The sequence below is a fragment of the Alteromonas sp. G5_S2_22_S1 genome (genome assembly GCF_054968525.1).
On record NZ_JBQKUJ010000016.1, the window covers coordinates 57,672 to 102,214 of the forward strand.

The 44,543-nt window shown below is 44.1% G+C and carries 35 protein-coding genes and 5 tRNA genes (1 of these 40 only partly in view); 32 read left to right on the top strand and 8 right to left on the bottom strand.

What is annotated here, in order from left to right; all coding sequences use genetic code 11:
* The 4 genes from ACTRWF_RS15640 to pyrF form a co-directional block, all read left to right on the top strand.
* Window positions 1-1,895, top strand: partial view of a PilZ domain-containing protein gene (locus tag ACTRWF_RS15640; protein ID WP_024016376.1) — the 3' portion only. 448 nt of this gene lie to the left of the window's left edge; 1,895 of the gene's 2,343 nt are visible here — the last part of the coding sequence; the start codon falls outside the window, past its left edge; the stop codon is at window positions 1,893-1,895.
* A gap of 80 nt (window positions 1,896-1,975) precedes the next feature.
* The gene (locus ACTRWF_RS15645; RefSeq protein ID WP_020744765.1) at window positions 1,976-2,236 is read left to right on the top strand and encodes a LapA family protein; all 261 of its coding nucleotides are present in this window, start codon (window positions 1,976-1,978) and stop codon (window positions 2,234-2,236) included.
* On the top strand, window positions 2,236-3,405 hold the full coding sequence (lapB, locus tag ACTRWF_RS15650) for a lipopolysaccharide assembly protein LapB (protein WP_462835824.1): 1,170 nt from the start codon (window positions 2,236-2,238) through the stop codon (window positions 3,403-3,405). Before ACTRWF_RS15645 ends, lapB begins: the two co-directional genes overlap by 1 nt.
* Window positions 3,406-3,411: 6 nt before the next feature.
* On the top strand, window positions 3,412-4,110 hold the full coding sequence (gene pyrF, locus ACTRWF_RS15655) for an orotidine-5'-phosphate decarboxylase (protein WP_015067321.1): 699 nt from the start codon (window positions 3,412-3,414) through the stop codon (window positions 4,108-4,110).
* A gap of 174 nt (window positions 4,111-4,284) precedes the next feature.
* Here pyrF and ald read toward each other — a convergent pair whose 3' ends face one another.
* Window positions 4,285-5,418, bottom strand: coding sequence for an alanine dehydrogenase (gene ald, locus ACTRWF_RS15660; protein WP_015067320.1), 1,134 nt, complete (start codon window positions 5,416-5,418; stop codon window positions 4,285-4,287).
* Window positions 5,419-5,604: 186 nt separating this feature from the next.
* On the opposite strand from ald, the gene lrp reads away from it, so the two are divergent.
* From lrp to ACTRWF_RS15700, 8 genes are all read left to right on the top strand, one after another.
* Complete coding sequence (lrp, locus tag ACTRWF_RS15665) at window positions 5,605-6,090, top strand: leucine-responsive transcriptional regulator Lrp (protein ID WP_015067319.1); 486 nt, start codon at window positions 5,605-5,607, stop codon at window positions 6,088-6,090.
* A gap of 261 nt (window positions 6,091-6,351) precedes the next feature.
* On the top strand, window positions 6,352-9,114 hold the full coding sequence (locus ACTRWF_RS15670) for a DNA translocase FtsK (protein ID WP_015067318.1): 2,763 nt from the start codon (window positions 6,352-6,354) through the stop codon (window positions 9,112-9,114).
* Window positions 9,115-9,130: 16 nt separating this feature from the next.
* Entirely contained in the window at window positions 9,131-9,889 is a 759-nt protein-coding gene (lolA, locus tag ACTRWF_RS15675; RefSeq protein ID WP_015067317.1) for an outer membrane lipoprotein periplasmic chaperone LolA, read from the top strand.
* Window positions 9,876-11,183 (top strand): replication-associated recombination protein A, encoded by a 1,308-nt coding sequence (locus ACTRWF_RS15680; protein ID WP_015067316.1) that lies wholly within the window; start codon window positions 9,876-9,878, stop codon window positions 11,181-11,183. The genes lolA and ACTRWF_RS15680 overlap by 14 nt, the downstream gene beginning before the upstream one ends.
* 103 nt (window positions 11,184-11,286) lie before the next feature.
* The gene (gene crcB / locus ACTRWF_RS15685; RefSeq protein WP_012518601.1) at window positions 11,287-11,670 is read left to right on the top strand and encodes a fluoride efflux transporter CrcB; all 384 of its coding nucleotides are present in this window, start codon (window positions 11,287-11,289) and stop codon (window positions 11,668-11,670) included.
* Between the two features lie 10 nt (window positions 11,671-11,680).
* The gene (serS, locus tag ACTRWF_RS15690; protein ID WP_012518600.1) at window positions 11,681-12,973 is read left to right on the top strand and encodes a serine--tRNA ligase; all 1,293 of its coding nucleotides are present in this window, start codon (window positions 11,681-11,683) and stop codon (window positions 12,971-12,973) included.
* A 499-nt stretch (window positions 12,974-13,472) separates the two neighbouring features.
* On the top strand, window positions 13,473-16,379 hold the full coding sequence (locus ACTRWF_RS15695) for a TonB-dependent receptor plug domain-containing protein (RefSeq protein ID WP_015067315.1): 2,907 nt from the start codon (window positions 13,473-13,475) through the stop codon (window positions 16,377-16,379).
* Window positions 16,380-16,489: 110 nt separating this feature from the next.
* Window positions 16,490-17,203 carry an SOS response-associated peptidase family protein gene (locus ACTRWF_RS15700; RefSeq protein ID WP_020743690.1) on the top strand — a complete coding sequence of 238 codons (714 nt, stop codon included), beginning with the start codon at window positions 16,490-16,492 and terminating at the stop codon, window positions 17,201-17,203.
* Window positions 17,204-17,279: 76 nt separating this feature from the next.
* On the opposite strand, the gene ACTRWF_RS15705 is transcribed toward ACTRWF_RS15700, so the two are convergent.
* The 6 genes from ACTRWF_RS15705 to ACTRWF_RS15730 all read right to left on the bottom strand — a co-directional run bounded on the left by ACTRWF_RS15705 (window position 17,280) and on the right by ACTRWF_RS15730 (window position 20,248).
* Complete coding sequence (locus ACTRWF_RS15705; RefSeq protein ID WP_020743689.1) at window positions 17,280-17,717, bottom strand: host attachment protein; 438 nt, start codon at window positions 17,715-17,717, stop codon at window positions 17,280-17,282.
* Window positions 17,718-18,081: 364 nt separating this feature from the next.
* Window positions 18,082-18,429, bottom strand: coding sequence for a TusE/DsrC/DsvC family sulfur relay protein (locus tag ACTRWF_RS15710; protein ID WP_015067312.1), 348 nt, complete (start codon window positions 18,427-18,429; stop codon window positions 18,082-18,084).
* Window positions 18,426-18,770: a hypothetical protein gene (locus ACTRWF_RS15715; RefSeq protein ID WP_015067311.1), complete on the bottom strand. Its 345-nt coding sequence runs from the start codon at window positions 18,768-18,770 to the stop codon at window positions 18,426-18,428. Before ACTRWF_RS15715 ends, ACTRWF_RS15710 begins: the two co-directional genes overlap by 4 nt.
* Window positions 18,770-19,138 (bottom strand): DsrE family protein, encoded by a 369-nt coding sequence (locus ACTRWF_RS15720; protein ID WP_015067310.1) that lies wholly within the window; start codon window positions 19,136-19,138, stop codon window positions 18,770-18,772. The genes ACTRWF_RS15715 and ACTRWF_RS15720 overlap by 1 nt, the downstream gene beginning before the upstream one ends.
* Window positions 19,138-19,527: a sulfurtransferase complex subunit TusD gene (gene tusD / locus ACTRWF_RS15725; RefSeq protein WP_015067309.1), complete on the bottom strand. Its 390-nt coding sequence runs from the start codon at window positions 19,525-19,527 to the stop codon at window positions 19,138-19,140. Before tusD ends, ACTRWF_RS15720 begins: the two co-directional genes overlap by 1 nt.
* Window positions 19,528-19,582: 55 nt before the next feature.
* The gene (locus ACTRWF_RS15730; protein WP_015067308.1) at window positions 19,583-20,248 is read right to left on the bottom strand and encodes a Bax inhibitor-1/YccA family protein; all 666 of its coding nucleotides are present in this window, start codon (window positions 20,246-20,248) and stop codon (window positions 19,583-19,585) included.
* A gap of 239 nt (window positions 20,249-20,487) precedes the next feature.
* Here ACTRWF_RS15730 and ACTRWF_RS15735 point away from each other — a divergent pair.
* Window positions 20,488-20,579: transfer RNA gene (locus ACTRWF_RS15735), tRNA-Ser, on the top strand.
* Window positions 20,580-20,721: 142 nt separating this feature from the next.
* Window positions 20,722-22,188 carry a DUF3360 family protein gene (locus ACTRWF_RS15740; protein ID WP_015067307.1) on the top strand — a complete coding sequence of 489 codons (1,467 nt, stop codon included), beginning with the start codon at window positions 20,722-20,724 and terminating at the stop codon, window positions 22,186-22,188.
* Between the two features lie 48 nt (window positions 22,189-22,236).
* Here ACTRWF_RS15740 and ACTRWF_RS15745 read toward each other — a convergent pair whose 3' ends face one another.
* Complete coding sequence (locus ACTRWF_RS15745; protein ID WP_020743687.1) at window positions 22,237-23,142, bottom strand: LysR family transcriptional regulator; 906 nt, start codon at window positions 23,140-23,142, stop codon at window positions 22,237-22,239.
* A 192-nt stretch (window positions 23,143-23,334) separates the two neighbouring features.
* Here ACTRWF_RS15745 and ACTRWF_RS15750 point away from each other — a divergent pair, with 192 nt between their 5' ends.
* The 18 genes from ACTRWF_RS15750 to ACTRWF_RS15835 all read left to right on the top strand — a co-directional run bounded on the left by ACTRWF_RS15750 (window position 23,335) and on the right by ACTRWF_RS15835 (window position 44,418).
* A complete protein-coding gene (locus tag ACTRWF_RS15750) occupies window positions 23,335-23,790 on the top strand; it encodes a DoxX family membrane protein (protein ID WP_462835825.1) in 456 nt (151 codons plus the stop codon).
* Between the two features lie 11 nt (window positions 23,791-23,801).
* Window positions 23,802-24,662: a DODA-type extradiol aromatic ring-opening family dioxygenase gene (locus ACTRWF_RS15755; protein WP_462835826.1), complete on the top strand. Its 861-nt coding sequence runs from the start codon at window positions 23,802-23,804 to the stop codon at window positions 24,660-24,662.
* 143 nt (window positions 24,663-24,805) lie between these two features.
* Window positions 24,806-24,897, top strand: a tRNA-Ser gene (locus ACTRWF_RS15760).
* 541 nt (window positions 24,898-25,438) lie between these two features.
* Complete coding sequence (gene ovoA / locus ACTRWF_RS15765; protein ID WP_015067304.1) at window positions 25,439-27,550, top strand: 5-histidylcysteine sulfoxide synthase; 2,112 nt, start codon at window positions 25,439-25,441, stop codon at window positions 27,548-27,550.
* Between the two features lie 119 nt (window positions 27,551-27,669).
* Window positions 27,670-29,220, top strand: coding sequence for an aminotransferase class I/II-fold pyridoxal phosphate-dependent enzyme (locus tag ACTRWF_RS15770; RefSeq protein ID WP_462835827.1), 1,551 nt, complete (start codon window positions 27,670-27,672; stop codon window positions 29,218-29,220).
* 418 nt (window positions 29,221-29,638) lie between these two features.
* Window positions 29,639-30,283, top strand: coding sequence for a UvrY/SirA/GacA family response regulator transcription factor (gene uvrY, locus ACTRWF_RS15775; RefSeq protein ID WP_015067302.1), 645 nt, complete (start codon window positions 29,639-29,641; stop codon window positions 30,281-30,283).
* A gap of 31 nt (window positions 30,284-30,314) precedes the next feature.
* A complete protein-coding gene (gene uvrC / locus ACTRWF_RS15780; RefSeq protein ID WP_462835828.1) occupies window positions 30,315-32,132 on the top strand; it encodes an excinuclease ABC subunit UvrC in 1,818 nt (605 codons plus the stop codon).
* A 122-nt stretch (window positions 32,133-32,254) separates the two neighbouring features.
* A complete protein-coding gene (pgsA, locus tag ACTRWF_RS15785) occupies window positions 32,255-32,827 on the top strand; it encodes a CDP-diacylglycerol--glycerol-3-phosphate 3-phosphatidyltransferase (RefSeq protein ID WP_015067300.1) in 573 nt (190 codons plus the stop codon).
* 169 nt (window positions 32,828-32,996) lie between these two features.
* Window positions 32,997-33,072 (top strand) — tRNA-Gly (locus ACTRWF_RS15790).
* Between the two features lie 41 nt (window positions 33,073-33,113).
* Window positions 33,114-33,187 (top strand) — tRNA-Cys (locus ACTRWF_RS15795).
* 59 nt (window positions 33,188-33,246) lie between these two features.
* A tRNA-Leu gene (locus ACTRWF_RS15800) sits at window positions 33,247-33,333 on the top strand.
* A gap of 163 nt (window positions 33,334-33,496) precedes the next feature.
* Complete coding sequence (locus ACTRWF_RS15805; RefSeq protein WP_462835829.1) at window positions 33,497-34,699, top strand: phage integrase central domain-containing protein; 1,203 nt, start codon at window positions 33,497-33,499, stop codon at window positions 34,697-34,699.
* 104 nt (window positions 34,700-34,803) lie between these two features.
* Window positions 34,804-36,303 carry an N-6 DNA methylase gene (locus tag ACTRWF_RS15810; RefSeq protein WP_462835830.1) on the top strand — a complete coding sequence of 500 codons (1,500 nt, stop codon included), beginning with the start codon at window positions 34,804-34,806 and terminating at the stop codon, window positions 36,301-36,303.
* Window positions 36,304-36,308: 5 nt separating this feature from the next.
* Window positions 36,309-37,799, top strand: a complete 1,491-nt coding sequence (locus tag ACTRWF_RS15815; RefSeq protein ID WP_462835835.1) for an N-6 DNA methylase — start codon at window positions 36,309-36,311, stop codon at window positions 37,797-37,799.
* A complete protein-coding gene (locus ACTRWF_RS15820; protein ID WP_462835831.1) occupies window positions 37,799-38,941 on the top strand; it encodes a restriction endonuclease subunit S in 1,143 nt (380 codons plus the stop codon). Before ACTRWF_RS15815 ends, ACTRWF_RS15820 begins: the two co-directional genes overlap by 1 nt.
* A 7-nt stretch (window positions 38,942-38,948) precedes the next feature.
* Window positions 38,949-42,011, top strand: coding sequence for an HsdR family type I site-specific deoxyribonuclease (locus tag ACTRWF_RS15825; protein WP_462835832.1), 3,063 nt, complete (start codon window positions 38,949-38,951; stop codon window positions 42,009-42,011).
* Window positions 42,011-43,564, top strand: a complete 1,554-nt coding sequence (locus ACTRWF_RS15830) for an AAA family ATPase (protein WP_462835833.1) — start codon at window positions 42,011-42,013, stop codon at window positions 43,562-43,564. The genes ACTRWF_RS15825 and ACTRWF_RS15830 overlap by 1 nt, the downstream gene beginning before the upstream one ends.
* The gene (locus tag ACTRWF_RS15835) at window positions 43,561-44,418 is read left to right on the top strand and encodes an HNH endonuclease (RefSeq protein ID WP_462835834.1); all 858 of its coding nucleotides are present in this window, start codon (window positions 43,561-43,563) and stop codon (window positions 44,416-44,418) included. Before ACTRWF_RS15830 ends, ACTRWF_RS15835 begins: the two co-directional genes overlap by 4 nt.
* Window positions 44,419-44,543: the final 125 nt, after the last annotated feature.

A 44,543-nucleotide genomic window follows, 5' to 3' on the forward strand; every position in this document is an offset into this window, starting at 1 on the left:
TTGCCGTTCGACCTAACTTTACGATATCTTCACCTGACTTTGAGAAAGGCCGTCATTGCTCAATCAGTTCAATGTCACACAAAGGTATTTCTCTTGAAACGAAGAGGCCGCCGAATGCGTCGACTGGAGACATTCTAACGTTCACTGTTCCCGAAGTGAAAGGCTTAACAAAAGAGCCTACGGAAATAAAGCTAGAGTTGGAATCAGTAAAATACAACAAACATCTGGGAAAATATGAGTCATCATTCTCATTTCATGCTGATGTTGATGACACATTCATTGCTACGCTTAAACGCTATGTGGCAATAACCTCTTATAAACAGCCTTTGCAACGAGATTTAGAAATAGAGCGGGCTATGCAAGAGCTAGAGCGAGATCGCATTTTAGAAAATAGCCCATGGTTGCCCGTTTTTCTCGCGCCAGATAAGAAGTCGCTGAAACCGCTTATCGCGCTTTTTACTAAGGCCAATGTTGAACATAACAACGCAGAAAAGCTCCTGTCGAGTCTTCACGATAAACCCATTTTCGCAACGCTGGTTGAAGAGTTGCATAGGTATAACGAAGCCTATGTATTTCACGGTAACATTAAGACCAAAAGTGGAAACGTTCAAATTACCGCCACACACCGTCAGCTATTGGAAATTAAGCAGCTAAACGCACTGGTTTATTTACTGGTTAAGAGTGGTGATTTTATTTGTACCCACTGCCGTTTAGAAGGGGTCAATAGAGAAGATAAACAAAAAGCTTTCGCCATTCACGATATTGCCAGCAAGGAATTTGAGCAGCTTGCGCAAATCTCTCATGTCCTTTATTGCAAAGATGTTTCAGCTTACCTCACTAATCTAACGCTTTCGGCTAAGTGTGATTTTAAGCCCCTGTCGAAGACACTTAAGGCTAGTGGAAGTAACTGGCGTATTGACTATGTAATGGAAGAGGACTTGGACAGGCGAAGTGAAACCCGTTATGTCATTGATAAGCCCGCGTCGATAAAAGTAGGGTTACTTTCTTCTCTTGATGCCCGCGTGGCAGATTTAAGTGCCAGCGGTATGAAATTGATCGTATCGCCAAACAGCGAGTTACAAAAAGAAATACGGGTATCGGTACCGGAACTTAAAATAAAGGGCGAAAAATACAAAGTCGTTCATTACCAGGCTGACACCGGCACGGTAAGACTTTGCCTTATGGAAGACACCCGTAAAGCAAAGGTCGGTTCTAATGTCGATCACATGGTGGAAGAGAACACAGCGTATTTCAAAGTGCGAGATATAGCACGTATTCAGCGTGCTACTCATCGCTATATTTGGGAGCTTGCGGTAAGGCACATGCCTTCGCTGTCGGTACTGTGTGTTATGAACCGGTTTACATTGGACAGGTTGAAAACCGTATATCAAAGCGACACCTCAGACGACCTGTATCCGTTTTCTCGTACTCAAAATATTATCCCTCTGCACGGTTTCTTTGCCGACAAGGCACAGGCAAAGCCTAAGTCTCAAATTCTTGAAGGCATGTTTAAAGAGACGTCAAACCAGGCATTAGTGGTTCATTGCGTGCGAAAGAGTGATAACAGACTAGTTTACATTAAAGAGCGGGATTTTCTGTTTTCTCGCCTACGGACCCAAATAAAAACCCAGTTAGACGAAGGAAAAATACAACTTAGTGCAACCGATGTTACCGCTATTCGTTGTCACGGCGCCATTACCCCACTAACGAAGAAACGGCTTGCTCAGCTTTCTAAAATTGACAAAGCCATGTACGACAAGCTTGAAACCATGCAGGCAGGCTATACACACTGCATATTTATTACTAACATGTCTGCACTGCATCACGACTTAGTTGTTGATAATCTTATCGCAAAACCTCAGCGTCAAGAACTCGAAGGTGAGGGAGCGGCTTAAACGCAAATCCCTCACGCTTTTTGTGTTATCTCTTTTAGCATTTTGCTATTCTTATCAGCAAATCAATAAAAAAGGGTTTAGTGTTGAAAGGGATCCTAGCATTTCTCATTATTTTGGTATTGCTTGCCATAGCGTTTGTGGTTGGTTCTCAAAATGAAGCGCAAGTAACGGTAAATTACCTGATTGCACAAGCAAACTTACGTTTATCTACGGTTATCGCGATTACACTCTCCATTGGCGTGGGTATTGGCATTTTGATCATGCTGGTAAGTTGGCTGCGATTACGCGTACAACTTATGTCAGCTCAATCTAAAATACAGAGTTTGGAACAAGAACACTAATGCTCGAACTGCTGTTTCTTCTTTTGCCTGTTGCGGCAGGATATGGCTGGATAATGGGCCGAAATAGTGTCCGTCAAGCGCAGCGCAAACAGTCGAGCATTCTTTCTAAGCACTATTATAAAGGCTTGAATTTCCTGCTGTCAGATCAGCCGGATAAAGCGGTAGACACGTTAATCAAAATGATTAATGTGAATAGCGATACGGTAGAGACCCATATTGCGATGGGAAGCTTCTTTCGCCACCGTGGAGAGATTGACCGCGCGATAAAAGTTCATCAGAACTTAGTAAGCCGAGACGAGCTTCAACCAGCTCAGCGTGAAAACGCGCTAAGAGAGCTCGGTCACGATTACACCCAAGCCGGGTTTCTCGAAAGAGCAGAAAATGCCTTCCTTCAGCTATTAAACAGCGAAAAGCACTACCTCGTTGCCCAACAGCAATTATTCAGCATTTACCAAACCACCAAAGAGTGGGAACGAGCGATAGAGCTTGCCGAGCGTATGGTGCAATGTCATGGCGATAATGACGATGTATGTGAACGTTTAGCGCATTTTTATTGCGAACAGGCAGCGGTAGAGCTTAAAAACGAAAGCCAAGGGGCGGCATTAACCCTTTTGCAAAAAGCGGTAAACGCCGATGAGCATGCCGTTAGGCCGTGGTTAATGCTAGGCGATATAGCCCTTGAGCAAAAACGATTTACTGACGCGAATACCTATTTCACGCAAGTTGCAGAGCGCGATATTAATTGGTTCAGCGAAGCTGTGCCTAGCCTAGAAAAAATTGCCGAAGAAACCGACGACTGGGAAAGCTTTCAGAAAAACTTAGAAGCCCATTGGCAAGAGTGCGCCACCTCATACCTTGCTATGGTAGATGTGCTGATGAAGCGTGGTGAAACAGCGCAAGCTGCAGAGTATTTACTTGAACAGCTTCGCAAGAGGCCTACTATGCGAGGCTTTAAAACGCTAATGGGCCTTTACATCGACCAGTTAACAGATCAAACCACGGCAGACAGCCTGCGTTTGTTAAAAGAGTTAGTAGAAAAGCAAATGTTGCAGCGCCCTAAGTACCGCTGCGGAAGTTGTGGCTTTTCAGGCCGAAAATTATATTGGCTGTGCCCGAGCTGTAAAAAGTGGGGCGTAGTAAAACCTATCAAAGGGCTAGACGGAGAATAACAGAACATGTATGACCCACGCGTTATTGTTGCTTTAGACTATGACAATAAAGACACTGCATTAGCGTTTGTAGATAAATTAGACCCAAGCTTATGCAAGCTAAAAGTGGGCAAAGAAATGTTCACCTTATTCGGGCCAGAGTTTGTGAAGGCGCTTATCGCCAAAGGCTATGATGTTTTTCTCGATTTGAAATTTCATGATATCCCCAATACGGTAGCCAAAGCATGTAAAGCCGCTGCGGAACTTGGTGTGTGGATGGTAAACGTACATGCTTCTGGCGGTCTACCTATGATGCAAGCGGCGAAAGAAGCCATTGCAACAAGCAGTAATCCTCAAACTAAGCTTATTGCGGTTACCGTACTTACCAGCATGGATAATGCGCAATTGGCGGATGTGGTAAGCGGCGTAACACCAGAACAACAAGTACTGCGCTTGGCCGCGCTGACAGAAAAAGCAGGATTAGACGGCATTGTTTGTTCAGCGCAGGAAGCCGGCGCGTTACGCGAAAAGCATAACGACGACTTTCTATTAGTTACGCCAGGTATTCGCCCTGTAGGCGCTGACGCTGGCGACCAAAAACGTGTTATGACACCTCCTGATGCAATGAAAGCGGGCGTGAGCTATTTGGTAATGGGGCGGCCCATTACGAAAGCAGAAGACCCCATTGCGGTTTTAAAAGCGGTGAACGCCTCGCTTAATGGCTGATACCGTCAATGTATTGGTATGTTTAGTGCGCTAGAGCTAGATTAGCGGTACGTTTACAAGCAAGGCTTTGTTGATAACGTATCTAAATACAAAACTGTAGGCTAAAACAAAAAAGCTCGGACGAGTCTTCGCTGTCCGAGCTTTTTTATAAATTTAACGTGTTACTTTTTTGGCTTACTCGCCTTTAAGCGCAACGTCAGCAGGTGTGTAGGTTAGACCTAGCTCTTCACCAAGTGCATCAACAACGGCTTTATAGGTTACTTTACCTTCGTGAACATTTAGGCCGTTAAGCAGGTGTTTATCTTCTGCCATCGCTTTCGCTGGGCCTTTGTTAGCAAGGGCTAAGCCGAATGGCAGGGTCGCATTGTTAAGTGCCATTGTAGAAGTACGCGCTACGCCGCCTGGCATGTTCGCTACACAGTAGTGAACAACATCATCTACAATGTAAACTGGGTCTTGGTGCGTAGTGGCCTTAGACGTCTCAAAACAGCCGCCTTGGTCAATGGCAACATCTACAAGCACAGAGCCAGGCTTCATCGCTTTAATTTGCTCACGAGTAAGAAGCTTGGGTGCAGCTGCACCTGGAATAAGTACTGCGCCGACGACAAGATCAGCTTTTGAAGAGTAGTGCTCGATAGCATCAACCGTTGAGTAAACCGTTTTAACTTGGCCGTTAAAGATATCGTCGAGTTGACGTAGGCGAGGAAGTGAACGGTCCAAAATAGTGACGTCTGCACCAAGGCCTAGCGCCATCTTAGCCGCGTTTGTACCTACAACACCGCCACCAATTACCAATACTTTACCTGGTGCAACACCTGGTACGCCACCAAGTAGCGTACCGCTTCCGCCGTGCGCTTTTTCTAAGTAATGCGCGCCCGCTTGTACTGACATACGGCCAGCAACTTCACTCATAGGCGCAAGTAACGGCAGACCATTGCGATCGTCAGTCACAGTTTCATAAGCAATACAGGTCGCTCCTGATTCAACAAGAAGTTGGGTTTGCGTTGGGTCTGGCGCAAGGTGAAGGTACGTGTAAAGCGTTTGGCCTTTTCGAAGCATCTTACATTCATTAGGCTGTGGCTCTTTCACTTTTACAATCATTTCCGCTTCAGCAAACACTTGCTCAGCAGTAGGTGCAATCGCAGCGCCTGCTTCTACATACATTTCATCAGTGAAACCAATGGCATCACCGGCGTTGGTTTCTACCAAAACGCTATGACCGTGGCTAACGAACTCTTTTACAGCCGCTGGCGTTAGGCCAACACGATATTCGTGGTTTTTAATCTCTTTTGGTACACCAACTAACATGTATAGTCCTCAGTTATATAATGAGCTTCTAAGTGGCTCTGGTTGAACTTAGTTTTAGCGATTGAAGGTCGCCTAGACCTATAAATAATTACGCTGAGTATACGGCATAAAAAAACGAACTATCTGCTGAAAATTGAGCGCGCTTGAAATATAATTTGGTAAAATTGCAATATTAAGAAACATAATATGTTGGTAAAGACCCCTAAACACCTTGACCGAATAGACAGGAATATCTTAGTGCAGCTGCAAAAAAACGGTCGTATTTCTAACGTAGAACTGGCTAAAGAAGTAGGTTTGAGCCCAAGTCCTTGTCTTGAAAGAGTGAAGCGATTAGAGGCACAAGGCTACATTAAAGGCTATCACGCGGTGGTTAATCCTGAAATGCTAGGTGCTGCCATGCTGGTATTTGTAGAGATAACATTGACGAAAACCTCAGTCGATATCTTTGCAGAATTTTCTGCTGCGGTGAAACAACACGACGATATACAAGAGTGTCATTTGGTATCGGGTGACTTCGATTTTCTACTAAAAGCGCGCGTTGCTGATATGGGGAGCTATCGAAAATTGTTGGGCGATACGTTATTGCGCTTACCGGGGGTAAGTGAGTCGCGTACGTATGTGGTTATGGAAGAAGTGAAAAGTACGTCGTCTTTACGCATTAATTTGAAGTAATGAAAGCATGGCTCAATCATGTGGTTTTGTGGTAGGCTGTGCAAAAATACAGTGTTTGTGTTTAATCAAGGGAAAAGTGGTTAGCACAAGTGAAAGGGTAGGGGGCAAGGAAACATATTTAACTGTGTACTCAGTCACTTACCAAAAGTAGATAAATAATAACTATGTAGGGATAGCAAGGGGTTCGCTAAGCTCTTTGCTGCGTTTAGCGCAATTGCTTTTAAAAGTAAATGCGATAGAAATTGAAGGTTTTTTAGGGTTATGGCGCGATTAACAGGGGTTCAGCGAGTGTGGGAAGCAGGCATGATTATCGCCTGTGTTTTCGCCTTCTTCTTATTGCTGGCACTAGCATCTTTTCATCCGGGCGACCCAGGTTGGAGTCAAGCGGGATTACAATTAGACGTTCACAACTGGGTTGGTGCAACCGGGGCGTGGGTAGCCGACTTGCTACTCTTTTCATTTGGTTTTCTTGCGTATTTGCTACCTTTTGGTTCAGCTTTTCTAGGTTGGTTCTTGTTCCAACATATCAAAGAGCTCGACGAATTCGACTATCTTACCATTGGCCTTCGTATTATCGGCGGTTTATTGATGGCCCTAGGTGCAACTGGTATCGCAAGTATTAACTTCGATGATATATACAATTTTTCTGCCGGGGGCTTTGTCGGCGACGTTATCAGCTCAGCTTTAGTCCCGTATTTTAATACGGCAGGTACCATATTATTGCTGCTATGCTTTTTCTGTACCGGCTTTACACTACTAACGGGTATAAGCTGGCTCACTATAATCGATAGATTAGGTGAAGGTACATTGTGGCTGGGTCGTAAAACCCTTGCCGCACCGCAAAATTTACTTGCTCTGGAAATGCCGCGCTTAGCGCTTTCGAACAAATCAGCAAGTCAAAACGAGCGAAGTGATAGTGCGGAACTGGATATAACCAGTATGCGTGCTGAACCCTTAGCCTCCAACGAGGGTAAATCTTCGCCGGTCAAAGAAAACGCCCCGGTGCGAAACGAGCCAACGTTCGGCATTGATACCGTTGAAGACGAACCGCCTTTTTATACCTACGATACGCCCGTTAATAGTGACGGTTCAGACAGCACGTCGAATAAGCCAACACAGGAACAAGCAAAGGAAGAGGAACAGCCAGAAAGTAAAAAGTCTGCATTTTCACTATCTGGTATGCGCGACGCTGTATCTGGTAGCCTAAAAGATAAAGTAGGTTTCGGTAAGTCTACCCCAGAGCCCGAGCAAGAGCCTGAAAGCACTGATAGTGCTGACGCTCAACAAGGTGCACAGCAGAGCCCACATATTAACTTCGATGAATTAGAAGAGTTTGACGAAGACTTGCCTTATGAAACAGGTAGCAAGCCTGCAGCGTCTTCAAATAACGTGACGACTGCAGCTGATATAAATGAGCCTCAGCAAGTACCGTCGACACCTGCACCAAGCCAGAATGCTAATGAATTTGCACCGGCGGCTCTAGGGGCAAAGCCTGTAAAAGCAAAAGGTAGTCACGTTGATACCAACCTTCCACCTATGCCTTCCTTCGACTTACTCGAACGCGCTGATAAGCATGAAAACCCCCTTACGCCAGAGGAAATAGAGGGTATTTCTCGCCTTGTTGAAGAAAAGCTTGCTGACTTCAACATTGAAGCAACGGTGGTGGGCGTTTACCCCGGCCCGGTTATTACCCGCTTCGAATTGGATTTAGCGCCTGGGGTAAAAGTAAGCAAGATTACCGGGCTTTCGAAAGATTTGGCCCGAGCAATGTCAGCCATTTCTGTGCGTGTGGTAGAAGTTATTCCTGGTAAATCGGTGATTGGTTTAGAGCTGCCAAACAAAAAGCGGGAAATGGTCCGCTTAAGTGAAGTCATAAGCTGTGATACGTTCCAAGCGAATAAGTCGCCGCTGACGATGGTGTTAGGTTCTGATATCTCAGGTAAGCCTGTGGTGGTTGATTTAGCTAAGATGCCCCACTTATTAGTTGCGGGAACCACTGGTTCAGGTAAGTCGGTTGGGGTCAATGTTATGATCTTAAGCCTACTGTATAAGAGCACGCCTGAAGATGTTCGTATGATCATGATCGACCCGAAAATGCTCGAGCTTTCTGTTTACGAAGGTATCCCTCATTTGCTTGCCGAAGTAGTTACCGACATGAAAGAAGCGGCAAATGCGCTGCGATGGTGTGTAGGGGAGATGGAGCGCCGCTATCGCTTAATGAGCGCACTTGGTGTGCGTAACCTAAAAGGTTACAACGCCAAAGTTGAAGAGGCGATTGCTAACGGCACGCCCATAAAAGATCCGCTTTGGAAGAATGAAGAAAGTATGGACGCAGAAGCGCCTGATTTAGCCAAGCTTCCGGCGATTGTTGTGGTGGTCGATGAATTTGCCGACATGATGATGATTGTGGGTAAAAAGGTAGAAGAACTGATTGCGCGTATTGCACAGAAAGCCCGAGCGGCGGGCATTCACCTTATTTTAGCTACACAGCGTCCTTCTGTTGACGTTATTACCGGCCTGATTAAAGCAAACATTCCAACTCGTTGTGCCTTCCAGGTTTCAAGTAAAATCGACTCTAGAACCATATTAGACCAACAGGGTGCTGAAACCTTGTTAGGTATGGGTGACATGCTATATTTGCCACCGGGAAGCCCAGTGCCAACGCGAGTTCACGGTGCGTTTGTGGATGACCACGAAGTACACGCTGTGGTTGCCGATTGGCAAAAACGTGGCGAGCCAGAGTATATCGAAGAAATTCTAAATGGCGAGGCATCTGCCGAAGTACTTCTGCCGGGTGAGCAGCCAGAAGGCGAAGACCAAGAGTTTGATGCTTTCTATGACGAGGCTGTTGCATTTGTAACCGAAACGCGCCGTGCAAGCGTGTCTAGCGTACAGCGTAAATTTAGAATTGGTTACAACCGCGCTGCGCGATTAGTTGAACAAATGGAAATGAGTGGGGTCGTAAGTGCACAGGGGCACAACGGTAATCGCGAGGTACTCGCACCGCCTCCCCACAAAGATTAACAAACGGATTGAATAAATGAATAAAGCAGTTTCGGTTTATTTAGTAGGTGCGCTAACAACGCTTAGTATTGGGCTTAGTGTTAAAAGTGCCGTTGCGCAAAACACAGCGTCGAGCACCACTACTCAGATGGCAAGCGCTTCACAAAGCGCGCAAAGCCCAAGCATTAACCTTGAGTTAAAAAGTTCGGCCAGAGCATCGCTACAGGCTTTACTTGGTAAAATGAAACAATTTCGCGCAGGCTTCGAGCAAACCGTAGTCGATGCCCAGCAAAACGTAGTGCACGAAGCGCAAGGCACGCTAACAATGACGCGCCCCAATAAGTTGCGCTGGGAAACCACGTTCCCTGACGAAACTTTATTAGTTGCCGATGGTGAAGCGGTTTGGAATGTAGACACCTTTGTAGAGCAGGTCACCGTGCTTTCACAAGACAATGCTGTTAAAGATAACCCCATTGTTTTGCTAACCGCGACCGATGAAGCAACGTGGGCTAAATTTTCGATTAGCGAATTAAAAAGCGCATCGCTATCTGAAGGTGCGGGTAGTAAAGGGGTATTACGCAGTTATCAGATAACGCCTAAAGAGGAAGGCGGTCAAATTGTCACGCTTACTTTAACCTTCAATCAAGATAATGAGCTCGCTTCGCTTAATATGCTAGACGCGCAACAGCAAATCAGCACCTTAGTGTTTAATAATATTGAAACTCGCTTTCCTGTTGCCGCTGATACTTTTTCTGTTGAAATACCAGATAGCTACATAGTTGATGACCAGCGTTAATCAAGAATTTGCGCCGTTAGCGGCGCGTATGCGCCCTATCACCATAGAGCAGTACAGCGGGCAAGACCATTTGCTAGGCAAGGGTAAACCCCTTCGCAAAATGCTCGAAGCGGGCCACTGTCATTCAATGATTTTGTGGGGGCCGCCCGGCACTGGAAAAACCACCCTTGCAGAACTCATAGCTCAGTACACCAATGCCTCTGTCTTGCGCATTTCCGCCGTTACGTCTGGCGTAAAAGACATCAGAGCCGCCATGGATAAGGCTGAAGACAACGCAAGGTATAACCAGCGAACCCTTTTATTTGTAGACGAAGTTCACAGGTTTAATAAAAGCCAACAAGATGCCTTTCTTCCCTTTGTAGAGTCTGGGGTGGTCACCTTTATTGGCGCAACCACAGAAAACCCGTCGTTCGAATTAAATAAAGCGCTTTTATCTCGAGTACGTGTTTATGTGCTACAAACACTTGAACAACACGCGCTTTCTGAATTAGTCGATAGAGCATTAAGTGATACCGAAAAAGGTCTTGGCGACAGAGCCCTTGGTATTGATGATATAGCAAGAAACGCCCTTATAGATTTAAGCGGTGGTGATGCCCGGCGCCTTCTTACTTATTTAGAACTGGCCGCTGACTTCACAAGTGCTAACGAAATTACCGTTAGCGATATCGAGCATGCGGTAGGCGAGAAAGTTGCCAGTTACGACAATAAAGGCGATACCTTTTACGATTTAATCTCCGCTTTCCATAAGTCGGTAAGAGGCTCAGACCCAGATGCAGCTTTGTATTGGTATGCGAGAATATTAGACGGCGGCGGTGATGCGCTTTACGTCGGAAGACGTCTACTTGCCATTGCCTCAGAAGATATTGGAAACGCAGACCCAAGGGCCATGCAGCTTTGTATAAACGCGTGGGATACATTTCACCGCGTGGGGCCCGCAGAGGGTGAGCGTGCTATCGCACAAGCAGCAGTATATTGTGCATTGGCAGCAAAAAGTAATGCAGTGTATATGGCGTTTAATGAAGCCAAAGCACTAGCGCGCAAAACCTCCGATGCCCCAGTTCCCATGCATTTACGTAATGCGCCCACGTCACTTATGAAAGAGTTAGGCCACGGTGATGGCTATCGTTATGCGCACAATGAACCCAATGCGTTTGCGGCGGGAGAGTCTTACTTTCCGGAAAGTCTTGAAGGAACGCGGCTTTATAACCCCAATGATCGCGGATTAGAAAAAGCCCTTAAAGCTAAACGAGAATTTCTCGACACACTTAATGCGAGAAGTCACAATAAAAGGTAAAGTGCAAACCTGTACAGTGACTTATCGCTAAAACGTGTATTAGTCAAAAAGGGTCACTTCAACAAACAACTCACTTTAAAAAAAATGCGCTAGGGAGTTATTCGTGCCTCAAGGGTTAGCTTTGTACTGTTTTATTGCCGCTGGCGGGGCGACCGGCGCATGTTTACGTTATTTTGTTACTACAAGTGTTGATTCCTTATTTGGAAAACACATGCCGTTTGGTACACTAACGGTGAATGTGGTGGGGTCGTTTGCACTTGCGTTACTTTACGGTGTTATTGAACGCTATGACTTGAGCGACTCTCCATACCGTGCACTTATCGGCGTTGGGCTTTTAGGGGCCTTTACCACATTCTCAACATTTTCCGTTGAAACCTTAACTTTATTAGAAAACGAGCTGTGGCTTAAAGCGGCAGCGAATGTATTTCTTAACGTTGGCGCCTGCTTGCTAGCTGGGTGGCTGGCCATTGAATTAATGAAAGGATAATTAGAAACACATGTTAGATCCAAAGTGTTTGCGAAGCGATATAGAACAAACAGCTAAGCGATTAGCTGCCCGTGGTTTTAACCTCGACGTAGCAGCTTTCAGTTCGCTTGAAGAAAAAAGAAAAACACTTCAGTCCAGAACACAGGATCTGCAAAACGAGCGTAATGTACGAAGTAAATCCATTGGTAAGGCAAAAGCGCAGGGTGAAGATATTGCGCCGCTTTTAGCTGAAGTGGGTAAACTTGGCGACGAGCTTGATGCCGCTAAAGCAGAGCTTAGCGAACTGTTAGAAGAAATTAATACCCTTACGCAAGGCATTCCTAATTTGCCGCATGAGTCGGTACCAGAAGGGAAAGACGAAGACGACAACGTTGAAATTTCCCGTTGGGGTGAGCCGCGTACGTTTGATTTTGAAGTAAAAGATCACGTAGACGTTGCTGAAGGCTTAAACAACGGCCTAGATTTCGCGACCGCGAGTAAGCTAACAGGCAGCCGCTTTGTGGTAATGCGTGGCGATATTGCTCGTTTAAACCGTGCGCTTGCTCAGTTCATGCTAGATACCCATACTCAAGAGCATGGCTATCAGGAAATGTACGTGCCTTATCTTGTCAATGCCGACAGCCTATACGGTACAGGTCAGTTGCCTAAGTTTGGTGAGGATCTATTCCACACTAAGCCAGCAACGGAAGAGGGGCAGGGGCTAAGTCTAATTCCAACGGCGGAAGTACCGCTAACAAACATCGCCCGTGATGAAATTTTAGATGCTAAAACGCTGCCTGTGAAAATGACGGCACACACACCGTGCTTCCGCTCAGAAGCGGGTTCGTACGGTCGTGACACCCGTGGTCTCATTCGTCAGCATCAATTCGACAAGGTAGAACTAGTACAGCTAGTTAAGCCAGAAGATAGCTTCGACGCGCTAGAAGCGCTTACTGGCCATGCGGAAGTTATTCTGCAAAAGCTAGAGCTACCTTACCGCAAAGTGTTGCTATGTACGGGTGACATGGGCTTTGGTGCATGTAAAACCTATGATCTTGAAGTATGGCTACCTGCACAGAATACTTACCGCGAAATCTCTTCATGCTCAAACATGCTGGATTTCCAAGCGCGACGTATGCAGGCAAGGTTCCGCAACCCTGAAACCAATAAACCTGAACTGCTACACACACTGAACGGTTCTGGTTTGGCAGTAGGGCGTACACTTGTTGCTATTTTAGAGAATAACCAACAGGCAGACGGTAGTGTTACTGTACCTAAAGCGCTTGTGCCTTACATGGCTGGTCAGGAAGTGATTAAGGCGTAGAGCGCTTGATTGACGAAGCGTTCATTAGCCCCCACTTGTAATCTGTAGACGTCCAAACAGCCAAGCAGATGATATCAAACGTATTACCGGCACCTAAGAAAGGTGTCGGTCATCTTACCTCCCTAACCCGTATAATATTTAATACTATTCGTCAATAGAGTCTTAAGAATTCTGCCAAAACAACTAATAAGCAAAATATATCCTATATATTCAAAAGCTTATAAAAGATATTTAAATTAAGGAAAGTTGTTTCAAATTGTAAATACGGTTTGTTTTTTAGCAAAATTCTCATATTTTTCATGCACTAATGTCACTACTGACATTTCTTTACATATCTAATCCAATTGGATAATGTTACTTGCCGCGTAACAAAAATGAAATATCAAATTTCATACGCGCCTTAAAAACATTGATTAATGAATCAACAATTGCGTTTGGGGATAAGGAAAATGTCCATCTTGGAATTTCCGTTTCCTCAACAAAATTCCAGGGAACACACATGTTTAAAAAAAACCTTATTACCAATGCGTTGCGAAATGCGGCGTTGATTGGTCTTGTAGGATCACTTGCCTATCCAGCAATGGCACAAGAAAATGCACCAGATGAAGAAGCCGTCGAAAAAATTAAAGTAACTGGGTCACGCATTAAACGTGCAGAGCTTTCAACGCCAGCACCAATCGTTTCAGTAAGTGCAGAAGAAATAAAGCGCTTCGGTACTCCCGACTTAGGTAGTATTCTTGCTGAACTTCCTGCAATTGCTGCAGGCTCAACCCTAATTGGTAACAACAATAGTAATGCCAATGCTGGACTGAGTTCGCCAGATTTACGCTCTCTTGGCGAAAACCGAACGCTAACGCTTGTTAACGGCAAACGCCACGTAGCGGGCTCACCATTTTCAAACGCGGTAGATACAGGCTCAATCCCCGCCGCTATGATCGAACGGATTGAAGTTATTACTGGTGGCGCATCGGCTATTTATGGTTCTGATGCGGTATCGGGTGTTATTAACGTTATCCTAAGAGATGACTATGAAGGCCTAGAGTTTAGGTTTGATGGTACTACCGATCTCGAAGGTGTTGGTAACAGAACTAACAACTTTAGTGCCCTATACGGTCACACGACTGACGACGGCAGAGGTAACATCACCTTCTTTGCAGAAAAGAACAACATAAACCAAGTTATGGAGCCTGATCTTCAACAGGCTGCCGCGTGGGGGACGATTGTAAACCCTGCAGATACAGGTGAAAACGATGGAATCGCAGATAGACTGCGTGTTCCGTTTGTTGGTTCAGAGATGATTAACCAGTTCGGCGTTATCAACCCATTTGGTGGTGGCCCTAGAATTACGTTTATGCCAGACGGCACACCTATGGACCAAGTATCTCGTCTAGAAACGAATAGCTTTGCGTTTGGTAGTTTTGACCAGCGTTATGACACAGTCTTCTTCGGTGAAGACTATGTTAACTACATCCCTGACCAAGAAACAGTTACGTTAGCAAGTACGTTCCGCTATGACATTACCGACAACGTACGATTTTATGGTGATGTTAAACACGTAGATAAGAAGATTGAGCAGCAATTCCAGCCTTCTTTCCGTTTTGGCGGTGTTTTTGTAGATGTCGAAGACAATGCATTCTTAGATGATTCTACGCGCTCACGTCTTCTTGATGGCGGCCAATCTGTGGTAGAAATGTCACGCTTCTTTACTGACATTGGTAATCGAACAGCGTCTAACGACCGTGAACTCTTCCGCTTCATCGGTGGCTTTGAAGGGTATTTCTCACTAAGCGACACCGAGTTCGACTACGACGTTTATTACACGCGAGGCGAAGTGTCGAACGTGCGTCGTACATTAAACGACTTAATTCCTACAAACTTCCTAGCGGCGCTTGATTCTGTAATTGACCCTGAAACTGGTCAAGCAGCGTGTCGTAGCCAGGTTCCAGAACTTCAGGGTGATGACTACGAGGACCCAGCGTTAGTAAACCCAGAAAACTGTGCACCGTTTAATCCATTTGGTTTCGGTCAAGCAAGCGCAGCTTCTGCAGACTTCATCGCTGGTGATGTGCAGCGCGAAGATGAAATCACTCAAGAAATGATTGGTGGAACACTGGCATTTGATTCTGCTGAATGGTTTGAACTTCCTGGTGGCCCGCTGGGTATCGCTTTGGGCTATGAATATCGTGAAGAAGAAGTTGAAACAACTACCGATGAATTAACGCAACAAGGCGTATTTACTAACGCTGCTACACCAAATTCCTTCGGTGGATATGATGTAAGTGAGTTTTTCGTTGAGCTTCGCTTACCTCTTCTTAGTGACGTTATGCTGGCAAAAGAGCTGTCACTTGATGCGGCATATCGTACAGCAGACTATTCACACGCGGGTAGTGCAGATGCATGGCAAGTAGGCTTTATGTGGGCGCCAATTGAAGATGTACGTATTCGCGGTACGGTAGGTGAAGCTGTTCGTGCGCCTAACGTGGACGAGGCATTTTCTCCTCAATCACCAGGTTTCGCAAATATCAACGACCCGTGTGATGCCGATAACATTAATGATGATCCAGATCGCGCGGCGAACTGTCTAGCTCTCGGTATTCCTGCTGGCTTTGAAGCAAATGATAACGTAAGTATCGAAACGGTATCAGGCGGTAATCCTGATCTATTCTCTGAAAGTAGTGAATCAAAAACGGTTGGTGTAGTTTGGACGCCAGAGTTCTTAGAAAACTTCTCCGTAACACTTGATTTCTATGACATTGAAATTGAAGATGCGATCACAGAAGTTGGTGCACAGGATATCCTAGATAACTGTGTTGATGCGACGGGTGGCCCTGACGCAGGATTCTGCTCGCAGATTGACCGTGACGAAAACAACGACGTGGAAGTTGTACGTTCAGGCTTTATCAATGCTTCGGCACTTAAAACGTCGGGCGTTGAGTTTCAGGTTCGCTATACTACTGAACTTGGTGATTTAGGACTACCTGGGGAGCTACGTTTAAACCTTCAAGGTAACAAAGTAAACGAACTTGAAGAGTATGCGTTCCAAGACCGTCCAGATGAGATTAACGTAGAAGTGGGTGAGGTAGGCGATCCTGAATATCAATTAAGAACAATTGTTGACTATCGTCTTGATGAGTGGAACTTCAACTATACGAGCCGTTTTATAGACCGCTCTGCGTTATTTGACGTTTCACCCGGTGCTGATTCGCCTGAAGACGTATCTCCAGCATTTGTTGGAAGTATTTGGACGCATGACTTTAGCATTGAATACACATACAACGAAAATGTTGATGTATATGTGGGCTTAAGAAACGCGTTCAATAAAGTACCACCTGGCTACACGTTCAATCCACTATATGATCTACTAGGTCGTAGATTGAATGCAGGAATTACTGTTCGCTTCGAATAAATACTGCTAAAAACTATGAGCCATCACTTTTATGTGATGGCTCTTTTTCTTTTACTTCCCTCAATATTTCTGTACTTTAGAGTCAATTCAGACTCTCGCTAGCGTTCTTTATGTGCGGATTTATTCAACGTATTACTGACTCACCAGATGTTATAGCGCTACTTGAAGAAGTGGGACTCACACAAACCATTCCGCTTTTTGTCAACGAATCTTCTACAAGCAATGTCATTAACTTTTATCCTGCATTTGGAAAAGCGCCTGAACGACAAATCACTAATTTAATTGTGTCTGGTGATAGCACCATAGATGCTACATGGTGGTTTGATGCCAAGCCCGTTGGCGACACGTTAGAGATTGGCAACAGAACAACATTTAACGCCCGTAACTTAGATAGCCCTTATTGGGGCAAGTTTATTAGAGAGCGACGAGCAGTAGTAGTGGCAACAGCGGTAGGGGAGTCAAACCCACTTGGAAAAGGAAAAGCGCATTATTTAATGAAGCCCTCTAGTGGAGCATTACTTATTGGCGCGGTGTACCGGCGATTTAGCAATGGGCTGTTTTCCTGTGCGGTAGTGACACGCCCACCAATTGAGGGCTTTAGCCAATATCACGAGAAATCCATCCCTTGCTTTCTTCCTCATGATAGTCACGCTATTAATGCGTGGCTAACCGCTGACACACAAGGCTCATTAAATAATGAGGTAGAGTATATTTTGAATAACCCTCGTATTTATACCGACCTTGAAGTCACGCGAGTAAAAACGTTTAAAAGTGCTGAGGCAATCGCTGAAGCTAATATGTTAAAGGCTGACGAAAACCTCTAACTTGACTGACAAGCGAATAAAATTAAGGCGGCATTAACGACCGCCGCCTGTAATCATAGGTGTACCAAAGAACGTTTTATTTAAGGTAGGAAAGCAAGGTTTCCTCATCCGCACCTAAAACATTCTTTTTCACTTCTTTGTCGACGACTTCTGAACATTGAGATGACATTCCGTTTCTTAGTTTTCCTAGAAATCCTGGCCCACTAATAATATCTATAGAGCCTAGCGCACCTCGTTTACGCTCGCCATCTAGCCAGTCAGCAATGTCACTGGCAAATCGTTCATCTTCAAGTTCAGCGGCATCTTTTCGATTCATGCTATCGACACCTGGCACTTGCGAAGCGGGAGCCGATTGTCTACCGGGTTTATCCGTATAAATATCTTGATCGCTTTCTCCGCTAAACTCATTGTGCCATTTCTTTACTTCAACAAGTGCGCTTCCGTGGTTGGTATAGGTGTAAGCTGTGGCGTTGTCGTGGTTGGCCACAATTACGTAGTGTTTCTGAACTGTCATACAGCCTCCTATGTCCATTTATGTAAAACATTCACGTTTATGGTGTTCGGCAAAAGGCAAGTATGAAAAATGTGCCTAAAACCCAAGATAAAACGCTAATGTAAGAAGGTAGTTGCAATTTCAACACCAAGGCTAAAACAATTGACAATAGGGTGGCACTTCTAATAGCTACCTTGAATCAGGTTTCAACCCGAGCAGCAATTTAACGAGTACCTTTAGTAGAAGGCTAGTAGGTGGGTTTAACCCATGTTGATATGCAACAATCGATACTGTGATGAGAGGAGAAAGTAATTTTATGGAATGTGCGAAAGAAAAAACGCCAGCAGAGGGGCGCTAGCGCTTTAAATATAATGCGTAATCGCCTTTACAAGCATTTCGCAGGTTTAGGTAACCCAGCCAGTTTGGTGGCTTGCTTAGCCGGGCCTTTTTTAAAAAGTCGCTGCAGGTAGCGGCTATTGCCTTTTTCCGGTCCAAACTTATTGGCCATAGCTTTCACCAAGGCACGAATCGCTGGGCTGGTTTCGTATTCTTCATAAAATGCGCGCACGAAACGCACCACTTCCCAGTGGGCTTCGGTTAGTTCAATGTTCTCTTCTTGCGCCAGTAAGTCAACCATACCTTCTTCCCAAAGGGTATAGTCGAGTAAATACCCGGCTTTGTCTGTAGGGATCTCGTTCCCTTTATAATTAAAGCTATAGGTTTCTTGTGTCATAAAAGGGGTATCCAGTGCTTATTTTTTGCTGATATGGCAGCGAGTTCCTTGTAGGAAATTGGATTAATAAATTCAGGCAGATTTGCGCCCCTAGTAGCCGCATCCGTACTGACAAACGACAAGTTAGGTGTTGATTTGATTTTTACCGCGCCTTTAACCGTATCTGTTACCGTGTCTTTTACCGTATTGGCGAGTTGTTCAAAAAACGCAGTGTTTAACGCTGGGGCGTAAACACCATCACCAACGAATACAACACAAGCATAAGGGGCTTGCTTTAAGGTTGCTATTAGCAGCTGTTCATCAGCGCTGCTCAAATTTGGCGTTGTAATAGTAATCAGCATTAGAATGTCACCACATGGTCAACGCTTTGTATAAGCGCAACTTTTTCTTCTGAGGTTATCCACTTACAATCTAGCTCGTCAATTAAACTTGTATTAGCAAGAACCTGGTCTATGTCGTAGGTATCTGCACTCGCTTTACACACAAAGCATTCTTCGATATCGAAAAATGGCATACTGGCTAAACGTTTGGTGTGATTTTTCAGCCCTTTTGTAGACGTGGCTTTAACCAGCTGCAGTACACCTTGATTTTCAAAGAGCACTTTTACCTCGTGCCCATAGTTTGTTGCAGCTAGCGCAAAATCTAACCCGTCTTGGCTTTTCGCATTGGAAAATGGGCTTTGTGTAAACCTAATAAGTAACTTTGCCATCAGAATTGCACCAGCCTATTGCACTCGTGAAGGGCAGTAAAAAACTCGCCTAAGCCAGCTTGCTCAAAGGGAGTAGTTAAATTTGCCTGTGCTATGCCGTTTTCTTTCGCTTCCATTTCACTGACAATACCGCGCTTGACGGCGGCTGTGATGCACACCATAAGATTTACGTTATGATCGGCAGCAAGGGCCTTCCAGCCGTCATAAGCAAACAGTTCATCCCCGGTTTTCAACATCAAACTGTTACAATGGTGTACACCTTCGCTGTAAAAGAAGACGTTGTTAACTACGTCGCCGTTATCTATCACGCCTTGTATGAAGGCGAGGGCGCGCAGAGCCGTGTCGCCTTCAAACGGTGATGAAGTAATAAGTATTGAATATTCTGCCATATAAATAAAAACACCCCAGTTAAGGGGTGTTTGTTCTCAAACCTTAAACGCCAAATTAATCGTCGCCGCCAAACGCACCTAGAAGGTGAAGAATAGAGGTGAATAAGTTGTATATGTTTAAGTATAGCGAAACTGTAGCGCGAATGTAGTTTGTTTCACCACCGTGAATGATACGGCTTGTATCAAACAAGATGAAACCTGACATTATAAACACAATCGCTGCACTAATTGCTAAGCTTACCGCTGGAACCGCGAAGAAGATGTTCGCAATTGCCGCAACAAGCACTACAACTAAACCTACAACCAAGAAGCCGCCCATAAACGAGAAGTCTTTCTTAGTGGTTAGGGCGTAGCCAGATAGGGCGAAGAACACAAGGGCTGTTGCACCTAGCGCTTCCATAATTAAGCCTGGGCCACCAAATGCAAGGTAATATTGCAAGGTGTAACCAAGTGACGCCCCCATCAAACCGGTGAATGCAAACACCCAGTAGATGCCAGACGCTGAATCAGCCTTTTTCTGAACTACAAATAGGGTAATAAAAGCGCCGATAGTCATAACAAGAGACATCATAGGAGAAATGCCTACTGCCATTGCTATACCAGCACAAACCGCACTAAACGCTAGTGTCATCGCAAGCAGCATATAGGTGTTGCGTAGAACCTTGTTCGTCTGCAATACCGATGGTTGAGATGCACTTGAATACATCGAACGTTGATCCATTGTTTCCTCCAACAGGACTTATGATATGACCAAAATGGTACACAATTATTTAGTGTATGTTGTATGGGTTTTAGTTCCCATTTTCAAGTAGTTTCAGATGAAAATGGTGTCAGGTGAATACAAAAACATCTTTTATACGGGCGAAACACGCTATTTGATTGAAATCTCAGCACTTAAACAATTTTTTTCATTTTTCGCTTTACAGTCATTAAAATATCATTAAGATACGCAGCACTTCAGGAGAGTTGGCAGAGCCCGGTTTAATGCACCTGACTTGAAATCAGACGTGGGGTCAAACCCACCGGGGGTTCGAATCCCTCACTCTCCGCCAAATACGAAAAGCCCGCACATTGTTGCGGGTTTTTTTATGCCTCTTTGTAAATTTAGACTTTCGTATAAGACCACAGTCGCATTGTTACATTCCATTCACATGTTTAGGCTTGCGTTTTCTTCGCGCAATCTAAAGGTGTTATGTGTCACAAGAAAGCTCCTCTTATCAAAAACTTCACAAATCAAGCAGTGAATTCTCGTCTCGAGAAGACTATTTAAATCACGAATTACAGATCATTTCCCCAAAACGTTGGCGTTTAAATTTGCCGGGTAAAGACTATCGCGTTGAGTGGGAAGATTTTGTTCCCGGCATGGCAGCCACTATAGGTAAAATTGTTATGGTGGCCGCTGTAGTAGGCGCGTTTGCTGCGCCTCTGGGGTTATCTCCAGAATTTGTTATTGAAAATGTGCGCTTTGAGCTTCTTATCGCTGCGGTTTTATTTGTGGTGCTTATTTCTGGCTTTCTCAACCCTTCGGCTAATCTGGCTGGCACACACGGGCCGCTTTTACCCCTAGTACCGCTCATCGTCGCTTCAGGCGGTCACCCTATGGCGCTGGGGCTCCTCATCGGTCTGTTCGGATTTATTCTTGGTATTACAAAAGGCGGTAGTATTCTGGCCAAGCTCACGAGTAACGGTGTATGTGGTGGGTTATTACTGTATTTAGGCTTCATCGGCATAACGGGGCAGGTGAAAAAACTCTTCGCCTGGGCTGAAAGCTTCGATATGGCGTATTTGGCTTTTGTGGTAATTATCGCAACAATTTTAATGTATGCATGGTTAGAGCACATTCAAAAGCGTTGGCTGGCAATTCCTTTAGGTGCAGTGATGGCAGCGGTGATTGCGTTTGCTTTTGGTGCACCCTTCGAGTTTAGTACATCGCCTGGCATGCCAAATTTAAACCCTGCATATTGGTGGGGCGAAAATACGGGATGGCAACTGGGGCTGCCGGATTGGTCTCACTTTATCGCCGTCCTTCCATTTGCGGTGTTGGCAGTATCTATGTGGTCGCCAGACTTTTTAGGGCATCAAGTTTTCCAAAAGCTTAGTTACCCTAAGAAAAGTGAACGAGCACATATGAACATCGATGACACCATGATCGCGGCGTCTAGCCGTCAGGCCGTCGGTAGCTTACTTGGCGGGGGGAATATTTCATCGTCGTGGGGGACCTATATTATTCCAGCATCCATCGCACGTAGACCCATTCCTGGTGGCGCATTAGTTACCGGGCTGTTGTGTGTTGTTGCGGCACTTTGGGGCTACCCTATGGACTTGGCTGTTTGGCCACCGGTATTGTGCGTTGCATTAATTGTGGGTGTGTTTTTGCCATTAATGGAGGCAGGCATGCAGATGACCCGCGAGGGTAAAACAACCCAGTCAGCCGCTTTAGTGGTTATCTCTTCGGTATTGGTAAACCCAGTATTTGGGTGGTCATTCACTATGTTGTTAGATAACTTAGGTTTGGTCGGTTGTAAAGATAGGGCCGGTGATCTTGGAAAAGCGGGGCGCTGGATTATTCCAGGTATCACTTTCTTGGTGTTGTGCACCGTTATGGCGCTTATTGGTATGTTCCCGGGGGTACCTGCCATTATGGAGACGTTTAGGCTTTAAGACGTTCTATTAAAAATCTGTGGAGCGTGGCGTTGATATACGCCGCGCTTACCTATCCCAAAAAGGAGTGTCTTCAAAGTAGTTGCAAAGAAAGTCGATAAAAACCCGCAGCTTATTTGATATTAATTTTCGGTGTGGGTATACCGCATACAGAGCGATAGACTGAGGAATATACTCATCAAGTATAGAAACTAGCTCTCCTTTTTTTAAAGCTTCGCCAACTATAAAGGTAGGTTGAAGCACATAGCCTTCACCTTGCTTAGCCACATTTGTCAGCACCTCTCCATTATTTGCGGTGAGCTTTGGAGGCGACTTTTGGGCGTTAGCTTTTAACGCAGCAATAAGTTCTGACTGATTATTGTCATAATTTACATACGAGTATTCTAAATAGTGCTCGGGCTTTAAGTCGCTTGGGTGTAAGGGACGACCATACTTATTAAGGTATGCGGGTGACACGCATAGCGCTAAATTAATAGCGGTGATCTTTTTAGCCACTAAGCTAGAGCTGGCAAGATGACCGGCGCGTATTGCAACGTCAAACCCTTCGTCAATCACATCAATCTTACGGTCGTTAAGCTGCAAGTTAATCGATACATGTGGGTGAGCGTGTTGAAAAGCGCCTATTGCCCCTGCTAAATGTAAAGTAGAAAAGGATACGGGGGCACTGACATGTAAAGTACCTTTGGCCTGCGTGTTAAAAAGGCCTAGCTGGCTTTCCATATCATTAATGCTTTCAAGAATATGGTTTGCGTGTTGCAAACACTGACGCCCCGCCTCTGTAAGATGAATTTTTCGGGTTGTTCTATTAAACAGCCTAGTATCTAAGTGCTTTTCAAGCTGTGCAACATATTTGCTTACAAGCTGGTTCGATGTATCTAAGCGTACCGCGGCTTTAGTAAAGCTGCCTTCATTTGCGACTACCACAAACGTTTTTAACAGGGTCAATCTATCCACTTTTCTTCTCTATTGCCAATGCAGTGTTGGTAATAATTCAATATTTTCATTCTTTATTCAACGACTGTTGGTAACTATTCTATGCGGTAACGGTAAGCGCAGTTGAAGTTGGCGTGTTTAGCACTAATCACGTCTGTTTTGAAACTGAGGTACCGCAACATCATTAACGTAAACACAAGAGAGGAAACGACAATGAACAATACGCTGTTAAAAACCATTTTTACATCAACCAATAGTGTGGCAAGCCTTGTATTGCGGGTACCTGTGGGCATTATTTTAGCGGCGCACGGTGCGCAGAAACTATTTGCATGGTTTGGGGGTTACGGTCTGGAAGGAACAGGGCAGTGGATGGAGAGTATTGGGTTAGCACCGGGCTTTTTAATGGCGCTTTTAGCGGGTAGCGCAGAGTTCTTCGGGGGATTAGCGCTTCTAATTGGTTTTCTCACACGACCTGCTGCATTAGTCAGTGCTTTTACTATGGTAGTGGCTATTTTCAGCGTGCACGCTTCAAACGGTTTGTTTTTGAGCAACAATGGCTATGAGTTTGCGCTTTCACTACTTGCCGTAACCGTTGCACTAGTTGTTCAAGGGGGCGGAAAATTCTCTGTCGACTCATTAATTAGTAAAACGTATTTTTCTAAAGCATAAGGACCACAATAATGACTGGGCCTACCCGAATTTCAACGGCGTATATCTCTCATGGTGGAGGCCCACTTCCACTGCTAGAGATACAGTCGCAAGAGGGGGAAATGCAAACTCGCTATCACGCGGAAATGATTGAGACCCTTATAACGTTATCTCAGGAGATAGCAAAGCCCGATGTGATCATTGTTATAAGTGCACATTGGGAAGAAGCTGTGGTTAAAGTAACAGCCAGCGCCAAGCCAGATTTAATTTACGATTATTATGGCTTTCCGGAGCAGGCTTATTCACTTAAATATCCGGCAAAAGGTAATGCTGAATTTGCAAATAATATAGTTAACGGTTTGAACACAAGGGGAATAACCGCGAAAGCCGAGCATACACGCGGTTTTGACCACGGCATGTTCATTCCACTTAGTATAATGTACCCCGCGGCCGATATTCCTTGCGTACAAGTCTCTTTAGTTACTGGCTCAAACAAAAGGCGCGATGCACAATTTCACATTTCTTTAGGCAAAGCGCTAAAAGAGATTATTGATAACATCGGCGCTTTCGAACATGTTCTGATATTGGGTTCTGGTTCGTCGTTTCACAATATGCACGGCTTTTTCGATAGCTCTGAAGAGGCATTGCATAAGGCTACGCGTTTCAACAATTGGTTACAGACCACGATGCGCTCCAGCGCATATAGTGAAGTTGAACGTAAACTCAGGCTTGTTGAATGGTTTACCGGGCCTGAGGCACAGTATGCTCACCCCAAAGAAGAGCATTTATTGCCACTACATGTTTGTTATGGGGCAAATAACAAAGCGGTAGATAACGCATTTTCACTTACATTGTTAACCAAGCCAGCGAGTATGTTTTTGTGGAAAGGGTAAGGCATATGGCATTACTCAGGCGAAAAATTGACGACAGTGAATTAAATTTTAAACACATTGCTTATCAATTGTTCGGTTGAACCGTGTTACGAAAATAAGTGCTTTACACCTTCGGTTAAATCATTAAGATACGCAGCACTTCAGGAGAGTTGGCAGAGCCCGGTTTAATGCACCTGACTTGAAATCAGACGTGGGGTCAAACCCACCGGGGGTTCGAATCCCTCACTCTCCGCCAAATACGAAAACCCGCACATGTTGCGGGTTTTTTTATGGGTCAAATAAAACTTCTGTAGAGTGAGGGTGAGAGCCCCCGTTGTTCGACCAATCGTCGGGAACGATTGGTGCCGCCGCAGGCGCCCGAAGGGTCGGGTACAGGACGTACCCGAGCACATCCCTCACTCTCCGCCAAATACGAAAAACCCGCACATGTTGCGGGTTTTTTTATGGATTCAATTAAGCCTCTAAAAAGTGAAGTTAAGCTCCCCCCGTTGCGTTTTATTTTGCTTCAAGATAAATCGACTGGACACTGCGTCAATTGGGTTAGGCGAGGTGTACGCTGAAATTTTTTATGATCTCAAGTGGTCTCTATTTTGTGATGAGAGAACATTCCACAAAAAATCTCTATGTGTCGCGCTTTGTTCACAAAAAGCTGCTACAAATAAATAGAGTAACAATCAACTGAATTAACGCTGCTTTATTGGGGTATTCCTGCTTCTTTTAATGCAATACTATTATTGTGCAGTTGGTAGTACATAAAAATAATATGAGAGGACATTATGCAGGCTTTGCCCACGCTAAATCTTAGGGAAGGATCAGTCGAGCAAAAAAGAGAGGAAATAAAAAATTATTTCCTCGATTCTTTTAATACCTATGAGTCACTTTTTTCCTGTCTTAAAAGCGACGAGGTATTCTATCAACGCCCTGAAAAACTTCGTCACCCTCTGATTTTTTATTTCGGCCATACTGCAACGTTTTTCATCAACAAACTTGTGTTGTCAAAGGCCATTAATGAGCGGATAAACCCCAAGTTCGAGTCTTTGTTCGCCATAGGTGTGGACGAAATGAGTTGGGATGACTTAAACGATGAAAATTACGATTGGCCACAAGTTGGAGAGGTGCGTCAATATCGTAATCAAGTACGCACCTTAGTTTGCGATCTCATTGATACTATGTCGTTCAGTATGCCTATTGATTGGGAAAGCCCTATGTGGCCCGTAATTATGGGTATAGAACATGAACGGATCCACTTAGAAACCTCTTCTGTACTAATAAGACAGTTACCCATTACCTCGGTGCGCTCCCATTCTGATTGGCCTGTGTGTAACGATTTCAAAACAAAAGTAGAGGAATTAGAAAGTAATACTCTTGTTCCCGTCTCTGCACAACACGTTGTGAATGATAAACCTTGGGATAGTGAATACTATGGCTGGGACAATGAATACGGCCTTCAACAGGAGTCAGTAAGTGAATTTAGTGCGTCACAATTCCTTGTAAGTAACGGTGAGTTCCTAACTTTCGTCAAAGCAGGTGGGTATGAAAACGCAAAGTACTGGGAAGGTGAAGGCAATAAGTGGCGTGAGTACACCCAAGCCCAGCACCCAGTGTTTTGGATTAAACAGGGTGATGGGTATAAGTATCGAAGTATGGTTGAAGAACATCCACTTCCACTAGACTGGCCGGTAGATGTTAATTACCACGAGGCAAAAGCCTTTTGTAATTATAAAAGTGAGCAAACTGGTGAGCTTATTCGCTTACCTACCGAAAATGAATGGTTAGCGCTACGCCAGTATGCTGGGGTTAATCAAGCGGTTTATGGCAGCGAATTTAATATAGCGCTGCAAAAGTATGCGTCTAGCGAACCTGTTAACGTAAACCAGACAGGGTTTTTTTTTGATGTAGTCGGTAACGTTTGGCAATGGACTGAAACGCCTATTTACCCGTTCGATGGCTTTAAAGTTCACCCCCTGTATGATGACTTTACTACACCTACGTACGACAATAAACATAACCTCATCAAAGGCGGTAGCTGGGTTTCTACTGGTAACGAGGCATTGAAAGATAGTCGCTATGCATTTAGACGCCATTTCTTTCAGCATGCCGGTTTTAGATATGTACAAGGAAAGCGAGTAATAGCAGTGAACGACTTTGACTATGAGAGCGATACACAAATATCGCAGTACAGCGAATTCCACTACGGCGACGAATACTACGGCGTTTCTAACTTTGCAAAGGCAAGCGCTCAGTTCTGTATTAATGCAATGCAGGGGCGTAAGCATACTAAGGCTTTGGACTTAGGTTGTGCGGTAGGCCGCTCTACCTTTGAACTGGCTACGCATTTTGATCATGTAGATGGTATCGATTTCTCTGCACGTTTCATTAAAACGGCGTTTGATATGCAAGAGCGCGGCGAAATTCGCTACCATTTAATTGAAGAAGGCGAGTTAACGTCTTTCAAAGCGCGCAAACTCTCGGCCTTAGGTCTTGATCAGACTAAGGATAAGGTTACATTTGCTCAAGGCGATGCGTGTAACTTAAAGCCTCAGTTTACTGGGTACGATCTTATTTTTATGGGCAATCTAATTGATAGAGTATACAGCCCTAGAAAAGTGTTAAGCGACATGGCCATGCGCCTCAACAAGGGTGGTTTGCTGATTGTAGCTAGCCCTTTCACTTGGCTTGAAGAGTACACCGAACGAAGCGAATGGCTAGGCGGCTATAAAGATGAGAACGGTGAGACCTTAAGTTCAACCCAAGCATTAGAAGACGCATTGGGTAATGGATTCAAACGCGTAGGAGAGCCTACTGAGATTCCGTTTGTTATTCGCGAGACTAAACGTAAATATCAGCACACGTTATCTGAGTTTAATGTGTTTGAAAAGCTAGACTAATACAGCAAAAAAATTGAAATGTGTCGTGAAAGGCTGAGACAAGGAACGAATAAAACGGGATTGGCTCAGCTTATTTACTCACAACCTCACTAGATACAACCGAGAAGGGCAGTGAAAGCGTGGACCTGGAGTTAAAACAACTTTCTTTGTTTTCGTCGTTACAACATGAATTTATGCCTTACAAGGATGTATGGCATTCACCATCTCATCTGAGACGTGACAAAACGCGATTAAAGTATTCTGCCATACTACGCCGGTTCAACATTCCCTCAAGTCATCATACACAAACTACGTTTTCTGAACTAAGTCCTATCGCAATGTGGATTGCCGATATGGATATTCCACCTTGTGCTTATATAATCAGTGCCGTTAGCAATAATTTACGCAGTACCTATGGTTATCAGTCCTGTGATATTGGTGATGCGGTTGCAACTTGGTATGAACGCAGCAGGTCCCCTAATTATAATTACAAAGTTGAAAACATAGACATAGTGGATGTGGCGAGCGTGATTAGTGCTGTCGATGTGGCCCTTCGCACGTTTTGCCAGTCAGGTGATAAGGTAATGGTACTGACGCCTACCTACGAGCCACTGACATCATCCATCAAGCGCAATGGCTTAAAGCCTGTTTATATTCGATGTACAGAATCTCTGTCATCACCCAAGGCAGACCTTGATGACGTTAGTCGATGTCAAAGCTTAGTCAAAGATGATTCACATGCTCAAGGTTGTAGCGGCGATAATACTGAACGCGCCGCGAGAAGCAGTATTGATTTATCTTCGCTTGATAAGTCTGCGACAGCCTTTGTTATATGCCATCCTAATAATCCAACTGGCACTGTATTATCGCGCGTTGAGCAGCAAGCGGTTTTTGAGTTTTGCTTGCAGCACAACATTTTGTTGATAACAGACGAAGTGCACAGTGAATTTGCCTTTAACTCGGCAGATGAGCCTACGATTATTTCAATGTTTGGCCTAGACAATCAAGGCGAGGTCAATAAGCTCGACTCTCAAACGGAAAAATATAAAAAGCCCTCTGTTTTACCGAGGGCGATTCATTTGAACAGCGTTTCAAAGGCATTTAACTTAGCCAGTATTCCGGGTGCTTCTTATGCGGTGATAAAAGATAAACAAACCAGAGAAACGTTTGCAGAAGCCATTAGTGCTAAGCACCTTAATGCCAGCAATCTAGGCAAAATTGCACTAATTGCTGCCTACAGTGAAGGTAGCACTTGGTTGGACGAGGTAAAGGAGGCGCTAAGTTTTAATAGAAAGCTGGTTAAACGCTTTTTTCAACACTACGGTATTTCGGTTAAATTTACGATGGGACGTGCGGGTTATTTTCTGTGGTTAGATCTAAAAACCTTTAACGCAACGTGTTCTCACTCTTCGTTATCGTCGTCTATGGATTCTTATGAAACCGTCACCAATAACCATACACGGGGCCAATACCCTCAAACCTCAAACGACAAGCCCGCGTCAATCAAGCGTTCGCTTCCATTGTATTACTCTCCCGCTAGAACCGTTGAAGACTGTATTGAACGAGGCGTAATTGGTAATGACGGTGCGCCTTTCGGTGCACCAGATCACATTCGGCTCAATATTGCCTGCCATCCAGCATTAATTGAGGAAGCATTATTGCGCCTATGCTTTATTCCTCAGTTTAAGTAACGCTCATTTCTCCGCCTTTATTCTTTTTATTAGAAAGAAAAACTCAATTTTATGACATTTTATTTCGAATAAATGGAATTAAGATAAGGTTAAGAGCGTAAGCCCTAGTTTCTAGAAGATGTATTGAGCTTTTAGCGCTATGGCTTACTAATAGTGTTATGCGAAGAGAACGTAATGATTTATTTCAGGCTGGCAAATGAAAGAGGGTTGGTAGACTCTGGTTTGATTTACCAATTTAACTGGCTAAAAGTAATCTAGATCAATAATTTATTTCAAAATGTGTAACTTCACTTCACGTATGCTTATCTCGTGGTATGATGACTTGGTTAAGATTTAAAGCTGTTTAAGATGCGCAGTTATAAAAGTTGCCGGGTTTAAATCCCGTCGAAAGTAAAAATGAAGTCAGTGAGATACTAGAGTGATAAAAATAATCCTAGCAGACGACCACGACTTGGTCAGAACAGGGATACGCCGGATACTGGAAGATGTGGAAGACTTCACGATTCTCGCAGAAGCGAAAAACGGTGAAGACGCGGTACAGAAGTGCCGTAAAAATGCCCCAGATGTGGTACTCATGGACGTGAATATGCCCGGGATAGGCGGGTTAGAGGCAACGAAAAGAATTGTTCGTATGTCGGAAAACACTCGGGTGATTTGTGTTTCTATGCACAAAGAAAGCCCAATTCCTATGCAAGTGATGGACGCGGGCGCGTATGGGTTTCTCTCCAAAGATGCTGAACCCAAAGAGGTAATTCTTGCCATTCGTAAAGTGGCGGCAGGGCAGAAATACCTTGATAGCGAAGTGGCCAATAGTATTGCTATTGGCAAGTTGTTGCCCAGTTCAGATAATCCATTTGACGATTTATCGAGTAGAGAACTTACCATAGCAATGCGATTAACAGAAGGGCACAAAGTGCCTGATATCGCTCGCGAGCTTAGTATTAACTCTAAAACGGTTAACACCTATCGTTATAGAATGTTTCAAAAGTTAGGCGTGAATTCTGACGTAGAGTTAACGCATTTAGCCTATCGTCATAAACTCATCAATCCTAACACCTTTTAAGCGTCGCTAGACGCACAACGTCAAGGTGATTATGTCTGCATTCGATTCAGCAGCATTTCTTAAAAATTTAACCTCTCAACCAGGCGTGTACCGCATGTACAATAGCCAGGGTGAGGTTATTTATGTAGGAAAAGCGAAAAACCTAAAAAAGCGTGTATCCAGTTATTTCCGTACCCATTTGGATAATGCCAAAACCCGTTCGCTCGTCAGTCAGATAGCGGACATGGATGTCACGGTGGTAAACAGTGAGACCGAAGCGTTCTTACTGGAAAATAATTTCATTAAGAAATACAAACCGCGTTACAACGTGGTTATGCGTGACGACAAATCATACCCTTTTATCTTTTTATCTGACCACGAACATCCACGGCTGTCATTTCACCGTGGCCCTCAAAAGAAAAAAGGGGAGTATTTTGGCCCATATCCAAGCGCATGGTCGGTACGCGAAAGTTTACGCTCTATGCAGCGTATATTTCCTGTTCGTCAGTGCGAAGATAGCTATTATCGCGCGCGCAGTCGGCCTTGTCTTCAATATCAAATGCAGCGCTGCAGTGCCCCTTGCGTTGAAGGGTACGTCAGCGACGAAGAATATAAAGAACAGGTTAACTTTGCCCGCTTGTTTCTAAAAGGCAAAAATCAACAAGTGATTGGCGAGCTGGTGGAGAAGATGGAGAAGGCTAGCGAAGCGTTAAACTTTGAAGCCGCGGCCCGCTATCGAGACCAAATAAATGCGCTAAGAAAAGTACAAGAGCGACAATGGGTTGCCGGTACTCAAGACGAAATGGATGTGTTTGGTTTTGCGCTTAAAGGCAATATGGCCTGTATCCAGGTTATGTTTATTCGAGAAGGGCAACTGTTAGGCAGTAAAGCTTATTTTCCTAAAGTGCCGAATATCGCCGATGAACAAGAAATTTTTGAGTCTTTCTTTCTTCAGTTCTACCTTGCAGGAAACAAGGTCATACCCAAGCAAATAGTGCTAAGCAATTCATTAAACGATGAAGAGGCGATTGCCAAAGTGTTAGCCAGTGAGGCTGGTCACAAGGTCCATTTCTTTAAAGGGGCGAGGGAAGAGAAGCGTAAATATCTACAGCTTGCGCAATCAAATGCACAAGCTGCGTTAGATGCACAGTATAGTCAGCAAAAGTCTGTATTTGCCCGATACCTTGACCTAGAAGGCGCGCTAGAAGTCGATACGCCTATTCAGCGTATGGAGTGTTTTGATATATCGCACACCTCTGGGCAACAAACGGTTGCTTCTTGCGTGGTGTTTAATCGCGAAGGCCCCCTTAAAAGCGACTATCGACGTTACAATATAGAAGGGATAACCCCAGGCGATGATTATGCTGCGATGGCCCAGGCTCTGAAACGTCGGTATAAATCGGTAAAAGAGGTGCAAAAAATCCCTGACCTTCTTCTTATTGATGGTGGTAAAGGGCAACTGGCACAAGCCGAAGCGTTTTTTGAAGAATGGCCACACGACAAAAAGCCCATGCTGTTGGGTGTAGCTAAAGGCACCACGCGTAAACCCGGCTTAGAAACCCTAATTTTAGCGGGAAGTCATGAAGTGCTGCCAATGGACAGTCATTCGCCCGGGCTTCACCTTGTTCAACACATTCGCGACGAATCTCACCGCTTTGCCATAACAGGGCACCGTAACCGTCGACAAAAGGTGAAAACAACGTCGAGCTTAGAAAGCATTCCGGGTATAGGCGCTAAACGAAGACAAACCTTGCTTAAGTTTATGGGTGGCCTTCAGGGTCTAAAAAAAGCCAGTAAGGATGAAATTGCAAGTGTACCCGGTATCAGCCAGGAACTGGCCGATACAATTTACGACCACCTCCATCAATAATTGACGGAGTGACAAGCAATGCATTGCAAATTAAGGTAATGTGTTACACAAATGAAAGGCATAGAACTTTCAAGCTATAGCGCTAAACGCCCATAGAGGCATAACACTGAGACGTACTTTTTATGTGGACTGTTCCAAACTGTATTACTTTATTTCGAGTAATCCTTATTCCTGTTTTTGTCGTTGTATATTTTCTTGATTGGAAGTGGGCGCATGAAGCCGGCGCATTTATCTTTTGGTTAGCCGCCATCACTGACTGGTTCGATGGCTATCTCGCTAGAAAGCTTGAGCAATCTACCCCCTTTGGTGCGTTTTTAGATCCAGTAGCCGATAAGCTTATTGTTGGTGCTGCGCTACTTATGATCACGCATAGTTATGCGACACTTTGGATAACGATACCGTCTATTGCGCTTTTAGTGCGTGAAATTTACGTGTCTGCGCTACGAGAGTGGATGGGATCGAATGGTGTAAGAGATGCAGTTAAAGTGTCTTTTATTGGAAAAGCAAAAACAACGGCTCAAATGTTAGCCTTAATTGGGCTCTTATCGGGCCTTGAAACCTTTATGGGCTTTCCAATTTATTGGGTTTCTCTAGGTTATATTCTTTTATATCTCTCTGCAGTGCTGTCAATTTGGTCAATGTTTGTTTATACAAAAGCAGCGTGGCCACACCTTCGAGGAAGTGCAATAAAGTAAAATTGATCGCGGTTTAATCAAAGTGAATAAAAAAATAGCAAACGATCATAAAAAACCGCATTTATCTCAATTTAAACACTTTTTTGTGTTGACAGTTTTGAATGGGTAGGTAGAATGCACCCCACATTTCGAGAGGACATCAACCAAACGAAATGGTCGATTAAGACGTGCGGGAATAGCTCAGTTGGTAGAGCACGACCTTGCCAAGGTCGGGGTCGCGAGTTCGAATCTCGTTTCCCGCTCCAATCTCTTAGAGAGAGGTTTTAATCACGCGCCAGACGCATCTGGCGGAATGGCAGAATGGCTATGCAGCGGATTGCAAATCCGTCTATCTCGGTTCGACTCCGGGTTCCGCCTCCATACGCTGCAACGCAGCATCAGGTTCTACGCCTGACACCTTTGCTGAAAAGCAACCCGATGCCCGGGTGGTGAAATTGGTAGACACAAGGGATTTAAAATCCCTCGCTGGTAACAGCGTGCCGGTTCAAGTCCGGCCCCGGGCACCATTTCTTAGTCTTACATCGTCTTTTGCAGTCTTTTCAGCCCAGTAAAAACAAGCCTTTCAGGGTATTTGATGTATTCGGTTGTCTTACCTTGTCTATTGAAATCTACGCATAAGTGGTGCTACTGTTGGTGCTATCTGGGTTCAATTCTACTTGGTAGCACCATATGCCACTCACAGACCGTGCTATAAAAGCCATCAAGCCGGCTGACAAAGATCAGTGGGTATCTGACAAAGATGGGTTACGCTTATTGGTTAAATCCAATGGTAACAAATTCTGGCGTTTAAAATACCGGTTTGCGGGTAAGCAAAAAACGTTGGCGTTGGGCTCCTATCCTGAGACCCCACTTTCTAAAGCTCGTGAGTTGACGATGCAAGCCAGACTAACTATTAAATCCGGTGTCGATCCAGCTGCAGAAAAACGTGAAAAGGTAAGAGAGGAGCAACGCTTAAACGAAGATTTGTTCATGAACGTTGCCAGGGAGTGGTGGGAACAACAAAGCGGAGGATGGACAGAGAATCACGCGAGACGCGTTTGGCTTCGCTTAAAAGACAATTCGTTTGCCTCATTAGGTAAGCGCCCCATATCTACCATACGCCCACGAGATGTAATCGAAACGGTAAGGGACATTGAAAAACGCGGGGCGTTAGACGTTGCACAGCGTGTACTCCAAGATATCGGACGCGTATGCCGCTACGCTGTTCAGACTGAACGGATTAACTTTAACCCAGCGAGTGAATTGAGTGATGTACTGAAGTCTCGTAAGGTTGAGCACCGGGCTTCACTACCAAGAGAGCAGTTACCTGCGTTTGTTAGAGCTTTGTCCACTTATGAAGAAAAGGGCAGACTGCTAACCAAGTATGCTATTCAGTTGCTGGTGCTGACATTTGTTCGCCCAGGCGAGCTTCGTGGTGCAAGGTGGGAAGAGTTTAATTTTGATGACAATATTTGGCGTATTCCTGCAGAGCGTATGAAAATGAGGAGCGAACATATTGTTCCACTCTCCAAACAAGCGCTACAAGTCATTGAGTTGATAAAGCCTATTACTCAACAATATCAGCTTCTATTTCCGTCTGAACGTGATAGAAATGATCCAATGTCCGATAACACAATGCGCAGAGCAATATTTAAGCTTGGTTACGACGGAACAAAACCTGGTAAAGCAAAAGCCAACCCACATGGATTTAGAGCAACTGCATCGTCCATCCTCAACGAACAAGGGTTTAACCCTGATGCGATTGAACGACAGCTTTCCCATATGGAAAGAAATGGTGTTAGGGCTGCGTATACTCACCATGCAAGGTATTTGGATGAGCGCAAAGACATGATGCAGTGGTGGGCTGATTATGTTTTCAGAAACAATCTTTGATCGAATTGATAATGATGCACATTATCAATTAGAGTCTAGCAATTTCACTATGACTTTTGATTGGTAAAACTAAGAATAAAAAAGTACAAGTAATTAGAAAATACATGACATTGATAAAACTGAAAGACCTCGAAGCACATTTATGGCACGCAGCCCACATTATAACGGGCCCCATCGATGCTTCAGATTATAAAACGTATATTTTCCCTATCCTCTTTTTCAAACGAATATGTGATGTGTACGACGAAGAATTTGAAGAAGCAATGAAACAGGTCGGCGATGAAGAGCTTGCTCGAGCAGACATGTTTCATAGTATTCAAATCCCGGCCTCCTTTCACTGGAAGCAGGTATTTGCCCATACAAAAGACATCGGACAGGCATTGAAAGAAGCCTTCAGGGGTATAGAGTTAGCTAATCCTCAATTGCACGGTATTTTCGGTGATGCAAGTTGGACCAATAAAGAACGGCTTTCTGATGAACTACTATCAACACTTCTCAATCATTTCAATAAAGTAAATCTTGGTATCTCCAGTGTTCGTGATGATGACATGGGGCGGGCTTATGAATACTTGATTAAGCGTTTTGCTGATAAAGCCAATAAAAAGGCAGGTGAGTTCTATACACCACGTACTATCGTTAGATTGATGGTAAATATTTTGGACCCTAAAGCAGGAGAAAGCGTTTACGATCCTGCATGTGGTACTGGCGGTATGTTGCTAGAAACTATCCACCACGTTAAAGAAAATAGTGGCGATCCACGCTTATTAAAAATTAAAGGCCAGGAAAAGAACCTCACCACCGAAGCTATTGCTCGAATGAATCTGTTCCTTCATGGACAAGAAGATTTTGAGATAGTACGCGGCGATACGCTTCGAGAGCCCAAGTTTATTCAAAACGACCGTCTCGAAACATTTGATTGTGTAATCGCAAACCCACCGTTTAGCTTAAAAGAATGGGGTTATGACCTTTGGGCAAACGATCCTTATGGGCGAAAGCAGTATGGTTTAGCACCTAAAACAAACGGTGACTTTGCTTGGGTTCAACATATGTTCGCCTCATTACATGACAAAGGTCGTATGGCTGTGGTTTTGCCTCATGGCGTTTTATTTAGGGGAGGGGCAGAGGGTAAGATCCGTGAACAGCTTTTAAAAGAAAACCGCATCGAAGCAATCATCGGTGTAGCGTCAAACCTATTTTATGGCACAGGTATTCCAGCCTGTATTTTGATGTTACGCAAATCGCGTCCTGCCAGTCATCAAGATCATGTACTTATCATCAATGCGGAAGAAATCTTCACCAAGGGACGTGCACAGAATACCCTTTCAAATGACCAAGCGGACGAGATTTATAACATCTATCAACAACAAGAGTCCAAAGGCCCTGGAGTAAAGGAAGTTGAAGGTGTTGCGCGCTGGGTGAAATTGAGTGAAATAGAAGAAAACGACTTCAACCTCAATATTGCTAGATATGTTCAAAAGCCTCTCGAGGAAGAAACCTTAACTGTGGAAGAATCATTGGCTGATTTTCGTAGCAAGCTTACTGCGTTGGAAAAAGCAGAGGATGAATTGGAAGCGCTGCTGAGAAAAGAAGGGTTTGAACTGTGAGTACAATGAACAAGAAAAAGTTAGAAGATTTACTATGGGGCGCAGCTGAATTCCTACGCGGCCAAATTGACGCTTCCGATTACAAACAGTTTATTTTCCCTTTGTTGTTTTATAAGCGCCTGTCGGATGTATATCTAGAAGAATACACCGAAGCCTTGGAGATCCATGAAGGCGATGCAGAATACGCCTCCATGCCAATGCATCACCGCTTTGATATTCCGCAGGAAGCTCGCTGGGAAAAAGTGCGCCACACCAGCAAAAACATTGGTGAAGCCATTCAAAACGCACTGCGTTTAATTGAAGCCAGCAACCCGCGCTTACATGGAGTGTTTGGTGATGCCCAGTGGACCAACAAAGAACGTTTACCCGATCACCTGCTATCTGATCTGATTGAGCACTTCAGTAAAATTCCGCTGGGGATTAAATCGGTTGCTCAGGATGATCTGGGTGAGGCTTACGAATACCTAATCAAAAAATTCGCCGACGACTCCGGCCACACCGCTGCTGAGTTTTATACCAACCGTACAGTCGTGCATCTGATGACGCGCATCATGGGCTTAAAGCCCGGTGAAACGGCTTACGACCCAACCTGCGGCACCGGCGGAATGCTGCTAAATGCGGTAATGGATTTACGCTCTCAGGGCAAAGAATGGAGATCAGTGCATCTCTATGGACAAGAAGTGAATCTGCTCACTTCGGCGATTGCACGAATGAATATGTTCCTGCACGACATTGAAGAGTTCGATGTGCTGCGCGGCGATACCTTGGCGGAACCCAAGTTTATTGAAAACGACCAGCTCAAGCAGTTTGATGTGATTTTCGCCAACCCGCCATACTCCATCAAAAAGTGGAACCGCGACAAATTCGCCGCTGACCCTTACGGCCGCAACCTCTACGGCGTACCACCGCAGGGCTGTGCCGATTATGCGTTTTACACCCATATCATAAAAAGCCTGAAACCCGACACTGGCCGCGCCGCCATGCTCTGGCCACACGGCGTGTTGTTCCGTGATTCCGAGCAAAGCATCCGTAAACAAGTGATTGAGTCGGACATTATCGAGGCAGTGATTGGCCTTGGCCCAAACTTGTTTTACAACTCGCCGATGGAATCCTGCGTGGTGGTGCTCAACTGCAATAAACCCGCCGATCGTAAAAACAAAGTGCTGTTTATCAACGGTGTGGAGCACGTTACCCGCGAGCGCGCCCACAGCCGCTTATCGGATGATGATTTGGCTGTGTTGTGCGAGGCTTACTTTACACCTGAAAAGCAAAGCGACTTCACCGCTTTGGTCGATATCGAAACCATCAAAGAGAACCTCTACAACCTGTCGATTCCGCTCTATGTGCAGGCACAAAAAAATGGCGAAGTGCACGATATTGAACATGCCATCGAGGCATGGAAAGTCAGCCGAGTGCAATTGAAAAAACAGACCAATAAGTTATTTAAAAGCTTAAAAGAGCTTGGTTTTAAAGTTAACGGTGAGGACGTGCAGTAATGAGTGAAAAACAAACCGTTAAATTTGGTGATATTTGCCGCGAAGTAAAACTCACCACCAAAGACCCGATTGCCGATGGCTACGAACGCTACATTGGCTTGGAGCATTTAGATTCTGGTTCGCTAAAAATTAAACGCTGGGGCATGATTGCCGAGGATAATCCGAGTTTTACCCGTGTGTTTAAAAAAGGGCATATCTTATTTGGCAAACGCCGTCCTTACTTAAAGAAGGCGGCAATTGCCGAGTTTGATGGAATTTGTTCTGGTGACATTATTGTAATGGAACCAAAAGGCAGCTTCCTGGAAGAAGGCTTATTAGCCCATATTGTGCAATCAGAAAAGCTTTGGGAAATAGCTTCTAAAACCTCATCTGGTTCTTTGTCTCCTAGAACAAAGTTTAAATCTTTGGCTGACCTTGAAATTAACCTGCCAAACCCAGAGGAACAGAAGTCGATCCTTGATATTTTGGAAAAGATCGAAAGCGCAAATTACTACTCTGAAGGGCTCAGCAATACGTCGGAAAGCGTTGAAGATTTATTGCTTATAGATGCAATTAATAAGCTAGAAAGCAAGGATTGTCCGATTGAAAAGTTGGCAGATGTATGTGAGGTCATTACTGTTGGTATCGTTAATAAACCAGCAGAATTGTATTGTGATCATGGCATACCAGCTTTACGGTCACAGAATGTCAAGAGAGGCTATATCTCGTTAGAGAATATGGTTTACATAACTCACGAAGGGCATAGCAAACATAAAAAATCTCATTTGAAACCAGGCGATGTTGTAGTTGTAAGAACAGGATACCCCGGGACCGCTAGTGTAATTCCTGAATCGCTAGAGGTTTCTAATTGTGTAGATATATTAATTGTACGGCCTGATTTAGAAAGAGTTTTACCGGAATACTTGTGTGCATATATCAACAGTCCTCTCGGAAAGGGGCAGGTGTTAGAAGGCGCTGGAGGGTTGGCGCAGCAGCACTTTAACGTTAAGGAGCTGAAAGGAATGCTCGTGCATGTACCGGATTTAGTAACTCAGCAGCGCATTGCTGAATGTGTGAACTCTATTGTTGAAGTGGTTTCTTCTAGCGATATAAACAGTGCTCGAAGAAAGAGTTTAGAAACCTCATTGAAAAGAATGTTTTGAGGAAAGTATGTTTAACGAACAAACCGTCACAGAAAATGGAATTATCGACCGCTTAAAGGTTTTAAGCGGAGTAAAGTGGACTTACTGCCACGGTGAGAGCCTGCCCAAACAAGCGCAGGATATCTTCGTTGATGATTGGCTGAAAGACGCGTTGTGTTCGTTAAACCCCGATATTGCCAAGCAGCCGGATTTTGCAGATGAAGTCATTCATAAACTCCGAGGTGTAGTATATGAGGCTCGGTATACCGGTTTAGTAAAAGCTAATGAAAACTTCCATGAATGGTTAATGGCCGATAAAACCTTGCCCTTTGGCGAGAATGGCGAACATATCACTATCAACCTGGTTGATTTCGACAATATCAGCAACAACCACTTTGTGGTGTCTCAACAGGTGCACTATATCGCGGCGACTGAAGTCTATTTTGATATTGTGCTTTATGTGAACGGCATTCCACTTGTGGTGGGCGAAGTGAAAACCGCCACCCGCCCCAGTGTTACCTGGCAAGACGGAGCCGCCGATTTTATGGGCGGTAAAAAGTACTACTGGAAGAACGTTGAACCCTACTTTGTGCCCAACCTGCTATGTTTTGCCAGTGAAGGAAAGACCTTTGCTTATGGTGCCATCAACGCCCGGGTAAAAGATTGGAGCCCATGGCACAGAACTGACAAACGAGATGAAGTCCTGCCAGGCATGGCATCAGTATTGGAAAGTTGTGAGGGTTTATTAAATCCACAAACGCTTTTGCAAATGCTAGAGTCCTTTGCTTTGTTTTCGACGGTGAAAACAGGAAAGAATTCACCTCCTAAAAGAGTCAAAATCTTACCTCGATATCCTCAGTTCGAGGCTGCGAAACAGATTGTTGAGCGAGTGCGCCGAGGTTATCCCAAAAAGGGGCTGATTTGGCATTTCCAAGGCTCAGGAAAGTCATTGTTAATGCTTTATGCTGCAAAGATGCTACGTGCAGATAATGAACTTAAGAATCCAACCGTTTTAGTGGTTGTTGATCGAAGAGATTTGGATAGCCAGATTAGCGAAACCTTTGGCGGGGCTGATGTTAGAAACCTTATTAAGGTACAGAGTTGTCGGAAGCTAGGCGAGCATATTGAACAAGACAGCCGCGGTATTTTGATAACAACTATCTTTAAATTTAAAGATGTGGAAATCGATGAAAGCAATCCTGACGGATTAAACAGCCGGGAAAACATCATTGTTCTGGTTGATGAGGCTCACCGCACTCAAGAAGGAGGCTTAGGCGAGAAAATGCGCTGGGCGTTACCAAACGCGCATTTCTATGGCCTAACCGGTACACCTATTTCAGGAATAGATCGAAATACATTTAAGCTGTTTGGGGCAGAAGAAGACCCCGGCCGCTATATGAACCGCTACAGCTATAAGCAGTCGATTAGAGATGGTGCAACAAACCCTGTAAAGTTTGAGCCTCGATTGGCAGAGCTGCGAGTCGATCGTGAAGCTATCGACAGAGAGTTTGAAGAATTAGTCCGGGAAAATCGTCTCGACGATGAGGAAAAAGCGGCACTTTCAAAGCGTGCAGGTAAGCTAGCCCTAATGCTAAAAGCACCCAAGCGAATGGCTGCTGTTAGTGAAGATATAGCTGAACACTTTACCAGCCACGTTAAGCCTAAAAAGATGAAAGGTATGGTCGTAGTATATGACCGGGATGCCTGTGTTCAAATGTACTATCTGCTAGGTGAAAAGCTAGGATTTGATGCGGTCGAAGTGGTAATGAATGTTGATCAGGCGCCTGTCAAAGCGTTAGAGGGTGATAAGAAAGATAAGGTTAATAAGGACTGGCGAAAGTGGCATGATGAATTAGAGATACCAGTCAAGCAAAGTGACTTTGAAAAATGGCAGCATATCGATGCCGAAGAACAAACTCAGAAAGATCTTATCGAAAGTTATAAAGATCCAAAGCATCCACTTCAGTTGATTATTGTTACTGCAAAATTACTCACCGGTTTTGATGCTCCAATATGTTATTGCATGTATCTGGATAAGCCTCTTCGTGATCATACGCTTTTGCAAGCAATGTGCAGAACGAACCGCTTATATGAGACTAATGAAACCAGAAAAGACATGGGCCTCATCATTGATTACCTGGGTGTCTTTGAAAACTTACGAACAGCTTTGGCCTATAACCCAGACGAAATAGATGGTGTTGTGGAAGGTATCGAAGCCTTTAAAGAACTTTTACCGAGTCAGCTTGAAAGGTGTTTAGCCTTCTTCCCAAATGTTGATCGAACCCTAGAAGGGTTTGAGGGAATAATGGTTGCACAAGAATGCTTACCCACCAATGAAAAACGTGATGAATTTGCTCAAAGCTTTGGAGTACTTACAAAGCTATGGTCTGCAATTAACCCAGATATTTTCTTAAACCCTTATCGAAAAAATTATAAATGGCTTGCCCAGGTTTATGAGTCAGTGCGCCCGGTTGGACAAACAGGAGCTTTAGTGTGGGCAGCTTTGGGTCCTGAAACCATCAAAATGATTCACGAGCACACTGATATTAATCGTATTCGGGATGATATCGATGAGCTTGTAATGGATGAACATGCCATTTTTACTCTGACTGAAAAGGAACAGGAACAAAGAGCTAAACGGATTGAAATAGATCTGATGGGCCGTTTGCGAGGCAGTGATGATCCTAAATTCGTGGAGCTGGGTGAAAGACTTGAAAAACTTCGACAAGATTATGAATCTGGCGTAATCAAAGCGATAGATTGGCTAAAAGGCCTGTTGGACACTGCGAAGGATACCGTGCAAGCAGAGCGTGAGACTGGCGAAAAGATTGTAACGGAAGAAGACAACAAACAGGCGTTAACAAAACTATTCTTAGAAACCCGACCAGAAACAACGCCAAAACTAATTGGTGATGTTGTCGAGCAGATCGACAAGATAGTTAAAGCCACAAGGTTCGAAGGCTGGCAGAACTCCAATAGCGGCCCCAGAGAAATACAGAAGGCACTAATGGTAACTCTCGCACAGTTCGGCCTGGGAAGAGATAAAGAGCTATTTAAGAAAGCCTACAGTTACATTGAAGAGCATTATTGATGGACTTTTTTGTTATAAAGTACCCTAATAAAATAAGTACTACGAGAAAGAGCGCTGCATATCTTGTTATTGATAGTTGGGATGATTACAGCTTTTCTACGCTATTCACTCTATTTGTTGTGGATGACGCATTACAAAAGACAGAAGTAGGTACAGTAAAAATAGGTTTTCTGGGGCAAGATAGAAAACCAAAACCACAGACATCTGCATTAATCAATGAACCATTTCAACAGTTGGATGACCAATTTTTCTCATTAGGTCAAGATGTAGAATACTACAAGTCTCTTAACTCTTTAGATGAGGAGTTAAAAACTGAAATTCTCACAGCTCTTCGTGACATTCCGTATCTTAATATTCTAAAAGAAGTAGAGAACGAATCAGTTTTCGAAGATAGTTTATTGAGAACTGTGAGTAAGCAATCTATCACTGAACAATTCACAAGAGTGATCAAAGGGGATGCGGCGTTAACTAATTATAACTTCTCATTTGAAATTGTGGGTACAACTGAGCAAGCAGGTTATAAACTCGACTTTGATGTTGATGCCGAATCAAAACCAAGTACAAACATCCATGTGATTATTGGTAGAAACGGTGTGGGTAAAACCACATTATTCCATAAGATGATCGAATCGTTACACGTGGGGTATGATTCGAATGACGCGATATTTAAAGATACATCAGGTAGAAGAGAAAGAGATCTTCACGAAGAATATTTTGGTGGTACTGTCTCCATCGCTTTTAGTGCGTTTGACCCATTTGAGCCGCTAGAAGAGCAACCTTCTAAAGACAAAGGCGCTTGCTATTTTTATGTTGGATTAAAAAAAGTGTCGGCCAACCGATTAAAAGAGGGTGAAGAAACTCCGTTAAAAACTATCAGTGAAATTAATCACGAATTTGTATCTGCTTTAGGTAATTGTTTTAGTCAAGTGGAAAAGAAAAAACGATGGTTGAAAGCAATACGAATGCTGGAATCAGATGAAAATTTCGCAGAGATGCAACTTGGAAGGTTAGTAGAACTGACTTCAACTAAAGAAGTAAAAAAAGCAGCTCTCCACCTCATTTCAAGGATGAGTTCAGGTCATACAATCGTTTTATTGTCTATAACTCGATTAGTACAATTAGTTGAAGAAAAGACTTTAGTGTTAATCGATGAGCCTGAAAGCCATCTCCATCCTCCATTGTTATCAGCCTTTTTAAGGGCTTTAAGCGATTTATTATACAGTAGAAACGGGGTTGCAATAATAGCGACGCACTCACCAGTTGTTTTACAGGAAGTGCCACGCAAGTGTGTATGGAAACTAAATCGAGTTGGATTAGAAATGGGCTACAATAGACCCGAAAAGGAAACATTTGGAGAAAATGTTGGAGTTTTGACTCGAGCCGTTTTCGGTTTAGAAGTTTGGAAGTCGGGCTTTCATTCGCTATTACAGTTAGAAGTTGATACTGGTGCAACGTTTGATGAGATAGTCGACCGTTTCGATGAGCAACTTGGAGTTGAAGGCAGGGCAGTTCTTAAATCTCTAATCTTGGATAGAGATAACAAGAACATATGAAACGACTAACGTTACCAAATATTCAAGATGATGATGTGTTAGAAAAAATAATAGCCGGGATCACAGGAATTCCTGATTTAGCTGATAAAGTTCGGCAACAGAGTGAAGATATCTTAAGTGCTAACCAGCAGTACACGGCTTTGGGAAGGTCTGGTGACTTGTATACACTTCCAGCTGTAATCGATGATGATAACACCGACATTATAGGAACATTGAAGAAGCAGGATTTTCTAAAACTTTATGAAAACTATTTTGTAAAGAAATCAAAACCGGCCAGATGCATTTATGACAAACTCATGGTTGCAGCAAATGAGCGCTGTCCATTTTGTGGCGGCATCGGAAGACCCCGTAATTTAGATCACTATCTTCCCAAAGCATGCTTTCCCCAGTTTTCGGTGTCAACCGTAAATCTCATTCCTGCTTGTAGGGATTGTAACATGGACGGTAAAGCAGATGCTTTTGCTAGAGAAGCAGGAGATCAAGTTCTTCATCCATATTTAGACCAAGACAAGTTTTATAATGAACAGTGGGTGACAGCAACCTGTACGATTGATTTTGATGGTATTGGGTTAGTCGAATATAGTGTTTCTCCCCCTGAATATTGGTCAGAGAATGATAAAATAAGAGTCACAACACACTTTGAATCATTTGAAATCGCAAAGATATATTCTAGAGAGGCTGCGACACGAATAACTACATTTGTTACTCAAATTAAACAATTGCTTGATCTCGGAATCAATGAAGATGAAGCAAAGGCTATCATACTTACTCCGCCCATAGAAAACGCTCCATTTATAAATCATTGGGAAAGGCTAATGTGTTTGGCCTTAAATCAATATTCGTTTACTGCATAAAGTAAGCGTGTGGTAAACAGCAGCCTCTAGGGGTGATGAAATGAAATCTCAGTATGAATCTCTACCAATTAACTAGACACTTCCCAACTTTCATTAATCATGAAATGGCTGAAACCTCTAATTAT

Excerpts from the sequence above, each read along its gene's own strand:
- ACTRWF_RS15805 (WP_462835829.1), top strand. The coding sequence starts at position 33,497 with ATGCCACTCACAGACCGTGCTATAAAAGCCATCAAGCCGGCTGACAAA.
- ald (WP_015067320.1), bottom strand. The coding sequence starts at position 5,418 with ATGTTAGTTGGTGTACCAAAAGAGATTAAAAACCACGAATATCGTGTT.
- ACTRWF_RS15820 (WP_462835831.1), top strand. The coding sequence starts at position 37,799 with ATGAGTGAAAAACAAACCGTTAAATTTGGTGATATTTGCCGCGAAGTA.
- ACTRWF_RS15810 (WP_462835830.1), top strand. The coding sequence starts at position 34,804 with ATGACATTGATAAAACTGAAAGACCTCGAAGCACATTTATGGCACGCA.
- uvrC (WP_462835828.1), top strand. The coding sequence starts at position 30,315 with ATGTCTGCATTCGATTCAGCAGCATTTCTTAAAAATTTAACCTCTCAA.
- ACTRWF_RS15730 (WP_015067308.1), bottom strand. The coding sequence starts at position 20,248 with ATGGATCAACGTTCGATGTATTCAAGTGCATCTCAACCATCGGTATTG.
- ACTRWF_RS15755 (WP_462835826.1), top strand. The coding sequence starts at position 23,802 with ATGACTGGGCCTACCCGAATTTCAACGGCGTATATCTCTCATGGTGGA.
- ovoA (WP_015067304.1), top strand. The coding sequence starts at position 25,439 with ATGCAGGCTTTGCCCACGCTAAATCTTAGGGAAGGATCAGTCGAGCAA.
- ACTRWF_RS15750 (WP_462835825.1), top strand. The coding sequence starts at position 23,335 with ATGAACAATACGCTGTTAAAAACCATTTTTACATCAACCAATAGTGTG.
- tusD (WP_015067309.1), bottom strand. The coding sequence starts at position 19,527 with ATGGCAGAATATTCAATACTTATTACTTCATCACCGTTTGAAGGCGAC.
- ACTRWF_RS15705 (WP_020743689.1), bottom strand. The coding sequence starts at position 17,717 with ATGACAGTTCAGAAACACTACGTAATTGTGGCCAACCACGACAACGCC.
- lapB (WP_462835824.1), top strand. The coding sequence starts at position 2,236 with ATGCTCGAACTGCTGTTTCTTCTTTTGCCTGTTGCGGCAGGATATGGC.
- lrp (WP_015067319.1), top strand. The coding sequence starts at position 5,605 with ATGTTGGTAAAGACCCCTAAACACCTTGACCGAATAGACAGGAATATC.
- ACTRWF_RS15825 (WP_462835832.1), top strand. The coding sequence starts at position 38,949 with ATGTTTAACGAACAAACCGTCACAGAAAATGGAATTATCGACCGCTTA.
- ACTRWF_RS15680 (WP_015067316.1), top strand. The coding sequence starts at position 9,876 with ATGACCAGCGTTAATCAAGAATTTGCGCCGTTAGCGGCGCGTATGCGC.
- pyrF (WP_015067321.1), top strand. The coding sequence starts at position 3,412 with ATGTATGACCCACGCGTTATTGTTGCTTTAGACTATGACAATAAAGAC.
- ACTRWF_RS15700 (WP_020743690.1), top strand. The coding sequence starts at position 16,490 with ATGTGCGGATTTATTCAACGTATTACTGACTCACCAGATGTTATAGCG.
- serS (WP_012518600.1), top strand. The coding sequence starts at position 11,681 with ATGTTAGATCCAAAGTGTTTGCGAAGCGATATAGAACAAACAGCTAAG.
- ACTRWF_RS15670 (WP_015067318.1), top strand. The coding sequence starts at position 6,352 with ATGGCGCGATTAACAGGGGTTCAGCGAGTGTGGGAAGCAGGCATGATT.
- pgsA (WP_015067300.1), top strand. The coding sequence starts at position 32,255 with ATGTGGACTGTTCCAAACTGTATTACTTTATTTCGAGTAATCCTTATT.
- ACTRWF_RS15830 (WP_462835833.1), top strand. The coding sequence starts at position 42,011 with ATGGACTTTTTTGTTATAAAGTACCCTAATAAAATAAGTACTACGAGA.
- ACTRWF_RS15695 (WP_015067315.1), top strand. The coding sequence starts at position 13,473 with ATGTTTAAAAAAAACCTTATTACCAATGCGTTGCGAAATGCGGCGTTG.
- ACTRWF_RS15815 (WP_462835835.1), top strand. The coding sequence starts at position 36,309 with ATGAACAAGAAAAAGTTAGAAGATTTACTATGGGGCGCAGCTGAATTC.
- ACTRWF_RS15710 (WP_015067312.1), bottom strand. The coding sequence starts at position 18,429 with ATGACACAAGAAACCTATAGCTTTAATTATAAAGGGAACGAGATCCCT.
- ACTRWF_RS15715 (WP_015067311.1), bottom strand. The coding sequence starts at position 18,770 with ATGCTGATTACTATTACAACGCCAAATTTGAGCAGCGCTGATGAACAG.
- ACTRWF_RS15720 (WP_015067310.1), bottom strand. The coding sequence starts at position 19,138 with ATGGCAAAGTTACTTATTAGGTTTACACAAAGCCCATTTTCCAATGCG.
- ACTRWF_RS15835 (WP_462835834.1), top strand. The coding sequence starts at position 43,561 with ATGAAACGACTAACGTTACCAAATATTCAAGATGATGATGTGTTAGAA.
- lolA (WP_015067317.1), top strand. The coding sequence starts at position 9,131 with ATGAATAAAGCAGTTTCGGTTTATTTAGTAGGTGCGCTAACAACGCTT.